We start from the raw sequence: 57,049 nt of genomic DNA, 5'->3' as shown, positions 1-57,049 counted from the left end.
CAGACCCGCCTCCTCGAGGGCTGGCGCTCGGCCCCGCGGCAGCCGGTCACCGGCGAGCCGGCGGAACGGGGACCCGGGTCCCGATGAGCGCCGGCGCGGTCACCCTGCTGGTGGTCGCGGTCTGCCTGGTGCCGCTGGCGGGTGCCTTCGGCGCCATGGACGCCGCGCTCCAGCGGGTGTCACCGGCCCGCGTGGAGGAGCTGCGGCGCGACGGCGTCCGCCGGGCGCCGCGCCTGGAGCAGGTGCTCGGCGAGCGCGCCCGCGCGGTCGCGCTGCTGCTCCTGCTGCGGATCGCCTGCGAGATGGTGGCGGCGGTGCTCGTCGCCGTGCTGTTCGTGCGGGCCCTCGGCACGGGCTGGCAGGCGGTGCTCGCCGCGGCCGGCGTCATGGTGGTCGTCAGCTACGTGCTGGTCGGCGTCGGCCCGCGCACGCTCGGTCGCCAGCACGCCTACCCGATCGCGCTGGCCACCGCCGGGGTCGTGCGGCTGCTGGTGCGCCTGCTCGGGCCGGTCGCGACGCTGCTCATCCTGCTCGGCAACGCCATCACGCCCGGCCGCGGCTACCGCGACGGCCCGTTCTCCACCGAGGTCGAGCTGCGCGAGCTCGTCGACCTCGCCGAGGAGCGCGGCGTCGTGGAGTCCGGCGAGCGCAACATGATCCACTCGGTGTTCGAGCTCGGCGACACCATCGCCCGCGAGGTCATGGTGCCGCGCACCGACGTCGTGTGGATCGAGCGCACCAAGACCGTCCGGCAGGCGCTGGCGCTGGCGCTGCGCAGCGGGTTCAGCCGCATCCCGGTGATCGGCGAGAACGTCGACGACGTCGTCGGCATCGTCTACCTCAAGGACCTCGTCCGCCGGTCGCAGAACCTCGGCGACGGCCGCGGCCCGCGGGTCGAGGAGCTCATGCGCCTCCCGGCGTTCGTGCCGGAGTCCAAGCCGGTCGACGAGCTGCTGCGCGACATGCAGGCCCGCCGCACCCACATCGCGGTCGTCGTCGACGAGTACGGCGGGTTCGCGGGTCTCGTCACCATCGAGGACATCCTCGAGGAGATCGTCGGCGAGATCGCCGACGAGCACGACGCCGTGCAGCGCCCGCCGGTCGAGCGCCTCGACGACGGCTCGGTGCGGATCACCGCCCGCCTGCCGGTCGAGGACCTCGCCGAGCTGTTCGACGTCGAGCTGCCCTCCGACGACGACGTCGAGACCGTCGGCGGCCTGCTCGCCCGCGAGCTCGGCCTGGTGCCGATCGAGGGCTCGTCGGCCGAGGTGGCGGGGCTGCGGCTGGTCGCGGAGAGCACCGGCGGGCGGCGCAACCGCATCGACACGATCGTCGTCACGAAGGCGCCCGACACCGATCCCGACGCCCAGTCGGGGGCCACCCGCGCGGAGGTCCCGGCCGGCGCCGAGAGCTGACGTGGAAGGCTCCTGAGGGACCTTCCCGCCCCCACCGCTCGCAGGCTCGCGGCGGGCCCCTGCGCGAGGGCCGGATCCACCGGTAGGACACTCATCCGGTGCCCGACCTGCAGCCCGAGGACGCCAAGCTCGTCACCCTCGCCCGCTCCGCGCGCGGCCGCACCGGCGCGCCGGAGGGCGCCGCGGTCCGCGACACCGACGGGCGCACCTACGTCGCCGCGTCGGTGGCGCTGCCCTCGCTGCGGTTGTCCGCGCTGCAGGCCGCCGTCGCCGCGGCGGTGTCCAGCGGCGTCGAGGGCCTGGAGGCCGCGGCGGTCGTGTCCGCCGCCGACGCCGTCGAGGCCGACGGCCTGGCCGCCGTGCACGACCTGACGCCGTCGGCGCCCGTGCACCTCGCCGGCCCCGACGGGGTGCTCCGCACCACCGCGTGACCGCGACGAGTGGGGGCCGGAGGCCTCCGCGAGGAGCGGTCGTGGGGCTCCACGCCTGTGGGGGACGGCACGTGGCCGCCCTGTCGGCCGGTAGGCCGACGATGTCATCACGCAGTGGGAGACTGGGCCGGTGAGCACGCCGGACCAGCCGTACCGCAGCGGCTTCGCCTGTCTGGTGGGCCGTCCCAACGCGGGCAAGACCACGCTGACCAACGCGATGGTCGGCGAGAAGGTCGGCATCGTCAGCAACCGCCCGCAGACCACCCGGCACGCCATCCGCGGCGTCGTGCACCGGCCCGCCGGTCAGCTCGTGCTGGTCGACACCCCCGGCCTGCACAAGCCCAAGAGCCTGCTCGGCCGCCGGCTCAACGACGTCGTCCGGGACACGCTGTCCGAGGTCGACGTCGTGGTGTTCTGCATCCCCGCCGACCAGCCGGTGGGCACCGGTGACCGGTTCATCGCCCGCCAGCTGCGGGAGGTGAGGGCGCCGGTCGTCGTCGTGGTGACCAAGACCGACGCCGCCTCGAAGAAGCAGGTCGCCGAGCAGCTGGTGGCGGCCAGCCAGCTGGTCGAGGCCGCCGAGGTCGTGCCGGTGAGCGCGGTGAAGGGGGACCAGGTCGAGCTGCTGGAGGACCTGCTGGTCGGCCTGCTGCCCGAAGGCCCGCCGCTGTACCCCGAGGAGCAGGTCACCGACGAGGACACCGACCGGCAGATCGCCGAGCTCATCCGCGAGGCGGCGCTGGAGAAGGTGTTCCAGGAGGTGCCGCACTCCCTGGCCGTCACCGTCGAGGAGCTCAACCGCCGGCCCGATCCCAAGCGGGAGGGCGCGGAGCTCGTCGAGGTGCACGCGCTGCTGCACTGCGAGCGGCCCAGCCAGAAGCCGATGCTGCTCGGCAAGGGCGGCTCGGTCATCAAGGCGATCGGCACCGAGGCCCGCGCGGGCCTGGAGCAGCTGCTCGGCGCGCGCGTCCACCTCGACCTGCACGTCACCGTGCTCGGCGAGTGGCAGGACGACCCGAAGAAGCTGAACAGGCTCGGGTACTGACGTGAGCACCCTGACATGAGCACGACGCCGAAGTCGCTGTACCGCGACGAGGGGATCGTCCTGCGCACCCAGAAGCTGGGCGAGGCCGACCGGATCGTCACGGTCCTCACCCGCCGCACCGGCAAGGTGCGCGCGGTCGCCAAGGGCGTGCGCCGCACCAAGAGCAAGTTCGGCGCCCGGCTCGAGCCGTTCAGCCACGTCGACCTGCAGCTCTACACCGGCCGCACCCTCGACATCGTCAGCCAGGCGGAGTCCATCCGCTCCTACGGCCCGGCGATCGTCGGCGACTACCCGGCCTACACCGCCGGCACCGCCGTCCTGGAGACCGCCGACCGGCTCACCGCGGAGGAGAAGGAGCCCTCGCTGCGGATGTTCCTGCTCGTCGTCGGTGCGCTGCGGACGCTGTCGGAGCACACCCGCCCGGCGGGCCTGGTGCTCGACGCGTTCCTGCTCCGCGCGATGTCGGTGGCCGGCTGGGAGCCCGCGCTCGGCGACTGCGCGCGCTGCGGCGTCGAGGGCCCGCACCGGCACTTCTCCGTCCCCGCCGGCGGCTCGGTCTGCCGCGAGTGCCGCCCGACCGGGTCGGCGATGCCCAACCCGGTCACCATCGAGCACCTGGAGGCCCTGCTGTCCGGCGACTGGGAGACGGCCGAGGCCAGCGAGCGGGCCCAGTGCCGCGAGGGCAGCGGCCTGGTCGCCGCACTGCTGCAGTGGCACCTCGAGCGCGGGCTGCGCTCACTGCCGCTCGTCGACCGCTCCGACGTCGCCCCGCGGCGGGAGGTGGACCTGCTCCGTGAGGCGTGAGGTGAAGGCGCCGACCCCGCACCCCTCCGGCGTCCGCCCACCGGCGATCCCCGCCGACCGGGTGCCCGGCCACGTCGCGATCGTCATGGACGGCAACGGCCGGTGGGCCAAGGAGCGCGGCCTGCCCCGCACGGCCGGCCACGAGGCGGGGGAGTCCTCGCTGTTCGACTGCGTCGAGGGCGCCATCGAGCTCGGCGTGAAGGCGATCAGCGCCTACGCGTTCTCCACCGAGAACTGGCGGCGCAGCCCCGAGGAGGTCCGCTTCCTCATGGGTTTCAACCGCGACGTCATCCGCCGCCGCCGCGACGAGATGCACGAGCTGGGCGTGCGGGTGCGCTGGGCCGGCCGCCGCCCGCGGCTGTGGCGCAGCGTCATCAAGGAGCTCGAGGTCGCCGAGGAGCTCACCCGCGACAACGACGTCCTCACGCTCACCATGTGCGTGAACTACGGCGGCCGGGCCGAGATCGCCGACGCCGCCGCCGCGATCGCCCGCGAGGTGGCCGCCGGCCGGCTCGACCCGGGCAAGGTCGACGAGGACACCGTCGCCCGCTTCCTCGACGAGCCGGACATGGCCGACGTCGACCTGTTCGTGCGCAGCTCGGGGGAGAACCGCACCAGCAACTTCCTGCTGTGGCAGTCGGCCTACGCGGAGTTCGTCTTCCTCGACACGCTCTGGCCCGACTTCGACCGCCGGCACCTGTGGGCGGCGTGCGAGGAGTACGCGTCCCGCCAGCGGCGGTTCGGCAAGGCCTGAGCGGGCGTCCGGCTCAGGCCCCGAAGCCCGACAGGTCGGCCTCGTTCCACCACTCGACCAGCATGGCGAGGCCCGCCGTGCCGCCGTTGCGGACGGTCACCACCGCCTCGGTGGCGTCGTCGGTCTCGGTCCAGATGAGCACCGCGGTGTTGGTCTCGTCGACGTAGCAGGCCACCTGCCCCATGACGACGTCGTCGACGGTCCAGTCCTGGTGGCCCTGCGACGCCGGGCAGCTCGCGCCGTTCTCCAGCGCCGGCAGCCCGAGGCCGGTGACGTCGGCGGTGAAGACCTCGTCGGCGGTCGCGCCGTCGGGGTAGAGGAAGAACCGGGCGGTGCGGGGGCCGGTCTCGCTGGCCGACCGGCCGCAGTCGACCGCGGCCACGTCGCCGTCACCGGCCGACGGCGCGGGCCGGCAGGAGGACGGGTCGAAGTCGGCGGGCACGATCGCTAGCAGCGCGTCGTGCTGCGGTCCGGCGGTCGGGCGCTCCGGCGGGTCCGCCGCGGCCGCGCCGCCCGACCCGGCGACCAGGGCGACGACGAGCACCGCCGCGGCCAGCAGCGCCGCCGCCGTGAGCAGCAGCGCCGGCAGCACGGGACGCCGACGCCGGGCGGGGGAGGGGACGGGTGCCGGGCCGGCGAGGGGGAGCGGCCGCGGGGCGGGTGGCACGGACGGGTGCGCGGACGGCGACACGGACGGTGACCCGGACGGCGGGACGGGCCGCGGCGCGGACGGCGGGAGCGGCGCGGTGCCGGCCCGTGGGACGGCGGCGGGGACGGGCGCCGGCGCGGCCAGCGCGCGCCGGGCGGCGGAGGCCATCGCGCCGGCGGAGCGCCAGCGGTCGTCGGGGTCCTTGGCCAGCCCGCGGGCGACGACGTCGTCCAGCCCCGCCGGGATCCCCGGCCGCAGCCGCGACAGCGGCGGCGGGGTGTCGTTGAGGTGCGCCCACATCAGCGGCGCGAGGTCGCGGGCCAGGTGCGGGCGGCGCCCGGTCAGCGCCTCGAACAGCACGCAGGCCAGGGAGTAGACGTCGGCGCGGGCGTCGGCCGGCCGCTCGAGGAAGCGCTCGGGCGCCATGTAGTCGAAGGACCCGACCGCCGAGCCCGCCTGCGTGAGCACGGTGGTGCCGCCGTCGGTGCCGACGGAGCGGGCGATGCCGAAGTCGACGAGGTAGACGAACTCGTCGTCGTCCTCGGCCGGCTCGCCGGAGGTGGAGCAGACGAGCACGTTGCTCGGCTTCACGTCCCGGTGCACCAGGCCCTCGGCGTGCGCGGCGTCGAGTGCGTGCGCCACCTGCCCGACGACCGACACGGCGCGGGCCGGCGCGAGCGGGCCCTCCTCCGTGAGCACGGTGGCGAGGTCGCGGCCGCGGACCAGGCGCATGTCGAGGAACAGCCGCCCGTCGAACTCGCCGTACCGGTGGATGGGCACCACGTGCGGCTCGGACAGCCGGGCCGCGGCGTGCGCCTCGCGGCGGAAGCGCTCGCGGTAGGCGCGGTCCGCGGCCAGGCTCTCGGTGAGCACCTTGAGCGCCACGGTCCGCTGGTGCTCGGTGTCGAAGGCCCGGTAGACCTCGCCCATGCCGCCCCGGCCGATGAGCTCCTCGAGCCGGTAGGGACCGAACTGGCGCTGTTCCACCCTGGCCTCCCGCGGCGGTGGCGGGCCCCGGGCCGGCCACGACGGACGTCGCGGAGTGTAGGCGGCGGGTGCCTGCGCGGGACCGCCGCGGACGCCGCCGGGACCTGCGCCGACAGGTCGCAGGACCCGTGCGGGAATCCGTTGACAGTCCCGCGAGGTCGCCCCGACAGTGGCGGCTCCCCACAGAGGACGGAAGAACCCCCCGTGAGCGAGCGCACCATCTCCCCCCAGCACGCCCCCGCCCCGGCGCAGCCGGGCGACCTCACCGACGCCCTCGTCGCCACCGACGTCTGGACCGACCAGATGCTGGCCGAGGCCGGCATCCCGATCGTCGACGTCCCGTTCGTGACCGTCGGCGGCGGCATCGGCTCCTTCGTCACCGTCGACTACCTGCGCATCTGCGGCGTCCCCACGAGCGCGATGCGGGTGCTCACCCCGCTGCGCACCCCGTGGGAGAGCTACGAGTACCTGACGACGGTGTCGCAGATCCCCCGCGGGGAGCGGCTGCGGTCGGACTCCTCGTCGTGTCCCGACAACATCTGGGGCTTCCCGAGCTACGCCATCCGCGAGGCGCTGCAGGGCAACGTCAAGCAGGCCTGGAACGTGCTGGTCGAGCCGATCTTCGCGAACTACTACACGCCGAAGGCCGGCCACGCGTTCGAGTCGATGGAAAAGGAGATGCACCGGATCCGGTACCCGGAGATGGTCGTGCACGGCCAGGTCCGGATGGTCCGGCGCCGCGCGGGCGGCGGGTACTTCACGATCCTGACCCCGCCGGAGGGCGCGACGCCGACCCGCCGGATCGCCTACCGCAGCCAGTGGGTGCACATCGCCGTCGGCTACCCGGGCCTGAAGTTCCTCCCCGACCTGCAGCGCTACCGCACCGAGCACAACGACTACTCGAAGGTGGTCAACGCCTACGAGCGGCACGAGCACGTGTACGAGCGGCTGCACCAGCGCCCCGGCACGATCCTCATCCGCGGCGGCGGCATCGTCGCCTCGCGGGTGCTGCAGCGGCTCATCGACGACCGCGACGCCCGCGGCCTGCAGACCCAGATCGTCCACCTGTTCCGCACCTACGTGGACAAGCCGCACGGCACCGGCATCCTCAAGCGCCGCAAGGGCGCCGACGGCTGGGCCTACCAGGGCTTCAACTACCCCAAGTCGGTGTGGGGCGGGCAGCTCAAGCAGCAGGTCCGCAAGAGCGAGGGCGCCGAGCGCAAGCGCCTGTACGAGGAGATGGGCGGCACCAACACGCCCGTCCGGCGGGACTGGCAGGAGCAGCTGCGGCGCGGCCGCGCCGAGGGCTGGTACCGGGTGATGATCGGCAAGATCGACGAGATGAAGCCCGTCGGCGACCTGGTCGAGGTCACCGTCACCACGCCCGACCAGGGCCGCCAGGTGGGCACCTTCGACGCCGTCATCGACTGCACCGGCCTCGAGGCCGACATCCGCGAGCACCGGCTGCTGGCCGACCTGCTCGACCACTCGAACGCACAGCGCAACCCGGTCGGCCGGCTCGACGTGCAGCGCGACTTCGAGGTCACCGGCACCCGCAACGGCGGCAAGATGTACGCCTCCGGCAGCGCCACCCTGGGCGGCCCGTTCCCTGGCGTCGACACCTTCTTCGGCCTGCAGATCGCCGCCCAGGAGATCGCCGACGACCTCATCCGGGCGGGCTTCGCGCAGAAGCTCGGCCCGGGCCGGTCGACCAGCCAGTGGTGGAAGTGGGTCCGCAACAAGCAGATCTGACCGGCCCGACCCCGACACCCGCGACGACCGAGAGAGACAACCGTGCTGCCCACCCTGAACGGCCGCATCCAGACCAGGGTCTTCCTGCTGGCCGTGGTCGGTTCGATCTGGACCCTGCTCATCACCCCCGTCCTGCCGACCGGGACGACGCTCGCCGCGTCCTACGGCGCCACCTTCTCCGTCCTGCTGGTCACCCTCGTGCTCGGCGTGCTGTGGGAATTCTTCTACCACGGCATCCAGCAGTTCCGGTGGGAGAAGGACTGGCCGACCCTGTTCGGCCTGCTCACCGGCATCCCCGAGGGCCTGCTGGTGTGGTTCCTCTTCGCCGGCGGGGTCACCTGGATCGGCTCGCTGCCCGGCGCCGCGTTCGTCATCCACTTCGCCAGCACCTGGCTGATCGTGTGGCTGGTGGCCAACGGCCCGATGCGCGTCCCCTTCATCCACTGGCGGATCAACGGTGGGAGGCTCATCTGATGTCGGCTCCAACCCCACCGCTCACCGGCACCAGCGGGGCGCCCGCCACGGTGCCGCCCTTCGACCAGGTCGCCGTCCGGGTCGCCCCCGGCCCCGACCTCGTCGTCCGGGTCCCCGGTGTGCTGCTCGTCGTCGGCGTGACCCCCCGGCCGGCCGGTGCCGCCCCCGCGCCCGCCCGGCCGGCGCTGGTCGGCTGGGGACCGGCGCCCGTCCCGGCGCCGCCGGCGGCCGCCCCGGCCGGAGACGCCGTCGTCGGGGAGCTCGTGCAACTGTGCCGCCGCGTCTCGGCGGCCGGCAGCCGGGCTCCCGGCACCCGGCTGCACGAGGAGCTGCGCAGCTGGCTCGGCACGGTCGCCGAGCCGCCGTCGTTCGCCGTGGCCGCCGCGACCGAGGACGGGCTGGCGCTCGTGCTGGCCGGCGGCGGCACCGCCGAGGTGCCCGACCTGGGCCTGCGGCTGACGCCGGAGCAGGGGGAGAAGCTCGACAACGGCACCCTCGTGCTCGACCGCTTCGTCACCTGGCCGCCCGCGGCGCTGCACCTGTCGGCCGGGTCGCCGGCCGACTCCGCGCCGCACCCGCTGGCCGACCTCGAGGCCGGCGCGGTCCCCGGCGCGGCCGCGGTGCTCTCGCCCGCGCCCGCGCCGTCGGTGGCCCCCGCGCCGCCGCCGTCGGGCACGACGATGGTGCGCCTGCCCGCGCCGCACGCCGCGAAGCCGGGCCTGCCGCTCGTCCCGCCACGGCCCGCGCGCACCCCGGCGGGCTCGCCGCCGCCGCCTCCGCCGCCCGCGGAGGAGCCCGCCGCCCGTCCCGCTCCCGCGCACGCGGACCACGACCACGCCGGTCACGACCACGCCGGTCACGACCACGCCGGTCACGACCACGCCGGTCACGACCACGGGCACGCCGCCCCGGTGGCCGCCGAGCCGCCGGCGCCGGTCGTGGAGCTGCCGGCGCCGAAGAAGTCGACGCTGCTGTTCGGCGGGCCCGCCGAGGCGGAGCCTCCCCGCGAGCCGCTGCCGACGCCGGGCGCGGAGCCCGCCTCGGCCGGCGCGGAGGAGCCCGACGACGGCCGCGCCACGGTCAAGGGGATCCTCTGCAAGAACGGGCACCTCAACGACCCCCGCGCCGGCTTCTGCGCGCTCTGCGGCATCCGCACCACGCAGCAGACCGCCGTCCTGATCGAGGGCGTGCGCCCGCCGCTGGGGCTGCTGGTCTTCGACGACGGCGCCACCGTCAGCCTGGACATGGACTACCTGCTCGGCCGGGAGCCCGAGACCGACGAGCGGGTGGCGTCCGGGCTGCTGCGGCCGCTGCTCGTCGTCGACCACACCGGCGGGGTCAGCCGGCACCACGCGGAGATCCGGCTCGAGGGCTGGGACGTGCTGCTGCTCGACACCGGCTCGGCCAACGGCACCCTGGTCGCCCCGCGCGGGGCGCCGGGCTGGTCGTCGCTGGTGCCGCACCAGCCGGTGCGGCTCACCCCGGGCATGGCCGTGCGGATGGGTGGCCGCCAGTTCGCGTTCGAGTCCCCGCACGGCGGGTTCTGACCGCGGGGCACCGCTCCCGGCACCTCCGGCGCCCGTCTCCCTCCGGGGAGGCGGGCGCCGTCGCGTCCCCGGGGGTCCCCGTCCCGTCCGGCCGCGGCCCTTCCGACCGCGGCCCCTCCGGCCGCGGCCCCTCCGACCGCGGCCCCTCCGACCGCGGCCCCTCCCACGAATCGTCGTGCTCTGCACACGGGGGCGTGCAGAGCACGACCCGCCGGGAGGAGGCACCTGACCTCCGGAGCTGGGTCGTGCTCTGCCCACCACGGCGGGGCAGAGCACGAGGGCGTGCCCCGGACGGGCTCGTGCCCTGCCCACGGACGCGGGGCAGAGCACGAGCCGCCGCGGGGGAGAGGTGCCCCTGGACGCGACGGAGCCCGCGTCCCCTCGCACGGGACGCGGGCTCCACCGCGGGGAGGACCGGCGCTCAGGCGGTCCCGGGCCGGGCCGCACTGCCGGCGGCGATCCCGGCCAGCGTCTCGTCCATGTCGCGGTCGGCGTCGGCCGTGCCGGCGTGCACCAGCAGGATCGGCGTCAGGTCGTCGGCGGGCGGCACCGTGCCGGCATCCGCCGGGGCGACCAGCAGGGAGGGCAGCGCCGTGCTCTCCGGCTCGACGGTGACCCCCGCCTTGCGCAGCGAGTCGGCCACCCCGCGTCGCAGCCCGCGCCGGCCCTCACCGGCGCGCAGCTGCAGCGGCGCGGACCGGCCGAGCGCCGCGTGCGCGGCCAGCCGGAGCGCGGCCCTGCCGTCGGCGCCGCCGTCCTGCACGACGGCCACCGCCCCGCGCGGGGCCAGGCCCGGCTCGCCGAGCTCGCCGGACACCGTGACCACCGACCCGTGCAGGGACGCCGGCCACGGGGTGCCCGCCTGCCCGTCGGCGAGGGCGCCCTCGGCGATGCCCCAGCCGCTGCGCACGAGGACGACGTCGGCCTCGCTGCTGCCGGCGAGGTCGGTCACCTCCGCCCAGGGGTCCTCGCTGAAGCGGGAGGCCACCGAGGCCTGCATGCCCCGCTCCTCCACCCGCCGGGCCAGCGCCCGGAGCTCGCCGGCCACGGTCGCCATGAGCTCGAGGTCGGCGCCCAGGCCGCTGGAGACCTCCGGCTTGGGCCGCGAGCGCCGCACCACCCGGGTGAGCACCACCTGCGCCGGACGCTCCCGGCCGGCCAGGTCGCAGGCGAGGTCGACCAGCCCGGCGTCGCGCACCGGGTCGTCGACGACGACCACCACGGTGTAGGCGTCGGTCAGCCCCATGGCGGCGCGCTCGGCCGCGGCGATGTCCCGGGCGAGGACCCGCTTCGGGTAGACGAGGTTGAGCAGCGGCGAGGTCATCACCGTGGTGACGATCGCCATGATCACCATCAGCGTGAACATGGTGTCGTCGAGCACGCCGTTCTCGCGGCCCAGGTTCAGGATGACCAGCTCGGTCAGTCCGCGGGTGTTCATGAGGACGCCGAGCGCCGTGGCCTGCCGCCGGGGCACCCGCTGCGCGCGGGCGGCGGTGAACGCGCCGACGAACTTGCCGGAGATCGCCACGAGCAGGATCAGCCCGAGCTCGCCGACGCCGGTCAGGTCGATCGCGCCGACGTCGACGTTGAGGCCGGTGACCACGAAGAAGACGGGCAGGAGCAGCAGGACGCTCACCTGCTCGAGCCGGTCGATGATCTCGTGGTTCAGGGCGCCGGCGCCCTGACGCGGCATGACGACGCCGAACACGAAGGCGCCGAAGATGAAGTGGATGCCGATCTCCTCGGTCACCCAGGCGCTGCCGAGGATGCCGACGAGCACGAGGGCGAGCATCTCCGGCGTGAGCCGGCCCAGGCGCTCGTACCGGGTGACCAGCTGCTTGAGCAGCGGCTTGACGACCAGGAACATCACCAGCGCGAACACGACCGACCAGAGCAGGATCAGCAGCACCCCGCTGAAGGACCCGGCCGACACGACCGCGACGACGACCGCCAGCAGCGCCCAGGCCAGGACGTCGTCGACGGCGGCGCACGCGAGCGCCAGCACGCCCGTGGGGATCCGGTGCATCTGCCGCTCGGCGAGGATCCGGGCCAGGACCGGGAACGCCGTGATCGACATGGCCACGCCCATGAACAGCGCGAAACCGACGAAGGAGATCGTCGACGTGGCGCCGTCGTCGGCGGTGAAGACGTCGTGCGCCTCGTGCAGGTAGGTGGCCAGCAGCACGCCGAGCGCGAACGGCAGGACGATCGAGGCGACCGACACCGAGACGGCGATGCGCTCGCGGCCCCGGATGAACGAGAGGTCGACCTCGAGGCCGACCAGGAACATGAACAGCACCAGGCCCAGCTGCGCCAGCACGTTGAGGAACGGGCGCACGTCGGGCGGGAAGAGCGCGGTGTCCAGGTCGCCCGGGAGGGCGCCGAGCAGCGTCGGGCCGAGCAGGATGCCGGCCACGATCTCGCCCATGACCGCGGGCTGGCCGAGCATCACCGCCAGCCGTCCCATGAGGCGGGCGATCACGATGATCACGGCGAGGTCGAGGAACACGTAGGCCGTGATCTCCGCGACGGAATGCGCTTCCACTGGGTCTCCGGGGTCGTCGCGAGCCGCGCGGGACAGCGCGGGGGATGGGGTGCGTGCCGGTCACGGCACCGCACCGGGCGCGGACTGTATCGGCGCCCCGCGCCACGCGGGACCCCTCAGTGCGCGGCGTCCGACGGGGGCGATCGGGGTTCCCGGACGGCGGGCGGCGGGGCACACTGTCGCGCTGCCGCACCGGCGGCGTCCCGGGCCGCCCCGGGGGGAACAGCAGCTTCAGGAGGACTCAGGATGGATGCCGTCGGCCTGGTGGGCGCGGCGCCCGCCACCATCGCGGACTACCAGGTGGTCCGGGTGCTCGGGGAGGGCAACAACGGCCGCTTCTACCTCGCGCGGCCGCCGGCGCGGCTCGGCCTGCCCGACGAGTACGTGGCGGTGAAGGTCTTCACGGGGACGCACAGCGAGCAGGCCTACGAGCGGGGTGTCCGCGAGCTGCGGGCCTTCGCGCAGGTGGCCTCGCCGTACCTGGTCAAGGTGTACGACGCCGTCCTGCAGGACAGCTTCCTGTACGCGATGGAGTACTGCCCGCTCGGCAGCCTCGCCGCCCCGGCCCGGCCGCTCAGCCGCGGCGAGGTGCTGCGCGCGGTGGCGCACGCCGCGCACGCCGCGCACGCGCTGCACGAGGCCGGCCTCACCCACGGCGACATCAAGCCGGCCAACATCCTGCTCACCGAGGACGGCGGCAAGCTCTCCGACCTGGGCCTGGCCCGGTACCTGGCACCCGGCGTCACGCTCACCGGCATGGCCAGCGCCGCCTCGGTCGAGTACCTCGACCCGGCGCTGCTGCGCGGTGACCGGCCCTCCCGCGCCACGGAGGTCTTCGCGCTCGGCGCCACGCTGAACCGGGCGCTCACCGGCACCGGCCTGTACGGCGAGCTGCCCGACGGCGAGCCGCTCCTGGCCATCCGCCGGGTGATGAGCGCCGAGCCGGCGATCAGCCCCGGCCTGACCGACGACGAGGCCGCCCTGGTGTCGGCCTGCCTCGCCCCGGTCGGGCAGCGGCCGGTCACCGCGCTGCAGGTGGCCGAGCGCCTCGACCGGCTGGCCGCGGCCGCCACCGCCTGACCGCCCCGGACGACGACGGGCCCCGCTCCTCCGGCCGGAGGAGCGGGGCCCGTCGTCGTGCGCCTCAGCGCTGCGCGAAGTCGCTGCGCGCCGGGGACCGCCACCACTCGTAGAGGTCGGCCAGGCCGGCCTCCCCGCCGCCGGGGATCACCACGAGGCCCTCGGTGCCCACATCCTCCTGCGTCCACGCGAGGTTGGCGTCGCCGTCGGTGTCCACCCAGCAGGCGATCCGGCCGGCGTACTGCTCCTGCGCGTCGGTGTAGCCCTGGTAGCCCTGGACGCCGGGGCAGTTCTCGCCCGAGCCGAGCTGGGAGAGGCCCACGCCGTCGACGTCGGTCTGGAACACCGCGTCGACCGCGGCACCGTCCTCGTACAGGTAGAAGAAGGACTGCTGCGGGCCCGGCGTCGTGGACGACGCGCCGCAGGTCACCGTCGCGAGGTCGCCGTCCCCGGCGAGCGGCTGCTGGGTGCAGGCGTCGGCGTCGAAGTCGCCCGGGATGATGGCCAGCAGCTGCTGCAGCGGGTCCCCGGTCGTGCCGCCGCCCGTGTCGCCGGACGACGAGGAGGAGGACGACGACGAGGACGACGAGTCGTCGGCGACGTCGCCGCCACCTCCGGAGCCACTGGTCAGCGCGATCACGCCGACGACGACCACGACCAGCAGCACCGCCAGGCCGGCCAGCACCAGCGGGATGCGGTTGGGCTGCTTCTGGCCCGACGGCGTCGCGCCGCCGCCGTGCGGGGGGACCGGTCCCGTCGGCGGGCGGAAGCCGCCGGGCGGGGGCGCCACGAAGCCGGCCGGCGGGCCGGGGTTCGACGGCGGCCCGTACCCGGGCGCGCCGGGGTGCGACGGCGGCCGGTAGCCGGCAGGCCCGGGCTGGGACGGCGGGCCGTAGGCCGCGGGCACGCCGGGGCTCGACGGCGGGCCGTACCCGCCCGGGTTCGACGGCGGGCCGTAGCCGCCGGGCGGGCCGGGGTTGGAGAAGCCGACCGTCTGCGGCCGGAACAGCGGGGACACCGACGTCGGCGGCGCGGCCTCGGCGCGCGGGGTGACGCCGGCCGAGCTCAGCGCGGCCCGTGCGGCCGCGGCGAGCTCGCCGCAGGTCGCGTACCGCTCGTCGGGCTCCTTGGCCAGGCCCTTCTGCACGACGTCGTCGAGCGCGCGGGGCAGGTCCGGGCGCAGCTGCGAGGGCGCGACCGGCGTGGTGTTCAGGTGCGCGTACATGAGCGTGGCCAGGCCGTCGCCGGTGAAGGGGCGGCGGCCGGTGAGGCACTCGAAGAGCACGCACGCCAGCGCGTAGACGTCGACCCGCCGGTCGATCGGCTTCTCGAGGAACCGCTCGGGCGCCATGTAGTCGAACGACCCGAGCGCCGCGCCGGTCTGCGTGAGCGCCGGGCCCTGCCCGTCGCTGGTGGAGCGCGCGATGCCGAAGTCGACGAGGTAGACGAACTCGTCGTCGGCGCTGCCGCTGAGCAGCACGTTGGACGGCTTGACGTCGCGGTGCACCAGGCCGTCGGCGTGCGCGGCGTCGAGCGCCCGGGCGGTCTGGCCGACGATCGACACGGCGCGCTCGGGGCTCATCGGCCCGTCCTCGGCCAGCGCGGCGGCGACGTCGCGGCCGGGCACCAGGCGCATGTCGAGGAACAGCCGCCCGTCGATCTCGCCGTAGCGGTGGATCGGCACGATGTGCGGCTCGTTCAGGCGGGCGGCCAGGTGTGCCTCGCGCCGGAACCGCTCGCGGTAGCCGCTGTCGGCGGCGAGGTGCTCGCTGAGCACCTTGAGCGCGACCGTGCGGTCGTGCTCGGTGTCGAAGGCGCGGTAGACCTCGCCCATCCCGCCGCGGCCGAGCAGCGACTCGATGCGATACGGGCCGAACTGTTGCAACTCCACCGGTCGTCCTCCGTGTGCCGCTGCGCCGGCGCCCACGGGTCCCGGGCGGCGCGTGCGGGTCGTCGGCGGAGTGTAGGGACGCCGACCGGACCCGACCAGCGCCGACGCCGCGGGGAGGTGTCCGCTCCGATCCGTGACCGGGACGTGACCCGAGGCGCGCGCGAACCCGTGGCCGGGACGCCGGGTCGTCACTAGCTTGCTCCCGCTCCCCGGGCCCTCGGGCCCGCTCCCTCCCGGAACGGAACCCCACGATGTCCCAGCCCCCCGGCCCCTACGGCGCCCCCGCCCCCTCCGCGCCGCCCGGCCAGTACGGCGCACCCGGCCAGTACGGCGCTCCCGGGCAGTACGGAGCGCCCGGCCCGTACGGCGCCCCCGGGCAGTACGGCCCCGGCCCGGGCGGCCCCGGCGGGTACGGGCAGCCGCCGCGGAGGAACAGCGTGCTGCCGTGGGTCATCACGGCCGTCGTCGTGGTGGCGGCCGGCGTCGGCGTCCTGCTGTTCCTCCTGCTCGGCCGCGACGACGACGGGACGCAGGCCGCGTCGGCCACCACGAGCGCGCCGGCGTCCGAGAGCGCGCCGGAGAGCGGGTCCGAGGGCGGCTCCGGCATGGAGATGGGCGGTCCGGTGGAGGTCCCCGGCGGGGCCGGCTCCCCGGGCGGCGGCGGCTCCGGCAGCGGCTCCGGCAGCGGCTCGGGGACCGGGTCCGGCAGCGGTTCCGGCACCGGCTCCGGCGGCGGCATGACCGAGCAGACCGGCGGGGGCGCCGACACCAGCGAGATCCCCGGCTCCGGCGACGTCGCGCTGGCCTGGGTGCAGGCCGTCTACGACCTCGACACCGCCACGGTCTTCGACCTGTCCTGCTCGACGCTGCAGGCCGCGGCGATCGCCGGCTCGGCGGGCACCGACTACACCCCCGACGAGTACCTGACCTACTACTTCTACACGCAGACCCTCGGCGGCGAGGGCATCACCGCGGGCACCCTGGTCGCCCTCGAGCACGACGCCGCCAACGCCGTCGACGTCGCCACCTTCGAGCTGACGCTGGAGAGCGGCGGCACCCAGGTCGTCGAGCTGTGGGTGGACCAGACCCTGACGGTCTGCGACTTCTACTGACCCGCTCCCGACCGGCACCGCGGACACCGGCCCGGGCACGATGGGCCGGTGTTCGCGGTGACCCGGTTGCGGGTGTCCCCGGAGGCGGCGGCCGGCCTGCCCGCCGACCTCGACCGGCTGCTCGCCGCCCTGGCGGCCCGGCCCGGCTGGCTCGGCGGCGAGGCCGGCCGCTGCGCCGACGACCCGGGCCTCTGGGCGCTGGTGACCCGCTGGGACGGCGTCGGCTCCTACCGCCGCGCGCTGTCGGCCGCCGAGGTGAAGATCGCCGGGGCGCCGGTCTGGGTGCACGCCGTCGACGAGCCCGGCGCCTTCCTGCCGCCGGGGTGAACCGCCGCGCCCGCCCGCGTCCGGGTGCGTAGCCTGCGTCGGACAGCACCAGCAGGGAGGACGGGCGCGATGACCCAGCCGCCGCAGGACGGGACACCGCCGGACCGCACCCGCGAGGTGCGCCTCCCCCCGCCGCCGCCCGCGGGCCGCCCGCCGGTGCCGCCGGACCAGCCCACCGACCGGCTCGCCGGCGGCCCGCCCGACCAGCGCGACCCCACCCTGCGCCTCGGCGGCCCGGTGCCGCAGCAGCCGCCGCCGTACGGGCAGCAGCCGCCCCACGGGCAGCAGTCGCCCTACGGTCAGCAGCCCCCGTACGGCCAGCACCCACCGCAGCAGCCGCCGTACGGCGGGCCCGGGTACGGGCAGCAGCCGCCCTGGGGCGCCCCCGGCCCGCCGGGGTACGGCGCGCCCGGACAGGGCGGCTACGGCTACCCGGTGCCGCCGCGGCAGAAGCGGGGCCGCGGCCCGCTGATCGCCGCGCTGGCCACCCTCGCCGTCCTGCTCGTCGGCGGCGGCGTGCTGCTGTTCCTCCTGCTCGGCCGCGACGACGAGGCGCCGGCCGCCGCGCCGTCGTCGACCGCGTCCTCGTCCCCGTCGTCCTCGTCGTCCCCGGGCCCGTCGTCCGCGCCGTCGTCGTCGGCGGAGCCGGGCGACGAGGGCGGCTTCGGCGGCGGGGCGTCCACCCCCACGCCCGGAGGGGGCGGCACCGGGGGAGGGGAGCTCAACGTCCCCGCCAGCCCGGAGTTCGCGGCGTCGTGGGTGCAGTCGGTCGTCGACCGCGACGGCGCGGCCGCCTACGAGGGCCTGTGCGGCGACGGGCGGGCCCAGTTCGCCGACGCGGACGCCCTGCTCGCCGACTTCGACGCGTTCCTCGGCGGCCAGATCACCGAGGGCACCGCGACCGACGCGGCGCCCGCCGGCGACGTCGACGAGATCACCTTCGACGTCACCCTCGACACCGGCAGCCAGACCACGTTCGTGGTCACCGTCGCCGACGAGGGCGGCCCGACCGTCTGCGGGTACACCCGGCCCTGACCGGCGGCGGGCGGGTGACCGGCGGCGACTACCGTTGGCGGGTCGACCGCCGACCGCCAGCCGGATGGAGCACCCCGCCCGTGAGCGCCAGCACCACACACGACCCCGCCCGCCTCGACAAGGTGGTCAACCTCTGCAAGCGCCGGGGGTTCGTCTTCCCCTCCGGTGAGATCTACGGCGGCACCCGCTCCGCCTGGGACTACGGGCCCCTGGGCGTCGAGCTCAAGGAGAACATCAAGCGCCAGTGGTGGCGCACCGTCGTGCAGAGCCGCGACGACATCGTCGGCCTGGACTCCTCGGTGATCCTGCCGCGCCAGACCTGGGTGGCCTCCGGTCACGTCGGCGTCTTCACCGACCCGCTGACCGAGTGCCAGAACTGCCACAAGCGGTTCCGGGCCGACCACCTCGAGGAGGCCTTCGAGGAGAAGAAGGGCCGGCTGCCGGAGAACGGCCTGGCCGAGATCACCTGCCCGAACTGCGGCGTCACCGGCCAGTGGACCGAGCCGCGCGACTTCAACATGATGCTGAAGACGTACCTCGGCCCGGTCGAGGACGAGTCGGGTCTGCACTACCTGCGCCCGGAGACCGCGCAGGGCATCTTCGTGAACTTCGCCAACGTCATGGGCGCCGCGCGCAAGAAGCCGCCGTTCGGCATCGGCCAGATCGGCAAGTCGTTCCGCAACGAGATCACGCCGGGCAACTTCATCTTCCGCACCCGCGAGTTCGAGCAGATGGAGATGGAGTTCTTCGTCGAGCCGGGCAGCGACGAGGAGTGGCACCAGTACTGGATCGACGAGCGGACCCGCTGGTACACCGACCTCGGCATCGCGCCGGACAACCTGCGGCACTTCGAGCACCCGCAGGAGAAGCTCAGCCACTACTCCAAGCGCACCGTCGACATCGAGTACCGCTTCGGCTTCCAGGGTTCGGAGTGGGGCGAGCTCGAGGGCATCGCCAACCGCACCGACTTCGACCTGTCCACCCACTCGCAGCACTCGGGCGTGGACCTGTCCTACTTCGACCAGGCGAGCAACACCCGCTGGACGCCGTACGTCATCGAGCCGGCGGCCGGGCTCACCCGGTCGCTCATGGCGTTCCTCGTCGAGGCCTACACCGAGGACGAGGCGCCCAACGCCAAGGGCGGCGTCGACACCCGCACGGTGCTCAAGCTCGACCCGCGCCTGTCGCCGGTGAAGGCCGCCGTGCTGCCGCTGTCGCGCAACGCCGACCTCTCGCCCAAGGCCCGGGACCTGGCCGCCACGCTGCGCCGCAACTGGAACGTCGACTTCGACGACGCCGGCGCGATCGGCCGCCGCTACCGCCGCCAGGACGAGATCGGCACGCCGTTCTGCCTCACCGTCGACTTCGACACCCTCACCGACGACGCGGTGACCGTGCGCGAGCGCGACTCGATGAGCCAGGAGCGGATCGGGCTGGCGCAGGTGGAGTCCTACCTGGCCGCCCGCCTGCCCGGCTGCTGAACCGGGCCGGACACCGCCGGGCCGTCGTCCTCGAGGAGATCGAGGGCGGCGGCCCGCACCGTCTCCGGGGACACGCCGGCCACCAGTGACCGGTCGTGCCCGCAGCGGGTGACGCGCTGGTCGGTGCCGCAGACCGGGCAGTCGGTGCGGGCCGAGACGGCGACCCGGTGCCGGGCCCGGGTGAGCGGGCCGGCGTTGAGCAGGTTCCGCTCGAGGAACACGCTCACGGTCGCGGTCCCCACCGCCGCGGCGAGGTGCCTCGGGCCGGAGTCGTTGGCCACCACGAGCCGGCAGCGGGCCAGCACGCCCGCGAGCGCCGGCAGCGACAGGGCGCCGACGAGGTCGAGCAGCGGGGCCGACGACGCCGCGCGGATCGCGTCGGCCGCCCGCCGGTCGTCGTCGCCGGAACCGACGAGGACGACGCGCGCGCCGGCGTCGGTGAGCGCGTCGGCGAGGGCGGCGAAGCAGCCGGGCGGCCAGCGGCGGCGCGGGTCCTGGGCGCCGGCGTGCAGGGCCACCAGCGGCGCGGGCCCGGCCGGCAGCACGGCGGCGGCCGCGGCGGCGTCGCCCGGGGTGAGCGCCAGCCGCGGCTCCAGGGTGACCGGCGCGGCGCCGACCAGGCCCACCACGTCCAGGCAGCGCAGCACCTCGTGCTGGTCGTGCGCGTAGGGCAGCCAGCGGTCCAGCGGCGGGGCGCCGGTGTCGCGGGCGCCGGCGGTCACCCGGGCGCCGAGCGCGGCGACCAGCGGGTTGGAGTGGCCGCCCCCGCCGTGCAGCTGCAGCGCGAGGTCGTAGCCCTCCGCGCGCTGCTCGGCGAGGAAGCGGCGGACGGCGAGGCTCCCGCGGTCGGCGCCCGGCTCGTCGCGCACGCCCGGCCACGGCGGGACGACGACCACGCGGTCCCACGGCCCCGGCCGGCTCTCCAGCAGGCCCGGGTGCCACGGCGCGCCCAGGTAGGTGACCTCCGCGTCCGGATAGGCCGCCCGCAGCGCCTCGAGCGCCGGCAGCGTGAGCACCAGGTCGCCGAGGAAGTTGGCGCGCAGCACCGCGATCCTCGTGACGCCGGGGACCGGCGCACCGCCGGCCGCCGGCGGGGCGGGGGACGACCTGCGCACGAGCACCCTCCTGGACCGTGTGGGGGACGCCCCCCTGCCCGGACGCGCCGTCCCCCGAACCTGCGCCGCTCCTCAGCCGCCCATGCGGATGACCGGCTTGACCACCTCGCCGCTGTAGGAGGCCTCGACGGCGTCCTCGATGCGCTCGAGCGGGAAGGACTCGACGAGCCGGTCGAAGGGGAAGCGGCCCTGGAGGTGCAGGTCCATGAGCGCGGCGATCAGCGCCTGGCCGTGGCCGCTGCCGCCGAGCGTCCCGCGGATCGTCTTGCCCCACAGCGTCGTCAGGTGGTCGGCGGTGAACTCCGCACCCGCGGGCGCGCCGCCGATGAGGACGGCGGTGCCGAGCATGCCGACCGAGTCGATGGCCTGCCGGATGACCGGCAGCACGCCGGTGCACTCCAGCGCGGCGTCGGCCGGCCCGCCACAGATGTCGGTGACCGCCTGCACGGCGTCGGTGTCGGTGGCGTCGACGGTGTGCGTGGCCCCGAGCTCGCTCGCCAGCCGCAGCCGGGAGGCGTGCCGGTCGACGGCGATGATCGTCGTGGCGGCCGAGTTGCGGGCCGCCATGACCGCGGCCAGCCCCACCGTCCCGACGCCGTACACGACGATCGACGTGCCGGGCTCCGGGCGGACGGTGTTGAGCACCGCCCCCGCGCCGGTGGCCAGGCCGCAGGTGAGCGGGCCGGCGATCTCGACCGGCAGGCCCTCGGGCACCGGCACGAGCGAGGACGCGGTGGTCATCGCGTGCGTCGCGAACGACGACTGCCCGAAGAAGTGGCTCGACAGCGGGGCGCCGTCCGTCGTGCGCAGGGCGGAGGCGCCGTCGAGGCGGTGCCCGCCGCCGACGAGCTCGCCCATCCGCAGGCAGTAGCGCGGCTGGCCGGCCTGGCAGTTGCGGCACGCGCCGCAGGACGGCCAGCCCAGGACGACGGCCTGCCCCTCCCGCACGCCGGTCACCCCCTCGCCGACCGCGACGACGGTGCCGGCGCCCTCGTGGCCGAGCACCCCGGGCAGCGGGAAGGGCAGGTCGCCGTCGCGCGCGATGCCGTCGGTGTGGCAGAAGCCGGTGCCGGCCACCTCGACGAGCACGTCGCCGGGACCGGGCTCGTCGATCTCGACCTCCCGGACGACGAACGGGCCGTGCAGCTCCTCGACGACGGCGGCGGTGATCCTCATGAGTCCTCCTGGCGGTCGGGGTGGTCCCCCGGCAGTGCCCAGCACGGCCGCCCGCACGCGCGGCGGCGGCTCCGGTGCGGCGAGGCCCGCCCGGGTGACCCCGGCCACCGGGCGCGGCCACCTACCCTGGACGGCGTGACGAGCACCCTGGCGCTGGCGGTCGCCCCGCTGCGGCTGGGGCCGCTGACCGTCGACCCCGCCGTCGTGCTCGCGCCGATGGCCGGCATCACCAACCCCGCGTTCCGCACGCTGTGCCGCGAGTTCGGCGCCGGCCTCTACGTGTGCGAGATGATCACCACGCGGGCGCTCGTGGAGCGCAACGAGAAGACGCTGCGGATGATCCGGGCCACGCCCGAGGAGGCGGCGGCCGGCTTCTCCGTGCAGCTCTACGGCGTCGACCCGGCCACCGTCGGGCGCGCGGTCGAGATGCTCGTCGACGAGGAGGTGGCCGGCACCCGTCCGGCGCACGTCGACCTCAACTTCGGCTGCCCGGTGCCCAAGGTGACCCGCAAGGGCGGCGGCTCGGCGCTGCCGTGGCGGCGGGTGCTCTTCCGCGACATCGTGCGGGCCGCCGTCCGCGCCGCCCGCGACGTGCCCGTCACGGTCAAGACCCGCATCGGCATCGACGCCGACCACGTCACCTACCTCGACGCCGGCCGGATCGCCCAGGACGAGGGCGCCGCGGCGATCACCCTGCACGGGCGCACCGCCGACCAGCTCTACAGCGGCACCGCCGACTGGGCGCCGATCGCCCGGCTGGTGGAGACCGTCGACATCCCGGTGCTCGGCAACGGCGACGTCTGGGAGGCCGACGACGCGCTGCGGATGGTCGCCGAGACCGGCTGCGCGGGCGTCGTCATCGGCCGCGGCTGCCTGGGCCGGCCGTGGCTGTTCGGCGACCTCGCCGCCGCCTTCGCCGGGGAGTCCCGGCGGGCGCTGCCGACGTTGCGCGAGGTCGCCGGGGTGATGTACCGGCACGCCGAGCTGCTGTCGGCCGAGCAGGGCGAGCTGCACGGCTGCACCGACTTCCGCAAGCACGTGGCCTGGTACCTCAAGGGCTTCTCGGTCGGCTCCGACGTCCGCCGCGCCCTGGCGATGGTGAGCTCGCTCGACGAGCTGGCCGGCCTGCTCGCCCACATCGAGGACCAGCCCTACCCGACGGCGGTGCTCGGCGGCCCCCGCGGGCGCACCAGCAGCCCCCGCCCGGTGGCGCTGCCCGAGGGCTGGCTCGACGACCGCGACGACCCGCGGCCGCCCGCCGGCGCGGAACTGGAGACGAGCGGCGGATGACCGGCCCGTACCTCTACGACGAGGGCCCCGAGGCGCTGCACACCGGCACCCCGCGCCGCCGCAACGGGCTCATCCTCGCCGTCTTCGGTGCCACGCTGGCCGTCGGCGTCGGCATGGTCGTCGCGCTTCCGCTGGTCAAGGGGTCGGGGGACGAGCAGGCGCGCGAGGCGGTCGGCGTCTTCACCGCCGCCCTCGCCGCCGGCGACACCGAGACCGCCGGCGACCTGCTGTGCGAGGCCGAGCGCGACCGCGCCGACGCCGAGGGCCGCACCGCCGAGGAGCTGGCCGTCGCCTACGCCCCGGCCGGCGGCGCCGGGAGCGGCGGCGAGGTCACCGGCGTCGAGCCCGGCGAGCTCGACGGCAAGGACGCCCGGCAGGTCGGCGTGCGCTGGGACGACGGCAGCGAGAGCACGCTCCTGGTGGTGCTGGAGGACGGCCCGCGGGTCTGCGGGACCACGTCCGGCGACTGACCTCCGAGCCGCGCCGGGATCCCTTCCGGGCCCGCCCCGGGGCTGCCACGATGTGCGCCGCCCGGCCGGGGGAGACCGCCCGGGCCCGCTCGAGAGGAACCCCCGTTGTCGCAGCCGTATCCGCCGCCCGCGCCGTACGCGCCCGCCGCCCCGCAGGCGCCGGCGGCCCCGTACGCGCCCCCCGCCGTCCCGGCCCCGGCCGCGGCCACCCAGGTCGTGTACCCCGGCCAGGTGCAGCTGCCGCCGCAGCCGCAGTACGCGCCCACGCCCCAGCAGGCCGCCGCCCGGCACGCCGCGCCGGCCACCGGCTTCCCGCACTACGTCCCGCCGCCGCCGTCGCCGGTGAACCGGACCGGCCTCTACGTCGGGACCCTCGTCGTCGTCCTGACGGTGCTGTTCGCCGTGATCGGGTTCCTGCTGGTCGGCTGACCTCCCCGCGGACGGGACGCCGTCCGGCCGCCGCGGCTCCCGGGCGCCCGCGGAGCCCGCGCCACGCCTGTCCCGGCTGCCACGGGCGTCGCGCGGCCCGTGTCATCCTCGACCGGTGACACGGGTCGGGGCGCTGGTGACGCGGGTGTTCGCCGCGGCCGTCCTGGCCGGCCTGCTCCTGGTCGGATCGACGGCGGTGGCCATCTGGTGGACCGCCCGGCAGGACGCGCGGCCGGCGTCGGACGCGATCGTGGTGCTGGGGTCGGCGCAGTACAACGGCGTCCCCTCGTCGATCTTCGAGGCGCGCCTGGAGCACGCGCTGTCGCTGTGGGAGGACGGCGTCGCGCCCGTCGTCGTCACCGTGGGCGGCAAGGCCGCCGGCGACCAGTTCACCGAGGCCGAGGCAGGCCGCGACTACCTGCGGGCCGCCGGCGTCCCGGAGGACGCGCTGCTCGCGGTGCCCGAGGGCGTGGACACGCTGGAGAGCATGCGCGCGGTCGGCGCGGCGTTCGCGGAGCGCGGGTGGTCCAGCGCGGTCCTGGTCACCGACCCGTGGCACGCGATGCGCGCCGAGCGGATGGCCGAGGACGCCGGCATGACCGCGGAGAGCTCACCCACCCGCCAGGGGCCGGCCGTGCAGACGCGCGGCACGCAGTTCCGGTACATCCTCAGGGAGACCGCCGCCTACCTGCTCTACCGCGTGACCGGGGAGAGCGTCGCCGGGGCGCCGGGCATCGGCTGACACCGCGGGAGGCAGCGTGCTGGAGCTGGGGAGGGCCGGGACCGCCGGCGCGGAGCGGGGCGAGGTGCCCGTCCTGCGCGACGGGGAGCCGGTCGGCCGGCTGCGGTCGACGGACTTCTGGAAGGAGGGCTCGGCCGCCGTCGTGGGGGACCGGCAGTGGGTCCTCGAGCGGCGGAAGGGGGGCGCGCTCGTCGGCCGCTGGGCGACCGAGCCGGAGGACGCCGCCCGTCTGCGCGCCGAGCAGGTGTCGGTGTGGCGGGGAACCTGGCGCGCCGACCTGGAGGGCGCCGTCGTCGACGTCGCCCCCGCCTCGTGGTGGCAGGGCACCTACCGGTTCACGGCGGGGGAGCGCACCGTCGCCGAGAGCGGGACGACGGGCGGCTGGTCGCCGCGGCCGACGCTCACCGCCGGCGAGGACGTGCCCCTCGACGCCCAGGTGTTCCTCCTGTGGCTGGTCCTCGTGCTGCAGCGGCGCACGTACGGCGCGGCGATCGGGGCCGCGGTCGCCGGCGGGGCCGCGGCGGGGAGCAGCTGAGTCCACACGGGTCACCGCCCCGTCGTCGCGGGAGGGGATGATCGGTGCGGGACGCCCGCCGGCGTCCCGGCGAGCAGCACGACGGAGGGGGCCCATGGCCGGCCGGGGACGCATCCGGGCAGCGGACATCGCGCTGGTGCGCGAGCGCAGCCGGATCGACGAGGTGGTCGGCGAGCACCTGCAGCTCAAGCGCGCCGGGGGCGGCAGCCTCAAGGGCCTGTGCCCGTTCCACGACGAGAAGTCGCCGTCGTTCCACGTCACCCCGGCGAGGAACCTCTTCCATTGTTTCGGCTGCGGGGCGGGCGGCGACGTCATCAGCTTCGTGCAGCAGATCGACCACCTGAGCTTCACCGAGGCCGTCGAGCGGCTGGCGGGGCGCGCCAACATCGACCTCAAGTACGAGGACGACGGCGGCCGGCCCACCGCGGCGCCCGACCGCCCGCAGGCCGGCCAGCGCGCCCGGCTCGTCGCGGCCAACACCGAGGCCGCGGCCTTCTACGCCGAGCAGCTGCGCAGCCCCGACGCCGCGCCCGCCCGGCAGTTCCTCGCCGACCGCGGCTTCGACCGGCAGGTGGCGCTCGACTTCGGCTGCGGTTTCGCGCCCGCCGGGTGGGACGCCCTCACCCGGCACCTGCGGGGCAAGGGGTACAGCCAGCAGGAGCTGGTCACGGGCGGCCTGGCGAAGGAGAGCTCGCGCGGCACGCTCATCGACCGCTTCCACCGGCGGCTGGTCTGGCCGATCCGCGACATCACCGGTGACGTGATCGGCTTCGGCGCCCGCAAGCTCATGGACGACGACCCGGGGCCGAAGTACCTCAACACCCCCGAGACGCCGCTGTACAAGAAGAGCACCGTCCTCTACGGCATCGAGCGGGCCAAGCGCGACATCGCCAAGAAGCACCAGGCCGTCGTCGTCGAGGGCTACACCGACGTGATGGCCTGCCACCTGGCCGGCGTGACCACCGCCGTCGCCTCGTGCGGCACCGCCTTCGGGCCCGAGCACATCAGCGTGCTGCGCCGGCTGCTCATGGACCAGGACGAGTTCCGCGGGGAGGTCGTCTACACCTTCGACGGCGACGCCGCGGGCCAAGCCGCCGCGATGAAGACGTTCAAGGAGGACCAGCGCTTCGTCGCGCAGACCTTCGTGGCCGTCGAGCCCGACGGGCGCGACCCCTGCGAGCTGCGCCAGGCGCACGGCGACGCCGCCGTCCGCGACCTGGTGGCCCGCCGGACGCCGCTGATCGAGTTCGTCCTGCGCACCACGCTCGCCGAGTACGACCTCGACACCGTCGAGGGGCGGGTCGCCGCGCTCGACCGGACGGCGCCGCTGCTGGCCCAGGTCAAGGACCACGCGCTGCGCCCGGCGTACGCGCGGCGCCTGGCCGGGCTGATCGGCGACACCGACGAGGCCGAGGTGCTCGAGCGGGTGCGCCGGGTCACCGGGGGCGACACCGCGCCGCCGCGCCGCCCGCGGACCCCGCGGCGCACGCCCGACGACGCCGCCCTCGCCGTCGAGCGGGAGGCGCTGAAGGCCGCGCTGCAGGTGCCCGAGGTCGCCGGCCCGTCGTTCGACGCGGTGCCGGTGGACGCCTTCACCGATCCCGACCACGCCGCGGTCGCGGCGGCCGTGGCGCAGGCCGGGGGCGCGGCGGCGGCCACGGTCACCGGGCCGGCGTGGCTGGACGAGGTGGCCGCGCACTGCGACCGGGAGACCGCCCGCGCCCAGCTCACCGCGCTGGCGGTGGAGCCGCTGCGGTCGGTGGGGGAGGCCGACGCCGGCTACGTGGCGGCGGTGCTCGCCCGGCTGGAGGAGATGCACACCAACCGGCAGGTCGGGGGCATCAAGGGCCGGCTGCAGCGGATGAACCCCGTCGAGCAGGGCGACGAGTACATGCGCCTGTTCTCCTCGCTCATGGAGCTGGAGCAGAAGGCCATCTCGCTGCGCAAGCGGGCGATCGGCGGGCTGGCCGAGTGAGGCTGGCCGCGCACCTGCGCCGCCGGTTCACCCGCCCGCCGGAGCCGGTGCGCGCCGTCGTGCAGGCGTCCCCGGACCCGGACGAGCGGGTGCTCGCGTGGGGCGCGCTGGTGCGGGAGCGGGGCTGGCTGGTGGCCACCAGCCGGGGCCTGCGCGTCGTGCCGGCCGACCTGTCGCTCGGCGAGGCCGGCGACGTCGGCGTGCTGCGCTGGCACGAGGTGGGCGCGGCCCGCTGGGCGGCCACCAACGACGGCGGCGGCTCGTTCACCGTGACCGCGCTGACCGAGGTCGAGCCCGGGGTGCAGGCCCGCGAGGCGGCCGAGCGGTACGCGCTCGCCGACGCGGGCGACCTGCCGGCCGTGGTGCGCCGCCGGGTGGACGAGACGGTGGTGGCCAGCCGGCGCTCGCCGCTGCCCGGCGGGGGTGGGGTGCTGCTGGTGGCGCGCCGCGTGCCGGGTCAGGCCGCGCGGGAGTGGACGGTCGTGTTCGACGACGACGCCGACCGCGGCGACCCGGGGGCGCGGGCGGCCGCCCGGGCGAAGCTCGAGGAGGCGCTGGCCGCCGAGCAGCCGGGCTGAGTGCGCCCCGGCCGCCCGGCGGTGCGGCTCAGCCGACGGGCGGCGGGTCCGCCGGCAGCGCGGTCAGGTCGGGCGCCTCGGTCGTCGTCGCCGGCGGGATCGTCGTGGTCCCGGTGCTGCGGGCGCTGAGCGCGCCGTCGCTGTCGGCTCCGGTGTCGCGGCCCATCTTCGACTTCACCGAGCTGACGACGTCGTCGGCGCGGGCCTGTGCCATGCCGGCCAGGCCCTGCAGCTGCGGGTTGTCCTTGGCGTCGGACCACAGGCCGACGATCTGCTCGTAGCGCTCGCGGCCGGCCCTCGCGCCGAGCACGTAGCCGGCACCGAAGCCGAGCAGGAAGGAGAACTTGGCCACGGGGACCTCCGGGTTCGAGACAGACACGGACCGGGTGATCACGCTACGGGCGGACGCTGCCGTCCGCGATCGGAGGAGCCTCCGCGGGACGTCCGGAGCCGTGCGGTACTCTCGACGGGCGCGCGGGTCGTCCCCGCCCGTCCCCCGTAGCTCAATTGGCAGAGCATGCGACTGTTAATCGCAGGGTTATTGGTTCGAGTCCAATCGGGGGAGCAACACCGCAGGTCAGCGTCGTGCAGGGCATCTCGAGCCCGGGTCCGCGACCAACTTACGACCAACAAATAAGCGGGCCGCCCGTGCCGTGGACGTTCCTCCCTGCCGGGGGGCCTTGGTGCTGGCGGGTGGACGGCCCGGCCTGTCGACGCCCCGGGCGGCCGACATGCTCGCTCCGTGGACGCGGGTGGCAGTGCCTCACCGCGTCCTGATGCGGACCCGATCCGGCGGCACGCTCGTGAGGTGGCGGCCCCAGCCGTAGTCGTGCAGCTGCCGCCAGGTGACCGCGGCACGCCAGCCGAACCCGTCGTCGCACAGACGCCAGGCCGACTGGTGGCCGGACCACCACCGGCCGTCGTTGTGCACCTCGACGTCGCGGGGCGGGTCGAAGCGGCGCTCGTCCAGCAGGCGGATGGGGACGGTCACGCGGACGGGTCTAGCCGCCGGCGCCGGCGGGCCACGCGCACCGACCCTCTGGTGTGACAGCACGTGACCGAACCGTGCCGAGAGTGCGGCGGTCCAGGGACGATGCGCACCGTGGCCTACCAGGCGTCGACGTCGCTGCCCTACGACAACCTCGGCCGGGCGACCGCGGGACTGCGGGCAGCGCTCCGCCACCGGGTGCTCGACGCCGGAGACCCGGGGCTGCTGGACTGGTCGACGCTGACCGTGACCGGTCCCGAGATCACCACCGACGATCTCGGCCGGCCCTGGTTCACCTGGACCGCCACCCGACCGGTCAGCCCCTGGCCTGCGGGTGAAGCGATCGGCGCGAGGCGCGCGCCGCAGTGGGCGCAGGGCCGGGGCCGGCAGGACGCGGGAGGAGGGGATACGTCGACGTGCGCGCACCGCGGGCCAGATCCCGTGCGCGCGATCCGGAGGGTCACCTCCTGGCCAGGATCACCGGCCGGACATCGTGGACGGCGTGCGGTCCCCGGCGGGGATCACTGGTAGTTCACGTGGACGTGGTCCATGTGGTTCTGCGTCGCGCTGCCACGGTCGGCCATGGTCGACCAGGAGCCACCCGGCGACTGCAGGATGCGCTGCCGGTAGATCAGGTAGTCGACGCCGAGCGCGTCCCAGTTGGCGATGTGGTACTGCACGATCGCGTTCCCCAGGGCGGTGTCGGAGAGCACCATGTAGTCCAAGGCCAGCCCGGAGGGGTGGCCGCCGGGGTCGGCCGCACTGGCCCGGGTACCGCCGATGGTGATGCCGTCCGCGCCGGGCACGTTGGAGACGACAGCGTCCGCAGCCGCTTGCGACTGCGGCTTCGCTGATCCCGCGGTGTTGGTGATCCGTGCGACCGCGGTCACGGCCGTGCTGGCGGCCACCGCACCGATGCCGGGCTCCTCGTCGGGGGCCTCCGACGCCGCCTGGGCCGACGCCGCGGCGGCGGCCTGGGCGGCGGCCTCGGCCTGGGCGGCGGCCTCGGCCTGGGCGGCGGCCTCGGCCCGAGCGGCGGCCTCGGCCCGAGCGGCGGCCTCGGCCTGGGCGGCGGCCTCGGCCTCGGCCCGCTGTCGCTCGACCGCAGCCTGGTCAGCGGCGGCCTGCGCCTGCTGGGCGGCGCTCTCCTGAGCCTCCCGGCTGCTGCGGCTGGCGGTCATGTCCTGCAGCGGCTCCAGATCCGGCGCGGCATTCGCCGGGCTGGACTGGCTGGAGAGGCCGAGGGCCTCGGCGACGCTGGCCGACTCCGAGGATGCGGCCCCGGCCTGCGCGGCCGGCCCCGTGCCGGTGAGGACGTTGACGAGGACCGCGCCGGCGGTGGCGACACCGAGGAGGAGGCCGGGACGGCGGCGGGCGATGACCGACCGGGCGGTCCGGCCGCGGCGCCCAGCGGCGCGGCCAGTGGTGGTGGTGCGGACGTCCATGAGTGGTGGTGCTCCGGGGTGTTCGGGCACAGCGGCGCGCGGGCGCGGCTGCGGGGAGGTCAAGCGGCGAGGCAGCGGCAGACCGCGGACGTCGAGCGGTAGGCAGGTGCTCCACGGGAACCGGCGGGGGCCGGTCGAGCGTGAGGCGCTCGGGCTGATGGGCCTGCATGGGGCGCTCGGCGCAGAGCGGCCGCGAGCGGTCAGATGCGCGGGCGCGGCCCGGTCCGGCAGAGGGGCTGGAGACGTCGTGGTGGTGCGGCGGGGCTCGGGCGCGCCATGCGGCAGCTCTCCGTTCTTCCGGTCGCCGCCTACCGAGTTAGCTGACGGGTTCGGGCGGGAAGACGCCCTGCGCACCCACGGGACATCGGGCTCCCCGGGAGCGATTCACCCCAGTACTGCAGTGGGTCCCCGGTTCGCCGGTGAAGGCGACTCGGCGGCGTCCGCTCGGACTCCCCGGAAGGGGCGTGTGGACCGATCGGACCCGGCCACGGTAGAGGCTGTTATCGCGCTGTGACAAACCGCGACCACGGAGTCGTTGGTGACCCACGTCGCGGACGAGGTGTCCGGCCGACGCACCGCTTGTCGCGGAACCACCGGTCACGCCGGCCGCCATCCCGGCGCTTTCATCGGTATGGAGCGATGTTAGCATGGCTCTGCGGGGCACCTGCGGACCTGGGAGGCGCTGTCCGTGCCGCTGAACCAGCGGCTAGCTCTACGCAGTGGGAGCACACCCTTGTTACCTAGGACTCTGAGCCGGCGTGGCGTGCTGGTGGCCGCAGGTGCCGGCGTGGCTGCTCTACTGCTCGGTTGCTCGGGCGGCTCATACGCCGGTGCGGACGCGGGACCTGAGCTCGGCGAGTTCGACTTCACCGAGGCGACGCCGTTGGGCCAGCTGGTCCCCGGGGAGGCCCGTCGGTCGGCGCCGTCGTTCACGGGGGAGCTGCTCGACGGCTCCGCTTTCGACTCTGCCTCACTGGTCGGTGACATCGTCGTGATCAACTTCTGGGGCTCATGGTGTACGCCGTGTCGGGTGCAGACCCCTGAGTTCCAGGCGGTCTACACCGAGGTCGCCGAGCGGGGTGTGCAGTTCCTCGGCGTCAACGTGAAGGACCAGCGCCAGCTGGCGCGGGCCTTCGTCGACACCGTCGGGGCGACCTACCCCTCGCTGTTCGATCCCGCGGGCGAGGTCGCCCTCGCCTTCCGCGGCTTCCCGGCCAACGTGGTGCCCACGACGATCCTGCTCGACCGCAGCAGCCGCGTAGCAGCGGTCTACGTCGCGGCCGTGCCGGACGAGGACCTGCGCGCCGCCCTCGATGGGTTGCTGGCCGAGGAGGCCTGAGCATGGATGACCTGGGCGCGACCTTCGCCGGCATCGTCACCGATGGCTCGCTGCTGCTGGCGGTAGCGGTAGCTGCCCTCGTCGGGCTCATCAGCTTCGCCTCGCCGTGCGTGCTGCCGCTGGTGCCTGGCTATCTCGGCTACGTCGCAGGCCTCACCGGCGCCAACGCCGGTGGGCGCCCGACTGCTCCACCGCCGACGACGGCCGAGGGCGCGTCGTCGGGCCCTCGCGCTGTGACGACCGCAGCGTCCACCGAGCGCCGCGGCGACCGGCGACGGGTGCTGGCCGGCGCGATGCTTTTCGTAATCGGCTTCAGCGTCGTCTTCGTGTCCTTCGGTGCGCTCTTCGGCGGCCTGGGGCGGTTGCTGCTCGAGTGGGCGCCCGTGCTCACCCGTGTCATGGGTGTCGTCACCATCGTCATGGGCCTGGCCTTCCTGGGCGCCTTACCCTGGCTGCAGCATGAGCGGCGCCTCCACCACCGTCCGCGGGCGGGGCTGGCGGGCGCGCCGGTCCTCGGCGTCGTGTTCGGTCTGGGCTGGACGCCGTGTCTGGGGCCCACGCTGTCGGCGGTCAACTCCCTGGCCTACACCGAGGCCTCGGCGGCTCGCGGCGCCGTCTTGGGCCTGGCCTACTGCGTCGGCCTCGGGGTGCCCTTCCTGCTCGTGGCCCTGGGTGCCCGCCGGGCGCTGACCTTCTCGGCCTTCGCGCGGCGTCATGCCTCGACGGTGATGCGCATCGGTGGCGTGCTGCTGGTCGTGTTGGGCGTGCTGCTCGTCACCGGCTGGTGGGACGGCGTGATGATGTGGCTGCGTTCCTGGCTGGCGGCCACCGGGTTGGGCACCTCGGTGGTCTGACCGACCCGCTGCCCGTGGATGGAGGCGCCCGGCGCCATGGTGCCCGATGAGGCGGGGTCAGTGCGGCTTGTCGGCGGTGAAGCGCACGGCTTGGCGACCGATCGTCGGGCGGACCCCGACGGCCTGAAGGCCGGCCCGCGACAGGGCCGGTCCCAGCTCGTGGCGCCCGATGAGCTGGTGCGGTGAGCGGTCGGCCCAGTGCACTGCCTCGGTCAGCGGTGTGGCGAGGAGGTCGTAGCCGACGAAGCGCCCCCCGGGCCGCAGCGCCAGGGGGGACCTCACCGAGTGCCTGCTGCCATGCGATCACGTGGTGCAGCATCAGGTAGCTGACCACGACGTTGAACGATCCGTCGGCGAAGGGCAGAGCGGTGGCATCGGCCTGGCGGACGGTGACCCGCGGCTCGTTGGCGAAGCGTCGCTGCGCGGCGGCCACCATGGCGGGATCGACGTCGGTGACGGTCACCGCGCAGCCGGGATGGCGCCGGATCGTCGCGGCCGCCATGGCGCCGCTGCCGCCACCGAGTTCGAGCACCGCACCGCGCGGGCTCACCCCTTGCATCGCCCAGCCGAGGATCAGCCGGCCGGCGATCCAGCGCCACGGCGGGCTCTGGCAGAACCACCGTTCGGCGCTCGACATGACAGGCATGGGCGTCTCCTCACGTGCCAGGCGAACGATCAGGCCCCAGGCGGTAGAGACGGGGGCGGGAGGGGCTGCACCAGGCGGTACTTGCCGCCAGCCGAGGGCCGAGGCGGGTCATCGCCGCGCTCGAGTGCGACCTCGAGGCCGTGGGCCGCGAAGAGCGCGGTCAGCTCGGTGCTCACCTGGCGCCACGCCTGGTCTGAGTCGGCGCCGGCGGTGGGTTGCAGATGGACTCGCAGGGCAGCGGGAGTGGTCTGGACGATCTGGGCCACCTCGATGCCGGGGATGCGCTCGACCAGCGCCGACAGGGTCAGCGGCGTGATGGTCACCGCCGAGCCGTCGGGTGAAGTGAAGGTCAACACGTCGGCGCTGCGGCCCTGCACGCGAAGAGCGGGCAGCGGGTTGCCGCACTCGCAGGGGTCGGGGCGGGCCAGCACGCTGTCGCCGAGGTCGTAGCGCAGAATCGGCTGGATCCGGTTGGCGAGGTTGGTGATGAGCACCGTGTGGGACTGCTCGCCGGGGGCGGTGGGGCGGTACTGGGCGTCGACTGGTTCGACGACGACCCAGTCGGCGTTGACGTGGAGCCAGCCGTGGGTGCAGCTGTAGCTCAGGAACGGGCACTCGGTGGCGGCGTAGGAGTTGCCGACTTTGGCCCCGAAGGCGGCGGCGATGCGCTGCTGCTCGCCGGGAGCAAGACCCTCGGCGGCGAGGGCAACCAGAGCAGGGGAGATGTGCAGGCGCCCGGCCTCGGCCTCAGTGGCCAGCAGGGCCGCCGTCGTGGCATAGGGGGCGAGGATGGCGGGGCGGAAGTCGTTGAGCTGGGCGACCAGCTCGGGCAGAGGTGTCTGCACGGCAAAGAGTCGGACCCTGCGGGCTCCGCGCCGGCTGCGGCGCAGCCTGGCCGCTGCTGCAGCGGAGGCGAAGTGGCCGCCGGCCGCAGTGACCATGGCCATGCGTGCGCCACCGGCGATGATGCGAGCTCCGTCGTTGGGGCGCAGCCAGTTGGTGATCATGCGCGCGGCCATGGCGTTGACGACGCTCATCGTTGCGCCGTCGATCACGAACAGCCCGCGGGTGCCCGTGGTCCCCGAGGTGGTGGCCACCGTGTAGGAGCCGGCGAAGTCGACGCCGATGTTCGCCGGATCGGCGACGAAGTCCTCGACCCCCTGGCGGCTCACCCGCGCGTCGGTGATGACGTCGTCGAAGCGGCCCATCAAGGTGGCCTTGGTCGTCACCGGCAGCAGCGAGGCGTCCTCGACCCGCTCGGGGAGGCCGGCGTAGAGCTCGCGGTAGTAGGGCGAGTGGCCGCGGGCGAAGGCCACCGCGGCGGCCAGGCGGGCGCGCTGCCAAGCAGCGATGACCTCCCGGCCGCCGCGGTAGGTGCGGCGGGCATCGAGCAGCAGGCGCGGAGTACTCGCGGCGCCGGGATCGACGACGGGAGGACGGGAGCGCCCAAGGCCCGGTGCCATAGCGCTTCTACGCTCCCGAGTCCCGAGCGGGCGGGGAACGCAGGACGGCGAGGGCCACGGTGGCTGCCCCGAGGGTGATGAAGACGTCGGCGAGGTTGAACGTGGGCCACCACCCGGTGTGGAGGTAGTCGATCACCAGTCCGTCGCCGGCTCGGTCGACCAGGTTGCCCACGGCTCCGGCAAGCACCGCGGACAGCCCCACCAGCAGGGGCCATGGCGCGTCGGTCGCTGCCCGCCAGGCGAAGACCGCCACCCCGGCGGTGATGAGGCCGGTCACCGCGATGACCACCCAGCTGGGCAGGCCGGCGCCGAGGCTGAAGGCAGCGCCGGAGTTGTAGCCCAGGCGCAGGTCGAGCAGCCCCAGGTGGACGCTCCGCCCCCCGGTGAGCTTCTGCTCGGCCACGGCCTTGCACGCCAGATCGCCCGCCGCGAGAGCCACCGCCGTCGCGGCGATGGCCAGGCGAGCCGTGCGGGTACGGCTACGCCTAGGCCGATCGCTCACTGCAGCTGAGGACACCGAAGGAGCCTCAGTCGTCGTCGTCGTCGTCGTCGTCGTCGTCGTCGTCCTCGACGAGTTCGCCCTCCCAGGCCTCGCGGCCCTCGTGGATGGCGAAGGCGGCGATGACGAAGCCGGCGACGGGGTCGAGCCAGGTCCAGCCGACGAGGGCGTAGAGACCGAGGCCGATCAGGGTGGAGATGCTCAACAGCACGCAGATCTTGGTCTCGGCGGCATCGGCCAGGATGAGCCGGTCGCCTCCGAGGGCCTCGCCGACGCGGCGCTTGGCGCGGGCGAGCAGCGGCATGATGACCACCGAGGCGGCCAGCAACACCAGGCCCACGATCGAGGTGTCGGGTTCCTCCCCGCCGACCAGGCTGCGGATGCCCTCGACGATCACATAGGCGGCGAGCACGAAGAAGGTGACCGCCACGGCCTTCAGGGCCCGGCGCTCCTTGGCCTCGTCCGCCTCGCCGTGGCGCAGCCGCGCCGCCAGGCGCAGGCCCACCAGCACCGAGGCGGCGGACTCGATACCGGAGTCGAAGCCGAAGCCGATCAGCGACACCAGGCCGGCGAGGATGCCGGCGGTGATGGCGATGGCGCCCTCGGCGACGTTGTAGACGACGGTGAACTGTGCCAGGCGCAGTCCTCGCTTGGTCAGGCGCTCGGTCTCAGCGGGGCTGAGGGCCGTGGTGGTGCTCTCGCTCATCAGTTGTGGGTCTCCTCGCGGCGTTCCGCTCCGTAGGTGGGGCACAGGTCGACGGCATCGCCGGTGAGGGCCAGCAGCCGCTCGGCGGCAGCCAGCAGCTCGAGCAGCTCGTCGCGCGTGGTCAGCGAGAACATCGACGCGCGCCCCTGCGGACGGGATTCGACGAGGCCGCAGTCGCGCAGGCAGGCCAGGTGCTTGGAGACCGTCGACTGCGCCAGCCCCAGGTGCTTGGTCAACTCGACCACGCGGTGCTCGCCGAGGCTCAGGTGGCGCAGGATCGCCAGGCGGGTGGGGTCCGACAGGCTGTGGAACAACGAGGCCGCCGGCGAGAGGCCGGCGGTCTCTACTTGAGGGACGTCGGGTGCAACACCCTCCGGGGCTTTCATCGACATGCGGCGATGATAGTGCGGCGCAACCTCGTGGCAAGGACCGACCACCCGGACGTCGGAGTCGACCCTGCGGCCGGTCACAGGCCGAAGGCTCCGCCCTCGACGAGGATCACCACACCCAGGCCGATCAGCACGAGCGGGAAGAGGACGCTCTCCCAACGCTCCAACACCCGAGCGACCGGCTTACGGGTGGCGACGAACCTGGCTGCGATGACGAGTACGGAGACCAGGGCCAGGAAGACCACCGAGTAGGCCACGATCCCGGCGGTGCCCACGGTGACGAACACCGGGACGTAGACGCCGATGTTGTCCCCGCCGTTGGCAAAGGTGACCGCCGCGACGGTGAGCACGCTGACGGTCCTGCCGTTGTCGTCGTCGTCATCGTCCTCACCGCGCCACGCGCGCCAGGCCGCGAGCAGGCCGAGTGCCAGGGGGACGAGCCCGAAGTAGGGGATCGCTTCTTCGGGCAGGAAGGCGCTGGCCCCCAGGGCGACCAGCACGGAGGCGGCCAGGATGCCGCCGAAGCCGAGGTACTGACCGGCGGTGATCTTCGCCGTGAGGCCGCGGCTCCCGGCTCCTCGGGCGAAGAACAACGACAACACGATGATGTCGTCGATGTTGGTCACCATGAACAAGCCCACGGCCTGCAGGGCCGGCGTCAGGAGCTCCATGACCGCCGCGCCTAGGCGAGCGGGGCGAAGGTCTCGCCGCCGTCGGTCGAGTCGTGCACTCCGCCGCTGGTCACGACGAGGACCCGCAGTGCGCCCTCGGCCGTGGCGTTGGCCCCGACTGCCTGGGGCGAGCCGGAGACGCGGGCTTGTTCCTCCCACGTGGCGCCGGCATCGGTGCTGACGGCGACCGTGCCGTCTGGGGTGACCCCCACGACGGTCTGGCCCGCGGCCCAGTCCACCACCTGGAGAAGGGGAGCGTCGGCCACCGGCTCCCAGGTGGCGCCGCCGTCGACGGAGCGCAGCGGCCCGGACTCGTGGGTGGCCACCAGCACCGCTGCGTCCTCCGAGCCGGCCAGCGCGTGGGGCGTGACGCTCGTGGAGAGGTCGCGCCAGGTCGCGCCGTCGGTCGTGGTGCTCAGCGCCCTGCCGTCGAAGCCGACGACGACGCCGGAGCGGGAAGCGGTGAGGGCATGGAAGTCGGACTCGCCCTGGCGCGAGAGCAGCTGCCAGGTCTCGCCCCCGTCGGTGGACTCGATCAGACCGACCGGCTCCGGTAGATCGACGCCGGGCCCGGGGTGGCCCGAGGCGTAGAAGTGGTCGGGGCCGGCCACGGTGAAGCCCATCAGGTCGATGACGGGTCCGATGCGGGTCGGCCCGCCGTCGTCGTAGCGGAACAGGCCGTCGTGGGTGGCCAGGTAGACCAGCTCGTCAGCGGGGTTCACTGCCACGCCGTGGACATGCGCGCTGGGCAGGTCGGTCGCAGCCGCGTCGTGGGAGTCGGTCGCGAGGCGGGTCGCGTCCCCGTCGCTTGAGCACGCGCTGAGCCCGAGCACGGCCGCGGCGGCGAGCGCGACGGCCGGACGACGACGAGTGAGGTGAGGAGAGGAGGTCATGATCGCTTCCTGGTCATGGCGAGCGTCGCACGCACGAGGGGTGGGTCGTCGCCGGGTCGGACCGGGTTGGCCCCCAGGGCGGGGCGGCCGGGTCATCCGTCGCTGAGGCCGATTCGGCGGTGCAGACGACGAAGGGGCGCCGGAGCCCACCAGTTGGCCCGGCCCGCCAGCTTCATGATCGCCGGAACGAGCAGGGCGCGGACGAGGGTGGCATCCAGCAGCACGGCCAGCGCGAGACCGACGCCCAGGGCCTTCAGTGTGGTCACGCCCGAGGTGGCCATGGCACCGAGGACCACGGCGATCAGGGCCGCAGCTGCCGTCACCAGGCGCCCGGTCCGCTGCAGGCCCCGTTGGACGGCGAGGGTGTTGTCCCCGGTCCTGCGGTACTCCTCGGCGATGCGCGACAGCAGGAAGACCTCGTAGTCCATCGACAAGCCGAAGGCGATGCAGAAGATGAGCACCGGCATCGCGATGTCGATGTAGCCGGTGGGCGTGAAGTTCCCGACCAGCCACTGCAGATGACCTAGCTGGAACACGTAGACCATGGCGCCGAAGGTGGCTGTCAGTGACAGCAGGTTGAGTGCGATGGCCTTGAGCGGGATCAGCAGGCCGCCGGTGAAGAGGAACAGCAGTACCAGCGTCGTCGAGGCGAGGATGAGCAGCGCCCACGGCAGCCGGTCGGTGATCTCGTCCTTGGTGTCGAGGAACTGCGCTGCCGTCCCGCCCACCAGCGCCTCCTGCGGCCCGGCCAACTCGCGCAGGGCCTCTACCAGGCCCGTACCGGCGGGGGTGTACGGCTCGGCCTCGCTCTCGACCGACAACCAGGTACCCGAAGCCGAGACGAAGCGGGCGCTGGCCGCCGTGGGCGCAGCGATCCGCTCGCCGTCGAGGTAAGTACCGGTGGAGGTGTCCACCCGACCGGCGCCGGGCAAGTCGCTGAGCTGCATGGCGTAGGCGTCGAGGGCGCCGGAGGAGCCCTGGGCGTCGAAGCCGGGGAGGACGACGGTCGCCGTGGTGGCGGCTGAGGCCGGGAAGTCGGCCCGGAGCTGCTGCCCACCGGTGTGCACGGGATGGGCTGGGGGCAGGATGCGGTCGTCCTCGAGGCCGAAGTTGGCCGATGCGAAGGGCACAGCGAGGGCTCCGAGCAGGGCGACGACTGCGACGGTCACCGTCGCCGGGCGGCGCATCACGACGGCGGCCAGGCGGTGCCAGAAGCCTTCGTCGAGGGATACCCGAGCGCGGCGGGCGTGCCGGCGCCGCAGCGGGTCGAAGCGGTCTATCCGGCGTCCGAGCACCGCGAGCACGGCAGGGAGCACCGTGGTGGCGACGGTGGCAGCCAACAGGGACACGACGATGCCCGCGTAGGCCAGCGACCGCAGAGCGGGGAAGACCAGGGGTGCGGCGAAGCCGAGCGCCACGGTGAGCGCGGAGAACCAGACGGTGCGCCCCGCGGTCCGCACCATGACGGTGATCGCGGTGGGGACGTCGTCGCCGGCGGCCAGTTGCTCACGGAAGCGGGTGACCACGAACAGGCTGTAGTCGATGGCCAGGCCCAGACCGATCGCCGTTGTCAGGTTGAGCGAGAAGATCGAGACGTCGGCGACGTAGGTGATCCCGTACAGCGTGGCGAGCGTTCCCAGCACGGTGAGGACCCCGACGGCCAGTGGCAGCAGCGCCGCCACCAAGCTTCCGAACACCAGGATCAGGATGACCAGGACGATGGGTGCCGTGAGCTTCTCGGCCTTGACGAGGTCGTCCTGTGTCTGGGCCTCGAGGGCGGCGTCGACGGCTGCCTCCCCGGTCGCCGCGAGGCTCAGCGAAGCCGAGTCGGTAGCGGACACCAGTGGGAGGAGTCGCTGAGCCGTCGTCGTCCGCTCTTCCTCGTCTCCGCTCAGGCGCACGAGGATCAAGCCGGTCCGGCCGTCGGTCGACCGGAGCTCGTCGAGGCGGCCGGTGGACCAGTAGGACTGCACCTCGGCAACGCCGGGCTCGGTCGTGAGTCGGTTCGTCAGCGCTGTGGCGTCACGGACGGCGTCCGGAGAATCCGCGCCGGTCGGTGCCGTCGCCAGGACGACGAGCTGGGGTGGGCCGCCGGCGAAGTCCTCGGCGACCATCCGGTCGGCCCGCTCGGCCTCTCCCCGGGCGTTGAACCCACCGGTGGCCATGCGCTCCTCCGCCCGGAGCGCCAGGGGTGCGGCCAGGGCCACGGCGGTCACGGCGATCGCGAGGACGAGCCAGCGCCGCTGGAACAGCCAGGTCCGACGGCGGACTCCTGGTCTCCCGGCCTCGTCGCCGGACGCCCGAACCGAGAGGCCGGGTTCGCGCGTGCCGGTCGGCGCGCTCATGGTGCTGGGATGGGGGCAGCATCGGCTCGGGGATGCACCGGCCCACCCTCCCAGGCTGTCATCGCCATAAGCCGATGTTATCGCCAGTGGTCGTCGTGAGGTCAAGGGCGGCTCACGGATGCGTCCCCGCAGGTTCTGTGCTCCGGAGTTCTGGTGCTCACGCCGGATGGTCCGTGCCGCAGACCCCGTCGTCCCAGTCGTCATGGTCGGGACCGATGCGACCCGAGCCGTCGGGGCGCCGCCGGATGCGCCCGACGAGCCGCTACTGGTTCACCGGCCCGGTGCGGAGCGCGCCGGCGATGGCGCGGCCGGCTCCGTCGACGGCGTACCGGCAGGGGCGCGCCAACGGGCCGGAGTAGGTCCGACGTCACCACCCGGCTCGGCACCTCGCCGCGGCACCTGCCGCTCGCGTGCGGCAAGCACCGCGGCATGCAGAACACCGGGGCGTTGGTCCAGGTGCTTGGTGACCCGGTCGATGTGGTGGAGCCAGCGCGGCGGTGGGAGGGCGGCGATGACTGCGGCCACCTCAACCAGGGGGACCGGGTCGGAGACGTCGCCGGCGCGCTGCTGGAGAAGGCGGGCGTCGATGAGCCGGGTGGCCAGGTCGTCGGCCTGGTGGATCGCCGCCCGCAGACCACCATGGCCGCCCTCGCGGAGCAGGTCGGCGGGGTCACGGCCGTCGGGCAGCCGCAGCCGGCGCGGATCGTCGCCGCGGGCGGTGAGCTGCCAGTACATCCGCTCGGCGGCCCGCCGACCGGCGTCATCGGCGTCGCTGGCCACGAGGACACCGGGTCCGCCGTCGCGGACATGGGGACGCAGCAGGTCGGCCTGCCGGTCGGTGAGGGCGGTGCCGAGCATGGCGACGCCGACGGTCCTCCCGTCGCCGGCCACGGTGAGGGCGACGGCGTCCAGCGGTCCCTCGACGAGCGCCGGGGTGGCGCCGGCGGCCAGCGCCGCACGGCTCTCGTGCAGCCCGAACAGGTGGTCGCCCTTGCGGTACAGGTCGGTGCCCGGGGTGTTGAGGTACTTGGGGCCGGCGCGTCCGTCCTCGTCGGCGGCGGGGTTGCGGCGCGCGACGAAGCCACGGACCACGCCGTCGACGTCGCGGACGGGGAAGATGATGCGGTCGCGGAACCGGTCGATCAGGGTTCCGGTCCGGGCCCGCTGAGCCAGGCCGGCGGCGAGCAACTCGTCCGCGGTGGCATCCCGGCTGCGCAGGTGGTCGACCAGCGCGGTCCAGCCGCCCGGCGCATACCCGGCGGCGACGCGCGGATCGCCGGTGAGGTCGGTGCCCAGCCGTTCCCGCAGGTAGGCGGGTGCCCAGGAGCCGGGGTAGGAGGCGGCGAAGAAGCTCGCGGCGAGCGTGTTCAGCTCGACCAGCCGGTCGCGGCCGACGGCGGCCGTGGCCCAGAAGTGCTGCTCGAGCAGGTAGTCGGCCTCGTCGACCTCGGTCTGACGGGTGAAGGCGAAGGGGGCCGGCGTGACGTACCGCGACGCGACCGGTGGTGGCGCGGTGTCCTGGCCGGGATCGAAGGGCACGTCGGGCTCATCGGGAGGTGGGGCCGCCGGGTCAACGGTGACGGCGGCGGCCTCGTCCTGGAGGGGGAGGAGCTGGTCGGCGTCGTCGGGCGGCTGCAGGTCGGCCGGTAGCGGCTCGGGAGCCCGGACGGGCGCGGGGTCGGTGAGGGCGGCGACACCGAAGACCAGCGCCTCGGCCACCTCGGTTCCGGAGAGGTCACTCCCGGTCCCGGTGGGCAGGCCGGCGACCGCGGCGGTGAGCAGCTCGGCGGGAGACCAACCGCTGCGGATGCCGGTGGTGGCCGCGGCGACCAAGGCCGGCCACGCGGGGCCGGTCAGCGCCCGCTGCCCGTGGTCGTCGCTCAGCAGCTCCCGCAACGTGGCGCACCAGCCGGGGCTCGGCCCGGCGCCGTACGGGCCGGCCCCGGCGGTGGCCGGAGCGAGGTGGGGGACCAGCCGCCACCACAGCGCGGCGGCGGGCAGCTCGTCGGGCAGCGGCCGCTGCGCCGCGACGGCGGCGAGCAGACCGGCGGCGTCCAGGCCGGCACGGTCGGCTGCCACCACCCGGTCGGCGAGTGCCGGCCAGTGCGGATCGCGGCGCAGGCGGGGATCGATGCTATCGGCGAGCGCAGCCCACACCGCGCCGCCCCTCGCCGGGGTGGTCGCGGCCAGGGCCTCCTCGAGCCGCCGTTGGTGTCGGCGTGCGGCGGCCGCAGGCTGAGGTGGGCCGGTGGGGCGCCGGTCGCCGTCCGGCACGGCATGGGCGGCGCGCCAGACGGCGAGGTCGGCGCGCAGCGAGGCCTGGGCCGGGTCCAGCAGCGGCCTGGCCCAGCCGGGTGCGGTCGCCGTGGTCATGGCGGCGGCAGCGGCGGCGACCCGGGCCGCGCAGGCGGTGAGGTGGCCGGCGCGGGCGGCGAGGTAGGGCGCCCAGTGTGGATCGTCGGTCAGCGCCGCCGGGACGCCGGGCAGCCACGGCAGCGGACCCGCCGCTTGGGGCGAGGGCAGCCGCCAGTCCAACACGGCGGCGGGATCGTGGGCGCTGCCCAACTCCCGGACTCCGGCAGCGCTGGCCAAGGCAGCGACGGGATCGGCGCCGGTACAGGCGAGCAGCGCCAGATGCGCCCGCAGCGTCGGCCACGCCGCCGCGCCCGTCAGCCCGGGATGGACCCGCTCGGCGGCGTCGTCCAGTTCTCCTGTCGCCGCGGCGCCCGGGTGCTGTTCGGCGGCGACCCGCAGCGCGTCGGCGTACCGGGTGGCGGCTGCGTGCAGCTGTGCGGCCGGATCGGCCAGCGCCCGGCGCGCGCCGGTGGCCGAGGACTGCGCGCCGTCGCGGCCGAGGACGGCGATGAGCAGGTCGGTGGCGGTCGGCGGGGACACCGCGGCGGGCGTGACGATGCTGTGCGGGTCCCCGTCCCCGACGGTGGCCAGGTACAGGTGGTTGGCCGTCCGGCCGCGGGTGAGCGCCACGTAGAGCAGCTGCCGGGCCTCGGTGCCGGTGAGCACGGTGTGGCAGGTGTCGGCGGTGACGCCCTGCGCGCCGTGCACGGTGGCGGCGTAGCCCAGCTGCACGGACTCGCGCACGTAGGCCGCCGGCAGGGTGAGCCGCCGGCCCGTGGCGGTGTGCGCGACGGCGAGGGCGCCGTCGTCGCCGACGGCGGTGACGGTCCAGCGGTCACCGTTCTTCACCCAGTCGGCCGCGCCGAGCGGCAGCCGGCGGTCGTTGGCGCGGGTGATGACCGGGTCCCCGGCACCGGCCCGGGTGCCGTCGGCCAGCGCCACCTCCGCACCCGCCGGACTCCCGGCCGACGCGAGCCGGTCGGCGCGGGCGCGCGCGTTGAGCTGCTCCACCGCCTCGCGGGTGGCGGCCAGCAGCAGCGCGTCGGCGCCGCGGGCCCGGTCGGCGGCCCAGGCGCTGTAGGCCTGCTCTGCGCAGGTGGTCAGGTCGCCGACGTGCACCCGGCCGGCGTCGAGGTAGAAGCCCAGCGCGAGAGGATCGCCGTCGCGCAGGGCGACGGTGGCCGCGGCCTCGGCCGGGTCGGCGAAGCGCACCAGCTGGGTGAGCGTCACCGCGCCGTGCGTGGCGGCGATCTCGGCGAGCACGCCGCCGGCGGCGACGGAGGCGAGTTGCTGGGAGTCACCGACCAGCCGCACCGAGCCGCCCCGCCCCAGCACGTAGGCGACGGTGCGGGCGAGCTCGCGCGTGCCGGCCATGCCGGCCTCGTCGACGACCACCAGCGTGCCGGGTCCGACGCCGGCCACCCAGTCGGGGGTGTCCCCGATGTCGAGGGAGCGGACCAGCTTGGCGAGGGTGTCGCACGGTGCGCCGATGGCCTCGCGCAGTCCGGCGGTGGCCACCGCGGACGGGGCCAGGCCCAGCACGCTGCCCCCGTCGGCGGTCCAGGCCCGGGCCAACGCGGCCAGGGCGGTGGTCTTGCCCGTGCCGGCCGGGGCGAGGGCCAGCTGCACCCGCGCGCGGCTGCCGGCCAGCTCCCGCACCAGCTGCGCCTGCCCGGGGTTAAGCGCGGTGCCGTTGGCGGTGGCCTCTAGCAGCGCCAGCTCGACGACGGCCGGGTCCGCGCGGCGGCCGTCGCCGCGGCCGGCCGCGGCCAGCAGGACCGCCTCGGCGTCCAGCACCGAGCTGCTGGTGTAGCGGCGGGCGCCGGCGACGCTGTACACGCTGGCCCCGTCCGAGCGGCGCAGCTCCACCGGTTCGGCCACCGGATCCGGATCGTCCAGCGGGATCGAGTGAGCGGGGGAGAGGGCCTCCGCGGTCACCTGGGCCACGGCCCGGTCGACGTCGCCCGGGTCGAGGTCGGCGGCGCGCACCACCCGTTCGGCCTCCGCGCGCACGTGCCAGTACTGCCAGCTGGCCCGCTGTCCGCTCACCGTGTCGAGCACCCGGGCCGCGGCCGCGGCGATCCAGCCCTGCCTGACCGCGCGCCGCCGGTGCGGCGGGCGGCCGAGGACGCGGCCGACCATGCCGGTCAGCGCGGCCGGGCTCCCGAGGACGGTCAGCGCCTGGCGCCGCCAGGCCGCCCGCTGCTCGGCCAGCGAGCGCGGCTGGTGCTTGGCCTCCCGCGTCTGCAGGGTGGCCTGCTGGGCCAGCGCGATCGCCTCGGCCGCCGTCGGGGGCCGGCCCTGCTCGGCCTGGAAGTCCGCGGCCAGCGCCGCCCGGCGGACGTCGATCGCCCGCCGCCGCGACGACCACGTGCTCAGCAGCCGCGGGTCCATCCCGACGATCTCCCGTACCGGGCGCCTGCCGGCGTCCCCGCCGGGGCGCTCGGCGAAGCGCACCCCGAGCCGGTCGACCAGGTGGGCCTCCAGCCGGGTGTTGTACCGCTCCGAGGCCGCGACGTTGGCCTTGTGCAGCACCCGCCCGTCCAGCGCCCGCCACTGCCCGTCGCGGGTCTGCACCTTGTTGCTGACCGCCACGTGGGTGTGCAGGTCCGGGTCACCGGCGCGGGAGTCGCGGTGGGTGAATACCGCGGCGATCAGGCCGGTGGTCTCCACCTGGCGCACGCCGCCGGCGCCCAGCCGGGTGAAGGCGGCGGTCTCCTCCAGCCAGGCGAGCGTGTCGGCGACCGCGGCGGCATGCGCGGCCTCGACCTGCCGGGCGACCGCGCGGGGCGCCAGCGCCCACAGCGCCGAGACCGACTTGACGGGGGAAAAGGTCAGGTCCCAGCCGGCCACCGCCCGGGTCGCTGGCCGGGACGCCCGGGCGATGAACCCCGACAGCTCCCGGGCGTTGGCCGGCGGGCGGCCGTGCGCGGCGGCGAACATGTCCCGCGCGGTCTCGCTGCGGATCCGAGCCCGCTCCTCCTCGGGCAGCGGTGCGTCCCTCGGTCGGCCGCGGGCGGCGTTCGCGTCGGCGAACCGCTGCACGCACCTCGCCCGGAAGCCGTCCGCCGGGACGGCGTACCGCAGGAACGGCAGGCCGAGGGCGCCCGCGGCCCGCGCCTCGGCCGGCGTGCGGCCCGCGGCCAGGGCCTCCCGCTCCAGGCGCTCGGCGTCCGGATGACGTCCCTGGCCGAACAGGGCCGTCATCTGCACCTCGCCGACCGGGTGCCCGGCGTGCATCCCGGGCAGCCCGACCAGGCCGCGTCCGGCCCACGTCCCCGGCGACTCGCCGTGCTGCGCATAGTAGTCGCCCAGGCCGGCATGGCCCCGCTCGGTGGCGTCCAGCGCCGCCACCTGCCGGGTGAGGTAGATGTATCCCTCGCCCGCGGTCAGCTTGTGCAGGGACATCACGGCCGCGGACGGTAGGAACGGCACCCCCGGTCGCGGACCCGCACTTCTCCAGTGGCTCGCGCCGGGGCTCCTACGGCTGGACCGGCAAGTCGAGCCGAGTCCCGGTCGGGTCTCGGCTCGACGCCGCCACCCCGACGGGCGACGACGGGTGTGACCGTGGGCCCTACCGTCGCGCCATGCCGTATCCGCTCCGCACGGAGCCCCGGCCGCTGGCGGCGTTCGCGGGCACGGCGTCTCCTCGCCCGGACCCGGGCGTCCAGGCGCAAGGTGAAGCGGTTCGTCGTGGAGCAGTACGCCGGGGACGGATCCGAGGATGTTGATCACCGCTGGTTATCGCTGAACCTCGTCACTGACCTGCAGGTTCGCCGGTGGCGGCTGCCGACCAGAATGGCCAGCGATTGACCCTGCTGAGGAACGATTGAGGAACGACCCGACCAGTCCAGCCACCTTGGCGGTCCCTAGCCAGTAGTCGCGCAGCCTCTAGGAGGACTGGCACGTCCAGGACGTCGGATCCCCTGCCGAGGAGGACGACGACGGCAACTCGAGACACCGACGACGTAGATGCCCGTCACCAGCCTGCGATTCGCACGGCGCCCGTGTCCGAGCCTTCCAAGCTGGCCATGCCGGTTTGATTCCGGTCACCCGTTCCAGGCAAAGACGCAGGTCAAGTGGCTGGTTAGCGCAACTGGGGAAGGTCCGGAGGACCCTCCGGAAGGCCCCATATGACCCCTTCCTGACCCCTGTTTCCGCCTCATTGGTCATGTTGTGGTCACGCCAGGCGGCCCATACGGCAAGGTCGCCGACTCGTAACAGCTTGCCTTGGGTCACGTGACCACACCGTGATCACGTGACCCGCTCGAAGCCGTGCCGCCCGGCGATCCGTTGCGCTCTTCTCCACTGACACTCCAGCCGCTCGACCGCTGCCCGGCTCTCGCTGATGAGCGGTGTACTTCCAAAGCGGGGTCCGCCACCAGCCGGCGTCGTGGAGGGATCGGGCTGCAGGCCGCGGCGCATGCTGGCGACTGCGTCAAGGGCGTACTGGCTGTTGCGGACCTCGACACAGCCGCGGAACACCAGCTCCGGAGGGGACCGCTCCCGTACTGACTCGTCCTTGCAGCGGCGGCCCGCGTACGCCACTGCAGCTGTGCGACGCCGACTCCGTCATCGACGCTAGTCGCCAGCGGAACGCGGCGGTTCGTGAACCGGGCTAGCGTGGACGGATGACCGAGCCGTCGCTTCGACAACAGCTCGCCCGCTCCGTCCTGCAACGCTCCAAGGTCGTGAGCAGCTACCCCGTGCCGATGCACGTCGTCGTGCGGCTGGTCTACGCCATGGGCGACCAGCACGAGGTGGCGTACCTCGATGCGCACAGTCTCGGAACCACCGGCAAACTTTCCGGCCAGATCACGATCTTTACCGAGCGCCACCTGCATGTGGCTGACTACGTGGGAGTCTCCGCCGATGGCTTCGAGGAGGACGGCACGGTCACGGTGACGACCATTCCCCGTCGCCTCCTACAGAAGCTTGAGATCGCAGCGGTCGAGGGAACGCAGCTCAACCACCACGACGACTGGACTGGCGGCAGCCTCGTCGGCTCATGGTGGCCTGGCGCCCTGACCCTCACCTACCAGGGCCACCCAAAGCCCATCACGATCGGTCGTGGTCGGGGCAATAAAGAAAACATCCTGCCGCTGCACGCGACCTTGCTCAACGACCTCATCGGGTAGTTCCCAGATCGAGTCGCCGTCGCACGAGCGCCGGTCACTGGCCGGAGCGGCGTCGGGTGGAGATGCGGGGACTCGAACCCCTGACCCGCACACTGCCAGGCCGACCTGACGAAGTTCACCAAGGTTCACCAGCGTCCGGAACGACCCTCTGACCAGGGGTTTCGCCGCTCTGCCGGACGACAGCGAACTACTGCGAACCAAGATCGATGTGAGCCAACTGCAACCACAACTGCAACCGGAAGCGCCAATCGTTAGCGCGGCTCATGGCCCGAGAAAGGTGGCCGATGGAGCTTTGCGGGTTTCCCGGAAGACCGGCAGCGGGCTGGCGCACTCCCCCTCGGAGCCTGCTGTTGACGTGTGCACTCGGCGTCTGACTATGTCCGTGATGGACTGGGGCCATGGATGAGGCGTCACTGCTGCTCGACCAGCGCTCGGCGTCCCAGGCCGCCTCCGACGAGGACGTCAGGGCGTGGGCGAGCGGCCGGCGGGTGTTCGTGTCCAGCCTCATCACCGACATGCCCGACGAGCGCGCCGCCGTGCGGGCAGCGATCGAGGCGGTCGGGGCGACGGCGGTGATGTTCGAGGATCTCGGAGCGCAGGACATATCGGCCGAGCAGGCCTACCTCTCGGGTGTTCGCAGCTCCGAGGTCTACGTGGGGATGTGGGGCCCGCGCTACGGCGTGCGGATGCCCGACGGGTACTCGGCGACCCATGCTGAGTTCTTGGAGGCGGAGCGGAGCGGGTTGCGGTTGTGCCTCTTCGTACACGGTGAGACCGCGGGCGAAATGGACGGTTCTCAGCGCGATCTGATCCAGAGCGCCCGCAATCTGTATACGACAAGCCCTTGGAGTGGCCCGGCGGACCTCGGTCGACGGGTGCGGCGACGTCTGGAGGAGCTCGCGGCTGAGGAGTTGGCACCGTGGGTGCGCGTGGGCAGGACGCTGTTCCGTGCCCGCGAGATCGTCAACGACGGCAGGACAATCTCGCTCACGGCCGCAGTGCGTAGCGACGCGCTCCATGCGGAGCTGGTGCGCCTGCGGGACAACCGCGCCGGCGGTGTCCCGTTCGCCTCTCCTCACACCGCACTGCCCGTGCAGATTGCGGAGTTGTCGACGAGGACCGTCTCGACCATCGGGCACGAGGAACGCTTGATAATGGTCGTCCAGCAGCAGCGGGCGTCTAATATGCGCGCGTCCATCAACGGCGTTTCGGCCGACGAGGTGGTCCGTCGAGCGCTGTCCGATGGGCTCTTCGGCACATCGACGATCGGCCAACAAATGGGTTGGCTCGCGCGGCCGATTGATCCGCTGGCACAGCTGCGGGGATTGGGCCTGGACGACAACGTTTTGCGGCCCGTGGCGCGAGTGCTGTTCTCAGAGCGCCTGCTCACCGAGCAGGCCGCATCGAGAATCGACTCTTTCAGCCTCGGCCCTTCACATCAGGGCGCGCGCCGCCTGCGGGCGATCTGGACGCCGCCGCAGGTCTACGTGAACAAGCCTGACCCAGCATCTGTGTCGATCGACGGCACCGTGCTGGGGCTGTGATGTGCCGACCCAAACCCGCTCAAGCTCCCTAAGAGCGCCGACAAGGACCGCTTGATCGGGTGTCCGTCTACCCCCGAGCGCGCCGTTCGCTTCCACGCTGACCGCGAAACGGCAGGGGGCTCGCGCTCCGCGCTGAGTCAAGTTAGCCCGCGACCCAAACTCGTCTGACTCGCGCACACGGACGAGCCGTGGCGACCGCCGGTTCGCCATCGGACCTGACCTTAAGCTCCAAGACAGGCTGGGCCGTGCGACGCCCTGCCCGTGGGTGCGGGCCGGGCAACCACAACTGCGTCCTGGCGGCTCTGACTACCGGGACGCTCGCGTCCAGAGGCCGCGCGCCCTGGGCAGGCGCACTGGCCGGCGCGTGGCGCGAGCTACCTGCGTCGGTGGCGACGGGGACACTTCTCTCATGCCTAGCGGTGGAAGACGCAAGAGACAGCCGAACCGGATGGCTACTCGGAAGCCCTACCAACCGCCGCCACCCAAGTTGCGGCTCGCCATCGCAACAGCACCTCAATCGGGCGACGCGTCGGTCACGCTCGCCAACGACCTTCGGCTTGTCCGGTCAGCTGTCCTTTACGCCGACGAAGTAGAACTCATCAGCCCCGGCGTCGAAATGATCGGCAACGTAGTCGCGCTCGGCAATGGCTCCAAGCAAGACGTCGTCGCAGTGCTGTCCTCGCTCGACGATTTGACTCTAACGCGACTTGGCGTGGAGCCGATCTCGTTGCCACAGTGGCGGCACGCACTGAAGCTCTTGGGCAATATGACGCCTGAGGCCCTCGACGCCGTATCGAGCTTGACGGGTCAGTCGATACCGGACGAAGTACGGGACGCGACCAACCAGGCTCAGAACGCACTAGCGACGGCCCTAGAGCAGTTTCGCGGCGTCGCGGACCAGATGACTCTCGACTCAGGCGCCGACGAGTTGACGCTAGCCATGGAAGCTGGCTTACTGCGCCTGTCGACACCGATTGTTGGGGATGGTGATACCGACGCCTTCGTGGCGCGATATATGGAGAAGCTTCGTAAGCTGATCCAAAACCCTAGAGTCCATCTCCTACTTGACGAGCTCACTGGATCCCTCGTTCGGTCCATGATCAACGGAGGGCGGGTTGAGCCCAGTCGTCTAGCCGTAGCCAATGCCGGGGAAGCGGCGGTAGGGAGTGGACTGATAGCGCGCCTGCCCGCCTTCGACGAAGCGCCGCTAGGGGAAGTACTGGACCTTCGAAAGGACCTCCAGGACCCGCTCTCCCGGTATCGAAGATCGGTCGCTGAAATGGCGACAAGGCTGCGCGTTGGGCCGTTTGATAGCGACCTGCCAGCCGATGTCGACCATCTCTATGTTACCGAGGTGCAACCCGCCATTGCGGATCTAAGAGAACAACTTGCCGATCACGGACTCGTACGGGAGGTCGGGCGGCACCTTGGCGTCTCCGTCGAGCCGTTGATCAAGGGGCTAGCTGGGTCAGCACTCGCCTTGGGAGCCACATCTCTTGCAGATCTGAGCGCTTGGGTTACGGCGGCTGCCAGCGCGGCCCCAGCGGGGATCGCAGCAGCACAAGCGGCAGTGTCCGGAGTGGTCAGCAGTCGAGAGAAGAGCGAATCACTGAAGCGCCACGACCTCTTCTACCTCTACGAGATCGACAGGCGACTTTCGTAGCCACTTCTCGGAGAGCCCGCCACCTATGACGTGGAGGGAATCTCCCTAGAACTCATTGCCGCCCGGCACGACAGCAACGAGCCTAAGGTTCCGATCCCGCTGGAGTGGCCAGGTCGTTAGCGCCTTCTTCGCCAGCTTCCGGTAACGCGGCCCCGACAGGCGTAGCGAGCTGACTGTTAACGGCAAGAAGCGGGGATGAGGGGGCCTAGAGAGCCAACGCGCTCAGGGGCGCACCCACGAGGACTAGCGCTGGGCCTGCCGCCCAGGCCAGTGCACGCCGCTTCGCCGCGAGTTCCTCCGCAGCGAAATCCGTGTCAGGCCGGCCACCATCGATTGTCACGGTCGTCGTCCGCCACCGGATCGCGTATTCCCCCGTGACGATCGCCGCCCCGAACACGGAGAGTATTACGCCGATCAGCGCCACCCGACCAGCCTAGCGAGGGTCGGATGGCGCTGAGGGGGCCTAGGCCGTCCAGGTCGAGTTGTAGTGAGGGTGCTGACGGAAGTCGGCCAGCGCCTTCTGGGCCACCTCACACGGATCAGCAGAGCGGCAGCGCCGGCAGCGGGGCGGCACCTCGGCGCGCTCGTCCCCTGCGACGATCATGACGAGATCGCTGTGGTCTGCCACCACCCCGCGGAGCCGGTGCGCGCGAGTCGCCAGCTCCTGGGCCTCGGCCCCAGCCGCACTGTTGCCGGGCACCAGCGACTGCAGCCCGAGCGCGTTAGCACGCGCTATCAGCTCGTCAGCTCGTTGCTCGAGGAAGTCCGCCCACTTCACGCGAGCACTTTAGGGCTCAGACGGGGAGGGGGGCGTTAGCGGGCGTGGCGGTCCGTGCTCCTTCTCCCACTTGGCCTTGGCCTTCCGCCACTCCTTGGCGTCGTCGGAGTCCATCGGCCCGAAGCCAGTCGACTGCGGGTAGGGCTCGGGAAACGGCTCACCGTCGAACTCCGGTCTGGGATTGGCCATGGGCAGCACCCTAGGCAGCAAGCGCTGTTGCGACCGACTGCACAGAGGTGGTGCGATCAGCTGGGCCAGCCATCCCGTCGCGCCGCCTTGAGTGGAAGCCCGCTTAGCTCCCCATCGACCGGACACGCGAGCCTCAGAACGTCGCCCTCTCTTTGGTTGAAAGCGGCGTTCACGGTCGAGCGTTCAAGCACCACAGCGTCAGCTCGTCAATGGGGCACTGAACGGTGCCCTGACCAGTCATGAGCTCAGCTTGCCCTTCGCCGCGTGAGACTAAGAGGACGCTGGCCGCCACGACATTCGGCTTCCAGAGCACCCCGGCTGCATTGCAGGTGTTCGACGTGACGCTGGGCCGACTAGTGGCGCGTACGCTGGCCGATCAGTGGCCGGCGCCGATGCGGGACGTCGTCGTCGGTTAGCTGCGCGCGCTGGCGTGCGGCGAGGGGACCGTGGCATACCCACGGCCCCCGCGCCGTCGTCAGGCCGCCAGGGCGGCGGTCACCTGAGCGGCGCACACCGGGCAGAGCTCCGCCGTTCCGGTGGTGAACTGCCGCGCTGGCCAGACGGTGCCGTCCGGCCCCCGAAATGCGCGGCGACCGCACAGGGTCCGGTCATCATCACCGGCCTGGGCGTGCGTGACGTCCCGCATGGAACCCTCGACGTACGTGCCGCGGGGGTGTTCCTTGTGAGCGCTGCTATCGGTGGCGGTGAACAGCTCATGCGCCAGGATGGTGGTCATCAGTGGCTCCTTGATCGGTGAACGGGTGGGGGCACCGTAGGTAGCGGCTGATGCTTGTGTCGCGTCGTCGGACGGCCTTCCGTTCGGCGGGTGCGGTACCTCCTCCTGGGTGGGGCGCGGGCCAGCTACGCCCGACGTCAGCGTGGCTGGCTGCGCTCCTGACGGGCTCGCTCGCGCTCGTTGCCCAGCTGGTCGAGTGGGCGGAGCGCAGCCCGCACGGTCTCACCGAGGTCGTAGCCGGCGACCAGGTTGCCGCCCCCGTGGCCAACCATGTAGCCGACGGTCCACCCCTCGTCGTCGGGAGTGAAGGTGACCCCGATCCCGTGGGTGGCCCCCAGGGTCAACAGCTCCGATATGGCGCGCTGGGTGTCCGGGTCGAAGAGGTCATCGCTCATGAGCCCGAGCCTGCCACCGAGGCGTCATTCTCGTAGCGCGTCGGCGCTGTGTGAGGCTCTATCGGGCGTTGAGCAATCGCCTCGGCCGAGGCGTCGGGACACCCATCGGACGCTGTGGCGGGGCCGTGCATCGTTGGGCACTAGCCCTGCCCCGCGAGGTCGCTGACGCCTACCGTCGTCACCGGATGAACCCCGAAGCCCGAAAGGCGCTGCGGTCGAAAATCTTGGCAGCGCTGGCTCCGCCCGCGCCAGTTGGATTGACCCACCGCGGCCCGTCGCGGACACGCAGCGCCCGCGGCTGACCGGGTGGTTATGGGGCCGGCAGCACTCGCAGAAGGGCAGCTGGCTCGAGCTGGCCATCCTGTACGAGCGAACCGTCTTCGAGGGCGCGGAGCTGCAAGATCAAGAGGGACACACCTCTTGCATCTCGGCGACGGGGACAGCGGCAATCAGGGCAGTTGTCTCCACTCGCGGGCGGCGAGCCTCACTTGCACGTCGTTGCTGTGCCGAACCACTCGTCACAACGAGTCGGTGGCCCGACAGTGCATGAGGTGTGTGGCACTTGCTCGCGGAGGTTCTGCAGGCCTCGTTGCGGCGCCAGGTGCTGCGCTCGGGTGCCCAGCAGTCCGCGGCGGCCGAGAGGTGTCCTCACCCAGGACAGCGCCGGTCGTGGTCCGTTCGAGCGTCGCGTGCACCGGCGGTCGGCGCCTGCCTGGTGATCGACTCGACGCCGGGGCCCGCCCTCGGGAGCATTCCCCCGTGACGTCGAAGCGCGGGGAGCCGGCTGGGCTGCTGTCCGCCCCGGCCGTGATCGAGCAACTCCGGCAGGTGGCCCTGCACCGCGAAACAGCACGGCTGCTGGACCTGCGCGCGTCCCAGGCGGACACCCCCGGCGCAGCCGCGTCGCTCCGCCACCGCGCCGACCAACGGCGCATCCAGGCCGACCGGCTGGCAGGCTCCCTGCACCGGCTCGCCGCAGAGAGCCGGCACCCGAGTGCCGGCGGCTGACCGACCGCAGCCAGCACTCCGGGCCGAGGAACCTCTGGCCTCGGCCCACCGGCAGTTCGGCGAGCACCTGCACGAGGTCGAGGACCGGCTGCTGCACGTCGCCGACGCGGTCCTCGTCGGGGACGACAAGGCGGAAGCCGTGCGGCAACGGGCGCGCAACCTGTCCGCGGAGGCCGACAGCGAATTGGCGCGCGCCGAGCAACTCGAAGGGCACCGATCACCACCGCAGTAGCCGGCGGTGCCGGACGGCCAGTGGTCCCCGGCGGTGGAGCGACGGCTCCCCGAGCCGTCGCTCCCGCTGGGACTGGGGGAAGGCCCGTCGAAGGATCGCAACCCAGCCGCCGTTCGAGGGCGATGGCTGGGCTCACCCAGGACCCGTCACTTCCCACCCGGAGCAACCGCGAGTCCGCAGGACTGCACGACCTTGTCGCGAGCCCGTTACTGACGCGATCGGCACGCGCCAGGCCTGGACGGCGTGGGAGAGGTCGGTCGGTCGGCTGGCTTCGGCGTCGGTGGGGCAGTCGGCCTGGAGGATCGTGAGCCCGGGGATGCGTGCCGAGCCCGGTCTCGGGATGCACACGCAGCCGCGGTGGCTTCGTGCGCCGGTAGCTGCATCGCCCTGGGGACGCGGGTGGGACAGGGGTCCGGCGGCTCGGACACGGGAGGATGACCGGGTGGACGTGGTGCTGCAGTACTTCGCCGGCTGCCCGAACTGGCGGCTGGCCGACGACCGGCTGCAGGAGGCGCTGACCCGCGCCGGGCGGACCGACGTGCATGTGGAGCGCCGTGAGGTCGCGACGCCGGCGGAGGCGGAGGCTGTCGGGTTCCGCGGGTCGCCGACCGTGCTGGTGGACGGTCGGGATCCGTTCGCCGAGCCGGACGCCCCCGTCGGTCTGTCCTGCCGCGTCTACCAAAGCCCGGCCGGGCTGACCGGAGCGCCCACGGTCGAGCAGTTAGTCGAGGTCCTGCGGTGAGGTCGCCACGTCGTCGGGTCGCGGGAACCGACGACAGCCGGATGTGCGGGTGCTGCGGGCGGGACCGGCCGCGGACCGGGGTCCACGAGCTCGGCAGCACGCCGGGGGTGTTCGTGTGCTGGCGGTGTGCGTTGTGGATGGTCGCGCGGATCGGCCGCCGGCAGGACCGCGCACCGTGACCATGACGGTGGACCGGGAGAGGTGGTGGTGGGCGTCGAGCACACCAAGCGACTGGTGGCCCGCGCGGTCGACGAGGTGATCGACGGCGGCGACCTCGGCGCGGTCGAGGGGCTGTTCGCGCTGGCCTTCGCTCAGGAGGGTCGGGCGTGGGTGGCGCCGTTCCGGGCGGCGTTCCCGGAGGTGCGGATGCAGACCGTCGCCCTGGTGGGGGAGAGCGACACCGTCGTCGGGCGCTTGTGTCGCTCGGGCACCCGTACCGGAGCGTGGATAGGGCGGCCGGGCACCGGACGGGCGTTCCGGAACGTCCGCGAGGTCCATGGGCTCACCGCCCGCGAAGGCCGCCTCCACGACTGTTGGGGGCTGCAGGACAACGACGACCGCCGCCGGCAGTCGGGCCTGCGGTGCTCCCGCCTGACGGCTCGGTCGGCAGCGTGCCCGGTCACGCCGAACGCGGCGCGTACATGATCACCGCGACGCCGACCAGGCGGATGAGCGCCCCGGTGATGTCGTAGCGGTCGGCCGGAACCCGTCGGCGACCATGCCCCAGGCCAGCGAGCCGGCGACGAACACGCCGCCGTACGCGGCGAGGATCCGGCCGAAGTTCGCATCGCTGGAGCGTCGCGACGAACCCGTAGAGTCCGAGCGCGATCACGCCGAACCCCGTCCACAGCCAGCCCCGGTGCTCGCGGACGCCCTGCCAGACCAGCCAGGCGCCGCCGATCTCGGCGACCGCGGCGAGGAGGAACAGCAGGGCGGAGCGTGCGACGGTCATGGTCGGCAGGGTGCCAGGCCCGGACGTTGGGGATGCCGCTCGTCGCAGGTTGCCTTCCGGCGCACCGCCTGCGGGTCTGCGCGCAGTCGCCCTGACCCGTCACGACGGGCTGACCGGTGGAGCCGACGCCATCCGCAGGCCCGGAGTGGTGCAGGGCGCGGCGGAGGCGTGCGGCCGTGGTCCCGGGACGAGCCGCCGGACCTGCGCTCGACCGCCTCGCCACGCGTCGCCGGCACGGGGCACGAGTGCTCCGACTGCCTGCGCTCGCCGCGGTGCTTCCGCCGGCCTGCCCGAGTCGGTGGTGGCCCGGTCGACGAGCCAGCAGTCCCCGGCCCGCTCCACTCCCGCTGCGGCACGTGGCGGTCCGCCTCGGCGCGGTGCGGGACCGCGGCGCCGCGCATCTAGGCTGTCCTGGCGGCCCGTTCGTGACCCCCGTGGCGAGCGGGCCGCCCCGTGCGATGTGACTGGTGGTGCAGGGCGGTTGCTCGACGCGGAGAGGCCGCACGATGTCGCGGACGTGAGCGCGCACGGTGAGTGGACCACGTGGGAGTTCTGTCCCCGCTGCGGCGGGATGGCCGCCCTGGGCTGGCGCGGCGGGGACCTGGTCGAGCTCGACTACGTCCGGGAGTGTGACCTGACCGCGCAGGAGGCGGCTGCGCTGCGCGAGGACATCGCCGGGAGGCGTTGACGGCGCGGCGCAGCTGCCGCGGGCTCATCCGGCGCTCGCCCTGCTCGACGGCGCGGCGCGGCCCGCCGGCGCCCGGCGCTGACCGTGCTGGCCGGCGCCCGGCGGCGGAGGCCGCGGGCACCGACACCGCCGCGTGGTCACTCCCGCGCGGAGGCGGTACGCCGAACGCTCACCGCCGGCTGCCTGCTGCGAGCGGTGTCCTCCGGTCCGCTGCGGCCGCTGGCTGGGGCGCGGGAGCAGGGCCGGCGGGGCGCCCGTGGCTACGGAGCCGGCCGGCGCGGACCCCGTTGGCGATGACCAGCACCTCGGCCAGTTCGTGGGTGACGATGACCGTGCCCAGGCCGAGGACGCCGAAGGCGGCCAGCGGGATGAGCACGACCAGGATCGCCCCGGACAGCAGCAGGCTCTGCAGCATGATCCGCCGCGCCCGGCGGGCGTGGGCGAGCGTGCGGGGCAGCTGGCGCAGGTCCTCGCCCATCAGCGCGACGTCGGCGGTCTCGATCGCCACGTCGGCGCCCATGGCACCCATGGCGATGCCGACGTCGGCGGTGGCCAGGGCCGGGGCGTCGTTGATGCCGTCGCCGACCATCGCGACCCGGCCGCGGCGGCCCAGTCGCTCGACGAGGGTGGCCTTGTCCTCCGGGCGCAGCTCGGCGTGCACATCGTCGATGCCGGCGGCGGTGGCCAGGTGGGATGCGGTGCGCGGGTTGTCACCGGTGAGCATGGCGGTGGCGATGCCCATGCGGTGCAGT

At 73.9% G+C, this 57,049-nt stretch carries 54 protein-coding genes, 1 tRNA gene, 1 pseudogene and 1 riboswitch (1 of these 57 cut by a window edge); of the genes and pseudogenes, 33 read left to right on the top strand and 23 right to left on the bottom strand.

Annotated features, from left to right (window positions below):
* The 6 genes from ybeY to WA616_RS07365 all read left to right on the top strand — a co-directional run.
* Nucleotides 1-87 carry the end of an rRNA maturation RNase YbeY gene (gene ybeY / locus WA616_RS07390; protein ID WP_336028646.1) on the top strand. The gene continues 417 nt to the left of window position 1, outside the view, so 87 of the gene's 504 nt are visible here — the last part of the coding sequence; its start codon lies off the left edge, out of view; the stop codon is at nt 85-87.
* Entirely contained in the window at nt 84-1,415 is a 1,332-nt protein-coding gene (locus tag WA616_RS07385; protein ID WP_336028645.1) for a hemolysin family protein, read from the top strand. Before ybeY ends, WA616_RS07385 begins: the two co-directional genes overlap by 4 nt.
* A 98-nt stretch (nt 1,416-1,513) precedes the next feature.
* Nucleotides 1,514-1,846, top strand: coding sequence for a cytidine deaminase (locus WA616_RS07380; RefSeq protein ID WP_336028643.1), 333 nt, complete (start codon nt 1,514-1,516; stop codon nt 1,844-1,846).
* Between the two features lie 130 nt (nt 1,847-1,976).
* On the top strand, nt 1,977-2,891 hold the full coding sequence (era, locus tag WA616_RS07375) for a GTPase Era (protein WP_336028642.1): 915 nt from the start codon (nt 1,977-1,979) through the stop codon (nt 2,889-2,891).
* A gap of 15 nt (nt 2,892-2,906) precedes the next feature.
* Complete coding sequence (recO, locus tag WA616_RS07370) at nt 2,907-3,695, top strand: DNA repair protein RecO (RefSeq protein WP_336028640.1); 789 nt, start codon at nt 2,907-2,909, stop codon at nt 3,693-3,695.
* Nucleotides 3,685-4,449, top strand: coding sequence for an isoprenyl transferase (locus WA616_RS07365; protein ID WP_336028638.1), 765 nt, complete (start codon nt 3,685-3,687; stop codon nt 4,447-4,449). Before recO ends, WA616_RS07365 begins: the two co-directional genes overlap by 11 nt.
* 13 nt (nt 4,450-4,462) lie before the next feature.
* On the opposite strand, the gene WA616_RS07360 is transcribed toward WA616_RS07365, so the two are convergent.
* Nucleotides 4,463-6,085, bottom strand: a complete 1,623-nt coding sequence (locus tag WA616_RS07360; RefSeq protein ID WP_336028637.1) for a serine/threonine-protein kinase — start codon at nt 6,083-6,085, stop codon at nt 4,463-4,465.
* A 204-nt stretch (nt 6,086-6,289) separates the two neighbouring features.
* Here WA616_RS07360 and WA616_RS07355 point away from each other — a divergent pair, with 204 nt between their 5' ends.
* Genes WA616_RS07355 through WA616_RS07345 form a run of 3 tightly spaced genes read left to right on the top strand, consistent with a single transcriptional unit; the run spans nt 6,290 to nt 9,858 of the window.
* The gene (locus WA616_RS07355; protein ID WP_336028636.1) at nt 6,290-7,837 is read left to right on the top strand and encodes a hypothetical protein; all 1,548 of its coding nucleotides are present in this window, start codon (nt 6,290-6,292) and stop codon (nt 7,835-7,837) included.
* A 42-nt stretch (nt 7,838-7,879) separates the two neighbouring features.
* Nucleotides 7,880-8,311, top strand: coding sequence for a hypothetical protein (locus tag WA616_RS07350; RefSeq protein WP_336028634.1), 432 nt, complete (start codon nt 7,880-7,882; stop codon nt 8,309-8,311).
* Nucleotides 8,311-9,858 (top strand): FHA domain-containing protein, encoded by a 1,548-nt coding sequence (locus WA616_RS07345; protein WP_336028633.1) that lies wholly within the window; start codon nt 8,311-8,313, stop codon nt 9,856-9,858. Before WA616_RS07350 ends, WA616_RS07345 begins: the two co-directional genes overlap by 1 nt.
* Nucleotides 9,859-10,279: 421 nt before the next feature.
* Here the strand turns inward: WA616_RS07345 and WA616_RS07340 are convergent, their stop codons facing one another.
* Nucleotides 10,280-12,403 (bottom strand): cation:proton antiporter domain-containing protein, encoded by a 2,124-nt coding sequence (locus WA616_RS07340; protein ID WP_336028632.1) that lies wholly within the window; start codon nt 12,401-12,403, stop codon nt 10,280-10,282.
* A 246-nt stretch (nt 12,404-12,649) separates the two neighbouring features.
* Here WA616_RS07340 and WA616_RS07335 point away from each other — a divergent pair, with 246 nt between their 5' ends.
* A complete protein-coding gene (locus tag WA616_RS07335; RefSeq protein ID WP_336028630.1) occupies nt 12,650-13,483 on the top strand; it encodes a protein kinase domain-containing protein in 834 nt (277 codons plus the stop codon).
* Nucleotides 13,484-13,547: 64 nt separating this feature from the next.
* Here WA616_RS07335 and WA616_RS07330 read toward each other — a convergent pair whose 3' ends face one another.
* The gene (locus WA616_RS07330) at nt 13,548-15,374 is read right to left on the bottom strand and encodes a serine/threonine-protein kinase (protein ID WP_336028629.1); all 1,827 of its coding nucleotides are present in this window, start codon (nt 15,372-15,374) and stop codon (nt 13,548-13,550) included.
* A 251-nt stretch (nt 15,375-15,625) separates the two neighbouring features.
* Between WA616_RS07330 and WA616_RS07325 the strand changes: the two genes are divergently transcribed.
* From WA616_RS07325 to WA616_RS07310, 4 genes are all read left to right on the top strand, one after another.
* Nucleotides 15,626-16,486, top strand: a complete 861-nt coding sequence (locus WA616_RS07325) for a hypothetical protein (protein ID WP_336028627.1) — start codon at nt 15,626-15,628, stop codon at nt 16,484-16,486.
* Nucleotides 16,487-16,534: 48 nt separating this feature from the next.
* On the top strand, nt 16,535-16,813 hold the full coding sequence (locus WA616_RS07320; protein ID WP_073419201.1) for an antibiotic biosynthesis monooxygenase: 279 nt from the start codon (nt 16,535-16,537) through the stop codon (nt 16,811-16,813).
* Nucleotides 16,814-16,882: 69 nt separating this feature from the next.
* Nucleotides 16,883-17,848, top strand: coding sequence for a hypothetical protein (locus WA616_RS07315; protein WP_336028625.1), 966 nt, complete (start codon nt 16,883-16,885; stop codon nt 17,846-17,848).
* Between the two features lie 80 nt (nt 17,849-17,928).
* Complete coding sequence (locus WA616_RS07310; RefSeq protein WP_073419203.1) at nt 17,929-19,329, top strand: glycine--tRNA ligase; 1,401 nt, start codon at nt 17,929-17,931, stop codon at nt 19,327-19,329.
* Here WA616_RS07310 and WA616_RS07305 read toward each other — a convergent pair.
* A complete protein-coding gene (locus WA616_RS07305; RefSeq protein ID WP_336028624.1) occupies nt 19,299-20,444 on the bottom strand; it encodes a glycosyltransferase family 9 protein in 1,146 nt (381 codons plus the stop codon). The two genes, WA616_RS07310 and WA616_RS07305, sit on opposite strands and share 31 nt — an antisense overlap.
* A gap of 72 nt (nt 20,445-20,516) precedes the next feature.
* Entirely contained in the window at nt 20,517-21,620 is a 1,104-nt protein-coding gene (locus WA616_RS07300; RefSeq protein WP_336028623.1) for an NAD(P)-dependent alcohol dehydrogenase, read from the bottom strand.
* A 135-nt stretch (nt 21,621-21,755) separates the two neighbouring features.
* On the opposite strand from WA616_RS07300, the gene dusB reads away from it, so the two are divergent.
* From dusB to WA616_RS07265, 7 genes are all read left to right on the top strand, one after another.
* Nucleotides 21,756-22,910 (top strand): tRNA dihydrouridine synthase DusB, encoded by a 1,155-nt coding sequence (dusB, locus tag WA616_RS07295; RefSeq protein WP_336028621.1) that lies wholly within the window; start codon nt 21,756-21,758, stop codon nt 22,908-22,910.
* Nucleotides 22,907-23,380 (top strand): hypothetical protein, encoded by a 474-nt coding sequence (locus tag WA616_RS07290; protein WP_073419206.1) that lies wholly within the window; start codon nt 22,907-22,909, stop codon nt 23,378-23,380. Before dusB ends, WA616_RS07290 begins: the two co-directional genes overlap by 4 nt.
* Nucleotides 23,381-23,485: 105 nt before the next feature.
* Nucleotides 23,486-23,809 (top strand): hypothetical protein, encoded by a 324-nt coding sequence (locus tag WA616_RS07285; protein WP_073419207.1) that lies wholly within the window; start codon nt 23,486-23,488, stop codon nt 23,807-23,809.
* Nucleotides 23,810-23,924: 115 nt separating this feature from the next.
* Nucleotides 23,925-24,551 carry a YdcF family protein gene (locus tag WA616_RS07280; protein ID WP_336028620.1) on the top strand — a complete coding sequence of 209 codons (627 nt, stop codon included), beginning with the start codon at nt 23,925-23,927 and terminating at the stop codon, nt 24,549-24,551.
* Nucleotides 24,552-24,567: 16 nt separating this feature from the next.
* The gene (locus tag WA616_RS07275) at nt 24,568-25,086 is read left to right on the top strand and encodes a hypothetical protein (protein ID WP_336028619.1); all 519 of its coding nucleotides are present in this window, start codon (nt 24,568-24,570) and stop codon (nt 25,084-25,086) included.
* A 94-nt stretch (nt 25,087-25,180) separates the two neighbouring features.
* Nucleotides 25,181-27,061, top strand: a complete 1,881-nt coding sequence (gene dnaG / locus WA616_RS07270; RefSeq protein ID WP_336028618.1) for a DNA primase — start codon at nt 25,181-25,183, stop codon at nt 27,059-27,061.
* Entirely contained in the window at nt 27,058-27,639 is a 582-nt protein-coding gene (locus WA616_RS07265; protein WP_073419210.1) for a hypothetical protein, read from the top strand. Before dnaG ends, WA616_RS07265 begins: the two co-directional genes overlap by 4 nt.
* A 28-nt stretch (nt 27,640-27,667) precedes the next feature.
* Here the strand turns inward: WA616_RS07265 and WA616_RS07260 are convergent, their stop codons facing one another.
* Nucleotides 27,668-27,991, bottom strand: coding sequence for a hypothetical protein (locus WA616_RS07260; RefSeq protein ID WP_217651137.1), 324 nt, complete (start codon nt 27,989-27,991; stop codon nt 27,668-27,670).
* 140 nt (nt 27,992-28,131) lie between these two features.
* Here WA616_RS07260 and WA616_RS07255 point away from each other — a divergent pair.
* A tRNA-Asn gene (locus tag WA616_RS07255) sits at nt 28,132-28,204 on the top strand.
* A gap of 198 nt (nt 28,205-28,402) precedes the next feature.
* Here the strand turns inward: WA616_RS07255 and WA616_RS07250 are convergent.
* On the bottom strand, nt 28,403-28,630 hold the full coding sequence (locus WA616_RS07250; RefSeq protein WP_336028615.1) for a hypothetical protein: 228 nt from the start codon (nt 28,628-28,630) through the stop codon (nt 28,403-28,405).
* Nucleotides 28,631-28,741: 111 nt separating this feature from the next.
* On the opposite strand from WA616_RS07250, the gene WA616_RS07245 reads away from it, so the two are divergent.
* A complete protein-coding gene (locus tag WA616_RS07245; protein ID WP_336028614.1) occupies nt 28,742-29,158 on the top strand; it encodes a hypothetical protein in 417 nt (138 codons plus the stop codon).
* Here WA616_RS07245 and WA616_RS07240 read toward each other — a convergent pair.
* A complete protein-coding gene (locus tag WA616_RS07240) occupies nt 29,149-30,072 on the bottom strand; it encodes a hypothetical protein (RefSeq protein WP_336028612.1) in 924 nt (307 codons plus the stop codon). The genes WA616_RS07245 and WA616_RS07240 overlap by 10 nt on opposite strands.
* 290 nt (nt 30,073-30,362) lie before the next feature.
* Nucleotides 30,363-30,518: riboswitch (cyclic di-AMP (ydaO/yuaA leader) on the bottom strand.
* A gap of 341 nt (nt 30,519-30,859) precedes the next feature.
* On the opposite strand from WA616_RS07240, the gene WA616_RS07235 reads away from it, so the two are divergent.
* Entirely contained in the window at nt 30,860-31,411 is a 552-nt protein-coding gene (locus WA616_RS07235) for a TlpA family protein disulfide reductase (RefSeq protein WP_336028610.1), read from the top strand.
* Nucleotides 31,412-31,413: 2 nt separating this feature from the next.
* Nucleotides 31,414-32,265, top strand: coding sequence for a cytochrome c biogenesis CcdA family protein (locus WA616_RS07230; protein ID WP_336028609.1), 852 nt, complete (start codon nt 31,414-31,416; stop codon nt 32,263-32,265).
* A gap of 57 nt (nt 32,266-32,322) precedes the next feature.
* Here the strand turns inward: WA616_RS07230 and WA616_RS07225 are convergent, their stop codons facing one another.
* The 10 genes and pseudogenes from WA616_RS07225 to mobF form a co-directional block, all read right to left on the bottom strand.
* Entirely contained in the window at nt 32,323-32,547 is a 225-nt protein-coding gene (locus WA616_RS07225; protein ID WP_336028608.1) for a hypothetical protein, read from the bottom strand.
* 52 nt (nt 32,548-32,599) lie between these two features.
* A pseudogene (locus tag WA616_RS24470) lies at nt 32,600-32,824 on the bottom strand (class I SAM-dependent methyltransferase); the annotation flags it as partial.
* 116 nt (nt 32,825-32,940) lie between these two features.
* Entirely contained in the window at nt 32,941-34,374 is a 1,434-nt protein-coding gene (locus tag WA616_RS07220) for a phenylacetate--CoA ligase family protein (protein WP_336028606.1), read from the bottom strand.
* A gap of 7 nt (nt 34,375-34,381) precedes the next feature.
* Nucleotides 34,382-34,876 (bottom strand): signal peptidase II, encoded by a 495-nt coding sequence (lspA, locus tag WA616_RS07215; RefSeq protein ID WP_336028604.1) that lies wholly within the window; start codon nt 34,874-34,876, stop codon nt 34,382-34,384.
* 25 nt (nt 34,877-34,901) lie between these two features.
* A complete protein-coding gene (locus WA616_RS07210) occupies nt 34,902-35,579 on the bottom strand; it encodes a cation diffusion facilitator family transporter (RefSeq protein ID WP_336028603.1) in 678 nt (225 codons plus the stop codon).
* A complete protein-coding gene (locus WA616_RS07205) occupies nt 35,579-35,971 on the bottom strand; it encodes an ArsR/SmtB family transcription factor (RefSeq protein WP_336028601.1) in 393 nt (130 codons plus the stop codon). Before WA616_RS07205 ends, WA616_RS07210 begins: the two co-directional genes overlap by 1 nt.
* A 74-nt stretch (nt 35,972-36,045) precedes the next feature.
* On the bottom strand, nt 36,046-36,639 hold the full coding sequence (locus WA616_RS07200; protein WP_336028600.1) for a cadmium resistance transporter: 594 nt from the start codon (nt 36,637-36,639) through the stop codon (nt 36,046-36,048).
* Nucleotides 36,640-36,650: 11 nt separating this feature from the next.
* On the bottom strand, nt 36,651-37,532 hold the full coding sequence (locus WA616_RS07195) for a F510_1955 family glycosylhydrolase (RefSeq protein WP_336028599.1): 882 nt from the start codon (nt 37,530-37,532) through the stop codon (nt 36,651-36,653).
* Nucleotides 37,533-37,624: 92 nt separating this feature from the next.
* Nucleotides 37,625-39,877, bottom strand: a complete 2,253-nt coding sequence (locus tag WA616_RS07190) for an MMPL family transporter (RefSeq protein WP_336028598.1) — start codon at nt 39,875-39,877, stop codon at nt 37,625-37,627.
* A gap of 270 nt (nt 39,878-40,147) precedes the next feature.
* Nucleotides 40,148-45,640 carry a MobF family relaxase gene (gene mobF / locus WA616_RS07185; protein WP_336029268.1) on the bottom strand — a complete coding sequence of 1,831 codons (5,493 nt, stop codon included), beginning with the start codon at nt 45,638-45,640 and terminating at the stop codon, nt 40,148-40,150.
* Between the two features lie 1,223 nt (nt 45,641-46,863).
* On the opposite strand from mobF, the gene WA616_RS07180 reads away from it, so the two are divergent.
* The 3 genes from WA616_RS07180 (at nt 46,864) to WA616_RS07170 (ending at nt 50,577) form a co-directional block, all read left to right on the top strand.
* A complete protein-coding gene (locus WA616_RS07180) occupies nt 46,864-47,370 on the top strand; it encodes a hypothetical protein (RefSeq protein ID WP_336028597.1) in 507 nt (168 codons plus the stop codon).
* 398 nt (nt 47,371-47,768) lie between these two features.
* Entirely contained in the window at nt 47,769-48,914 is a 1,146-nt protein-coding gene (locus WA616_RS07175; protein WP_336028595.1) for a DUF4062 domain-containing protein, read from the top strand.
* A gap of 448 nt (nt 48,915-49,362) precedes the next feature.
* Entirely contained in the window at nt 49,363-50,577 is a 1,215-nt protein-coding gene (locus tag WA616_RS07170; protein ID WP_336028592.1) for a hypothetical protein, read from the top strand.
* 463 nt (nt 50,578-51,040) lie between these two features.
* Here WA616_RS07170 and WA616_RS07165 read toward each other — a convergent pair whose 3' ends face one another.
* From WA616_RS07165 to WA616_RS07155, 3 genes are all read right to left on the bottom strand, one after another.
* Entirely contained in the window at nt 51,041-51,355 is a 315-nt protein-coding gene (locus tag WA616_RS07165; RefSeq protein WP_336028590.1) for a hypothetical protein, read from the bottom strand.
* 664 nt (nt 51,356-52,019) lie between these two features.
* Nucleotides 52,020-52,280: a hypothetical protein gene (locus WA616_RS07160; protein ID WP_336028588.1), complete on the bottom strand. Its 261-nt coding sequence runs from the start codon at nt 52,278-52,280 to the stop codon at nt 52,020-52,022.
* Nucleotides 52,281-52,417: 137 nt separating this feature from the next.
* Entirely contained in the window at nt 52,418-52,675 is a 258-nt protein-coding gene (locus tag WA616_RS07155) for a hypothetical protein (RefSeq protein WP_336028586.1), read from the bottom strand.
* Between the two features lie 759 nt (nt 52,676-53,434).
* Here WA616_RS07155 and WA616_RS07150 point away from each other — a divergent pair.
* From WA616_RS07150 to WA616_RS07135, 4 genes are all read left to right on the top strand, one after another.
* Nucleotides 53,435-53,683 (top strand): hypothetical protein, encoded by a 249-nt coding sequence (locus WA616_RS07150; RefSeq protein ID WP_336028584.1) that lies wholly within the window; start codon nt 53,435-53,437, stop codon nt 53,681-53,683.
* On the top strand, nt 53,670-53,915 hold the full coding sequence (locus WA616_RS07145; RefSeq protein WP_336028582.1) for a hypothetical protein: 246 nt from the start codon (nt 53,670-53,672) through the stop codon (nt 53,913-53,915). The genes WA616_RS07150 and WA616_RS07145 overlap by 14 nt, the downstream gene beginning before the upstream one ends.
* A 442-nt stretch (nt 53,916-54,357) precedes the next feature.
* Entirely contained in the window at nt 54,358-54,657 is a 300-nt protein-coding gene (locus tag WA616_RS07140) for a thioredoxin family protein (protein ID WP_336028580.1), read from the top strand.
* Between the two features lie 234 nt (nt 54,658-54,891).
* Nucleotides 54,892-55,302, top strand: a complete 411-nt coding sequence (locus tag WA616_RS07135; RefSeq protein ID WP_336028577.1) for an ester cyclase — start codon at nt 54,892-54,894, stop codon at nt 55,300-55,302.
* Here WA616_RS07135 and WA616_RS24465 read toward each other — a convergent pair.
* The gene (locus WA616_RS24465) at nt 55,277-55,609 is read right to left on the bottom strand and encodes a YnfA family protein (RefSeq protein WP_442901981.1); all 333 of its coding nucleotides are present in this window, start codon (nt 55,607-55,609) and stop codon (nt 55,277-55,279) included. The two genes, WA616_RS07135 and WA616_RS24465, sit on opposite strands and share 26 nt — an antisense overlap.
* A gap of 517 nt (nt 55,610-56,126) precedes the next feature.
* Between WA616_RS24465 and WA616_RS07120 the strand changes: the two genes are divergently transcribed.
* The gene (locus WA616_RS07120; protein ID WP_336028575.1) at nt 56,127-56,297 is read left to right on the top strand and encodes a hypothetical protein; all 171 of its coding nucleotides are present in this window, start codon (nt 56,127-56,129) and stop codon (nt 56,295-56,297) included.
* Between the two features lie 169 nt (nt 56,298-56,466).
* On the opposite strand, the gene WA616_RS07115 is transcribed toward WA616_RS07120, so the two are convergent.
* Nucleotides 56,467-57,049, bottom strand: a 583-nt coding sequence (locus WA616_RS07115) for an HAD-IC family P-type ATPase (RefSeq protein ID WP_336028572.1), incomplete at its 5' end; no start/stop codon positions are given.

Origin of the sequence: Geodermatophilus sp. FMUSA9-8 (assembly GCF_037034165.1) — a bacterium.
GTDB lineage: Bacteria > Actinomycetota > Actinomycetes > Mycobacteriales > Geodermatophilaceae > Geodermatophilus > Geodermatophilus nigrescens.
Note: the sequence above shows the minus strand (reverse complement) of the source record. Positions and strands in the feature narration are given on the sequence as shown.

What these genes read in the sequence shown, in the direction of transcription:
- WA616_RS07155 (WP_336028586.1), bottom strand. Translation starts at nt 52,675, where the DNA reads ATGAGCGATGACCTCTTCGACCCGGACACCCAGCGCGCCATATCGGAG.
- WA616_RS07345 (WP_336028633.1), top strand. Translation starts at nt 8,311, where the DNA reads ATGTCGGCTCCAACCCCACCGCTCACCGGCACCAGCGGGGCGCCCGCC.
- WA616_RS07160 (WP_336028588.1), bottom strand. Translation starts at nt 52,280, where the DNA reads ATGACCACCATCCTGGCGCATGAGCTGTTCACCGCCACCGATAGCAGC.
- WA616_RS24465 (WP_442901981.1), bottom strand. Translation starts at nt 55,609, where the DNA reads ATGACCGTCGCACGCTCCGCCCTGCTGTTCCTCCTCGCCGCGGTCGCC.
- WA616_RS07315 (WP_336028625.1), top strand. Translation starts at nt 16,883, where the DNA reads ATGACCCAGCCGCCGCAGGACGGGACACCGCCGGACCGCACCCGCGAG.
- WA616_RS07220 (WP_336028606.1), bottom strand. Translation starts at nt 34,374, where the DNA reads ATGGCACCGGGCCTTGGGCGCTCCCGTCCTCCCGTCGTCGATCCCGGC.
- WA616_RS07180 (WP_336028597.1), top strand. Translation starts at nt 46,864, where the DNA reads ATGACCGAGCCGTCGCTTCGACAACAGCTCGCCCGCTCCGTCCTGCAA.
- WA616_RS07200 (WP_336028600.1), bottom strand. Translation starts at nt 36,639, where the DNA reads ATGGAGCTCCTGACGCCGGCCCTGCAGGCCGTGGGCTTGTTCATGGTG.
- WA616_RS07335 (WP_336028630.1), top strand. Translation starts at nt 12,650, where the DNA reads ATGGATGCCGTCGGCCTGGTGGGCGCGGCGCCCGCCACCATCGCGGAC.
- recO (WP_336028640.1), top strand. Translation starts at nt 2,907, where the DNA reads ATGAGCACGACGCCGAAGTCGCTGTACCGCGACGAGGGGATCGTCCTG.
- WA616_RS07240 (WP_336028612.1), bottom strand. Translation starts at nt 30,072, where the DNA reads ATGGACGTCCGCACCACCACCACTGGCCGCGCCGCTGGGCGCCGCGGC.
- WA616_RS07230 (WP_336028609.1), top strand. Translation starts at nt 31,414, where the DNA reads ATGGATGACCTGGGCGCGACCTTCGCCGGCATCGTCACCGATGGCTCG.
- WA616_RS07210 (WP_336028603.1), bottom strand. Translation starts at nt 35,579, where the DNA reads ATGAGCGAGAGCACCACCACGGCCCTCAGCCCCGCTGAGACCGAGCGC.
- WA616_RS07175 (WP_336028595.1), top strand. Translation starts at nt 47,769, where the DNA reads ATGGATGAGGCGTCACTGCTGCTCGACCAGCGCTCGGCGTCCCAGGCC.
- WA616_RS07385 (WP_336028645.1), top strand. Translation starts at nt 84, where the DNA reads ATGAGCGCCGGCGCGGTCACCCTGCTGGTGGTCGCGGTCTGCCTGGTG.
- WA616_RS07290 (WP_073419206.1), top strand. Translation starts at nt 22,907, where the DNA reads ATGACCGGCCCGTACCTCTACGACGAGGGCCCCGAGGCGCTGCACACC.
- mobF (WP_336029268.1), bottom strand. Translation starts at nt 45,640, where the DNA reads ATGTCCCTGCACAAGCTGACCGCGGGCGAGGGATACATCTACCTCACC.
- dnaG (WP_336028618.1), top strand. Translation starts at nt 25,181, where the DNA reads ATGGCCGGCCGGGGACGCATCCGGGCAGCGGACATCGCGCTGGTGCGC.
- WA616_RS07190 (WP_336028598.1), bottom strand. Translation starts at nt 39,877, where the DNA reads ATGAGCGCGCCGACCGGCACGCGCGAACCCGGCCTCTCGGTTCGGGCG.
- WA616_RS07195 (WP_336028599.1), bottom strand. Translation starts at nt 37,532, where the DNA reads ATGACCTCCTCTCCTCACCTCACTCGTCGTCGTCCGGCCGTCGCGCTC.
- WA616_RS07205 (WP_336028601.1), bottom strand. Translation starts at nt 35,971, where the DNA reads ATGTCGATGAAAGCCCCGGAGGGTGTTGCACCCGACGTCCCTCAAGTA.
- WA616_RS07300 (WP_336028623.1), bottom strand. Translation starts at nt 21,620, where the DNA reads ATGAGGATCACCGCCGCCGTCGTCGAGGAGCTGCACGGCCCGTTCGTC.
- WA616_RS07325 (WP_336028627.1), top strand. Translation starts at nt 15,626, where the DNA reads ATGTCCCAGCCCCCCGGCCCCTACGGCGCCCCCGCCCCCTCCGCGCCG.
- WA616_RS07170 (WP_336028592.1), top strand. Translation starts at nt 49,363, where the DNA reads ATGGCTACTCGGAAGCCCTACCAACCGCCGCCACCCAAGTTGCGGCTC.